Source organism: Streptomyces sp. NPDC001728, assembly GCF_040297565.1.
In the GTDB taxonomy this organism is placed as follows: domain Bacteria; phylum Actinomycetota; class Actinomycetes; order Streptomycetales; family Streptomycetaceae; genus Streptomyces.
Genome location: NZ_JBEOZK010000005.1, coordinates 56793 through 112534, shown reverse-complemented (window position 1 = coordinate 112534; position 55742 = coordinate 56793). Strand labels below are relative to the sequence as shown.

Genomic DNA, 55742 nt, shown 5'->3' with positions numbered 1-55742 from the left:
CGCCTGGTTCCGCATCAAGCCGGAGCACCTGACCGCCACCCAGCTGCAGGCCGTCCTCTTCGACGAGGAGGTGTACGTCCTGCCGGGCACCTTCTTCTACTGGAACACCAAGGAGAAGGGCGAGCGCTTCGTCCGCCTGGCCCTGGCCCGCGAGCCCGAGGTGTTCGCCGGCGCCATGGAGCGGATGCGGAAGGTGCTCGAGCGCTATGCGGCCTGAAGCGAACCCGGAAGTGACCGGCACCCCCGAAGCGAGCGAGCACGCCCCCACGGTGTTCATCGACGCCACGCTCTTCATGGGCATGCACAGCGAGGACGACGCCGTCCGTGTCGGCGCCAAGGCCTTCTTCGCCGGCCGGCTGGCCGCCGGGGACGCGGGCCGGGTCGTCATGAGCTGGGAGCAGGTGGGCCGCTGCGACGACCTCGTCTGGGGGTACGAGCGCGGCCTCCAGGACGAGTACTACCCGTTCATGGACGTCCTCCACACCGACCTGGCCATCGACCGGGTCCCGTACGACGAGGACGACGTCCGCCGGGCGTTCACCACGCCCGAGCTCGACGGCCTGCCGGCGCACGAGCGGCTGCTGCTCGCCCAGGTCATCGGCCGCGGCGGCGTCCTGCACACCGCGAGCCCCCGGCTCCTCAAGGCGGCCGGGCTGCCCGTCGTACCGATCGGCACCGCCGCGGAGCCCTCGTTCCCCGCGTATCTGGAGGACCTCTACCAGCGCTCGCTGGTGCTGACGGTCGACTCCGCCAACCTCTGAAGACATTCCGAAGGGCGCCCCACTCATGCCTGGCACCTACTCCGGGACCGTCGTCCCGCTGATCACCCCCCTCGACGAGCACGGCACCGTCGACGAGCAGAGCGTGGTCCGTCTCCTGGACCACATCCGCGCCGAGGTCAACGGCCTCATGCCGGCCCTGACCTCCGGCGAGGGCTGGAAGCTCGACGCCACGCAGTGGCGGGACGTCGTCACGTACACCGTGCGGCACGCCGACGGACTGCCCGTCCTGGCCGGCATCCAGCTCCCCGACACCGCGGCCGTGATCGACCGGGCCCGTGAGGCCGCCGAGATCGGGGCCGACGCGATCGTCGTCACCACCCCGTTCGGCGCCGAGGTGACGCAGGACCAGATCGTCGAGCACTACAAGGCGATCCGCGCGGCCCTCGACATCCCGATCTTCCTCTACAACGAGGAGGCCCTCTCGGGCAACCGCATCGAGTTCGACACCCTGATCCGGATCTGCGAGGAGATCCCGGGGATCGTCGGCATCAAGGAGTCCAGCGGCGACGCCGCCTTCACCCGGAAGATGGCCGAGGCCGGCACCGGCATCCCGGTCTTCGAGGGCTGGGAGAACCTGCTCGTCGACGCCCGCGGCATCGACGGCTTCATCGGCCCGCTGGCCAACCTCGAACCCGGTCTGTGCAACGCGATGCTGGTCGACCCCACCCCGGACCGCCAGACGGAGATCAACACCGTCTGCGAGCGGTACGGCGTGTTCCTCGACGACTGGTACCGCTGGGTCAAGAAGGAGCTGCACCGGCGCGGCGTGATCAGCTCCCCGACCGTGCACGAGGAGGCGAAGGCGGCATGAGCACCACCCCCGCCTCCACCACCACCCCCACGTCCCCGGCCTCGACCGCCACCGATTCCCCCGTGCCGGTCGTCGCGCACTCGATCACGGCCCCGGCCGCGACCGCCCAGCGCGAGCTGCACGGCCTCTACCGGCGCGTCCCCAACCTCGGCGACTACGGGTCGATGACCGCGATCGAGGAGCGGTGGATCCTGCCCAAGGCGAAGGCGTACGAGACCTCGGCGCCCCGCTTCGGCTCGGCCGGCGAACTGCTCCAGGGGCTCAAGGAGTTCCTCTCCGAGGAGGAGGCCTCGATCCCCGAGAGCGCCACCTTCCTGGCCGAGCACGCGACGCTCGATCAGTTCAAGGCCGTGGTGCGGCAGTTCGCCCTCGACGGCCTCACCGAGTCCGAGTCGCTGCTGCCGGTCGTCCCCCGGCTGCCGTACCGCTCGGCGATGGCGGTCTTCCGGGTCCTCATCGACGAACTCGGCTGCGGCAACGAGGAGAAGGCCCACTCGCAGCTCTACCGCGACCTGCTCACCGAACTCGACATGAGCCTGGACCTCGACGACTACCTCGACGAGACCACCCCGGAGTGCTTCGCCTACGTCAACATGTTCCACTGGCTGGCGAGCCGGGCGTCCTCCCCCCAGTACTTCCTGGGCGCGTACGCCTACTTCGAGACCAGCGTCCTGTACGCCTTCCAGAGCTTCGCCCGTGCGGCGCGGCGCCTCGGGATCGTCCACGACGCCTACTACACCGAGCACCTGTACATCGACTCGTACCACAGCAGCCACATGCGTACGGCGATACGCGCCCTCGACGAACCCGACCTGGCCAAGATCTGGGCGGGGGTGCGGCTGGCCTCCGACATCGTCGGCACGGCCACCGAGACGGCGATCGCGCGGGCCCGGGAGACCGTCGCATGACGGCCGTGCCCGCCGGGCGGCGGCGGGAGTCCGACGAGCCCGCCGTCCGCCAGGTGACCGAGGAACTGATCCTGGTCGAGGTCGCCGGCCGCAAGGTCCTCGCGGCCGCCGTCTGCCCGCACCGCGGGGGCAGGCTCAAGTACGCCCGGGTCGACGGGGACAGACTGCGCATCACCTGCCCCCTGCACCACACGACCTTCGACCTGACCAGCGGGGAGCGCACCTCGGGCGCGCGCTGCGCGGCCCTCCGGGTGGTCGACGTGCTGCCCGGCGAGGACGCGCCCGGGGCGGCCCCCGCCGGGGGCGCCTCATGACCACCACACCGACCGGGGCGGCGTCCACCGTGACGTCGCCCCGTGCGGCGGTCGACCACGACGGCATCGCTCCGGTGCCCGAGGCCGAACGCACCTCGACACCTGGCGACTTCGGCTGGATCTGGCCGTCCGCCCAGTTCTCCTTCGGCACCGTCGTCCTCGGCGCGCTGCCCGTCGTCTTCGGTCTCGGCTGGTGGGCGTCGGCGAGCGCCATCGCGGTGGGCGTCGCCGTCGGCACGGGGCTGCTCGCGCCGCTCGCCCGCTTCGGCGTCCGTACCGGCACCAACGATCCGGTGGCGAGCGGGGCGCACTTCGGCGTGCGGGGCAGGGTCGTCGGCAACCTCCTCACGGTGGTGACCGCGCTCGGCTTCTTCGCCATCGCCGTGTGGACGGGCGGCACGGCCGTCATGGTCGCCGGGCACCGGCTGTTCTCCACCCCCACCGGCCCCGGCGCGCTGACCGCCGCGATGTTCGTGACGGCGGCGGCGGTCGCGCTGGTCGCCGTACGCGGCCACGAGACCCTCGTCCGCACCTACAAGGTCACCGCGGTGACCGGCGGCGCGGTCCTGCTCGGCACCGCGCTCGTCCTCGCCCCCGACTTCGACCCGGGGTACGCCGGCGGGCCGCTGGCACTGGACAGCGCCCTGCACACCTGGCTGCTGGCGGCGACCGCGTCCGCGACCGTGCCCCTCTCGTACGCCACCTTCCAGGGCGACTACACCCGCTACATGCCGGCCTCGACGCCCCCCGGCCGGGTGGTGCGGGCGAGCGGGATCTCCATGTTCCTGAGCAGTCTCGCCGCGCTGCTCACCGGCGCGTACGTGACGACGCTGTTCCCGGTCCCCGACGATCCGTGGCTCCAGGGCCTGACGGACGCGGTGCCCGGCTGGTTCGCGGTGGCGGTCGTCGTGTTCGGCTTCGCGGGCACCCTGCCGCAGGCGGGGCTCTGTCTGTACGCGGCCGGGCTCTCCGCCAACTCCGTGTTCTGGCGCTCCTCCCGCGCCGCCGTGACCACGGTGGTCGCGCTGCTCGCCGCGGCCGTGCTGTACCTCGGTGCGGTGGTGTACGACGCCATGGACGCGATGTCGGCGTTCGTGACGCTGCTGCTCACGGTCGTCGCCCCCTGGGCGGCGGTGCTCTCCGTCGGCTACGTGCTGCACCGGGGCCGGTACGACGCCGAGGCGCTGCGCACCTTCACCACGGGTGGCGGCGGGCGGTACTGGTACGCCGGCGGGGTCAACCCTCGTGCGGTCACGGCCTTCGCCCTGGGCTCGGCCGTCGGGGTCCTGTGGGTCAACAACCCGCTGTACACCGGGCCGTTGACCGACCTCACCGGCGGGGTCGATCTGAGCCTGCCGGCCTCCTTCACGGTCGCCGCCGTGCTGTACGGGGTGCTCTGCCGGGTGTGGCCCGAGCCGCTGCTGCCGCCGTCCCGAGCTTCGAGGTGATGCCATGTCCATGGTCCGGCTGACGGTCCGCTCGGTGCTCCGGGAGGCCGAGGGAGTCCTCGGGCTGCTGCTCGCCGACCCCACGGGTGCCGCTCTCGCCCCGTGGGAGCCGGGCGCCCATCTGGAGGTGACCCTGCCGTCCGGGGCGGTCCGGCACTACTCGCTCTGCGGCGACCCGGCCGACCGGAGCACGTACCGGCTCGGGGTGCTGCGCGAACCGGCGGGCCGGGGCGGCTCCGAGGAGATCCACACCTCGGTCGGGGAGGGCACGGTCCTCGGGGTGCGCGGCCCGTTCAACCGCTTCCCGCTGGTGGCGGCCGAGCACTATCTGTTCCTCGCGGGCGGCATCGGCATCACCCCTCTGCTGCCGATGATCCGCTCGCTGCCGCCGGGGTCCTGGTCCCTGCTGTACGGCGGCCGGAGCCTGGCCTCCATGGCGTACCGCGAGGAACTCGCCGGACTCGCCGGGGTCGCGCTCGTCCCGCAGGACACGGCGGGGCTGCCCGACCTGGACGGTGTCCTCGCCGGGCTGCCGGCGGACACGGCGGTGTACTGCTGCGGCCCGGAGGGGCTGCTGCGGGCGGTGGAGGAACGGTGGGCGGGGCCGCTGCACATGGAGCGGTTCGGGGCGGCGCCGGACGCGGTGGCCGAGGCGGGTGCGATCGATGCGGGCGGCTTCGAGGTGGAGCTGCGCCGGAGCGGTCTGACCCTGCGCGTGGAGCCCGGCCGGACCCTGCTCGACACCGTCCGCGAGGCGGTGCCGGGCGTCGCGTACTCCTGCGAGGAGGGCTGGTGCGGCACCTGTGAGACGAAGGTGCTCGCCGGGACGCCCGAGCACCACGACTCCGTCCTCGGCGAGGACGAGAAGGCCTCGGGGACGACGATGATGATCTGCGTGGGCCGCTCGCGCGGCGGACGTCTGGTCCTCGACATCTGATCGACGTGCGGGAGCCCGTACCGGCAGGATCGACCGGTACGGGCTCCCGCACGTCGTCAGGGTCAGGAGTCACGGGTCACGGGTCACGGGTCAGGGGTCAGGGGTCAGGGGAAGACGACCAGCGCCCGGCCGCCCTTGCCCGCCAGCATGTTGTCGAAGGCGCCCGGGATGCCCTCCAGGGTGATGCGCTCGGTGACGAGGGCGCCGAGGTCGAACCGGCCCGCCCTGATGTGCTCGGCGAGCACCGGCAGGTCCGCGGCCGGGTCGGAGTTGCCGTACACGCATCCGGCGAGGGTCCGGCCCCAGTGGAAGATCTCCAGGGCGTTGAAATTGACCTGCTGGTCCTTGCCGCCGATGCCGACGACCGTGGTCCGGCCGCCGCGCCGGGTGGACTCCCAGGCGGTACGGATGGTCACGGCGCGGCCGACGCACTCGACGGCCACGTCGACGCCGTGGCCCCCCGTCAGCTTCCGGATGTCCCTGGCCGTGGTCGCGGAGGCGACGACGTACTCGGTGGCCCCCGCCGCCCGTGCCAGCTCCTCCTTCTCCGGGGAGACGTCCACGGCGACGATCGTCGAGGCCCCGGCGATCCGGGCGGCCTGGAGGGTGGCGAGGCCCACGCCGCCGGCACCGAACACCGCGACGGACTCGCCCGCGCGGACCCGGGCCGAGTGGTGGACCGCGCCCCAGCCGGTGAGGACGGCGCAGCCGAGCAGCGCGGCGTCGGTGAGCGGCACTCCCTCGGGCGCCGGGAGGACGCAGCGCGCCGCGACGACGGTCTCCTCGGCGAAGGCCGCGACGTTGAGGCCGGGGTGGAGCGGGGTGCCGCCCACGGTGTGGGCGTGGACGTTCGCCGCGCCGGTCAGGGCGTCGGCGCAGAGCCAGACCTCGCCCAGCGAGCAGGCGTGGCAGACGCCGCAGGACGGCGCCCAGTTGAGGACGACCCCGTCGCCGGGGGCGACATGGGTGACGCCCTCGCCGACGGAGACCACGGTGCCTGCGCCCTCGTGGCCGAGGACGGCCGGGACCGGCAGGCGCATGGTGCCGTCGGAGAGGGACAGGTCGGAGTGGCAGACCCCGGCGGCGGCGAGCCGGACCCTGACCTGGCCGGGGCCGGGCTCGGGAAGCTCGATGTCGGTGACCTCCAGCGGCGAGCCGACGGCGGGCAGGACGGCGGCGCGGATCGTGCTCACGTGGACGGCTCCTCGGGGCTCAGAACTGGAGGGACTTGGTCTGGAGGTACTCGGCGAGGCCGTGCGCGCCGAGTTCGCGGCCGACGCCCGACTGCTTGTAGCCGCCGAAGGGGGCCAGCGGGTTGAACCGGCCGCCGTTGATGTCGACCTGGCCGGTCTCCATGCGGCGGGCGAACGCGACGGCCGCCTCGGGCTCGCCCCAGACGGCCCCGCCGAGGCCGTAGACGGTGCCGTTGGCGATGGCCAGGGCCTCGTCCTCGTCCTCGTACCGGAGGAGCGAGACGACCGGGCCGAAGATCTCCTCCTGGGCGATGGTCATCTCCGGGGTGACGTCGGCGAAGACGGTCGGGGAGACGTAGTAGCCGGTCTCGCGCGGGGCCTCGGGGCCGCCGGCGACGAGCCGGGCGCCCTCCTCGACGCCCTTCTCGATGTAGCCGAGGACGCGCCGCTGCTGCTTGGCGTTGACCAGCGGGCCGACGCGCTCGCCGGGGACGTACTTGGCGACGGCCTCGGCGGCGAGCGCGACCGCCTCCTCGTACCGGTCGGCGGGGATCAGCATCCGGGTCCAGGCGCTGCACGTCTGGCCGGAGTTGGACATGACGTTCGCGACTCCGACGGCGACGGCCTTGGGGAGGTCGGCGCTCGGCAGGATCACGTTGGCGGACTTGCCGCCGAGTTCGAGGGCGACCCGCTTGACGGCGCCGCCCGCGAGGGCGCCGATGCGGCGGCCGACGGCGGTGGAGCCGGTGAAGGAGACGAGGTCGACGTCCGGGTGCTCGGCGAGCGCCTGGCCCGCGACCGGGCCGAGCCCGGTGACCAGGTTGAACACTCCGGCGGGCAGCCCGGCCTCGTGGACGGCCTCGGCGAAGAGCTGGGCGGTGAGCGGGGTGTCCTCGGCGGGCTTGAGGACGGTCGTGCAGCCGGCGGCGAGGGCCGGGGCGACCTTGGCGACGATCTGGTGGAGCGGGTAGTTCCAGGGGGTGATGGCGCCGACGACGCCGACCGGCTCCGCGTGGACGGTGGAGTTGCCGACCTTCTCCTCGAAGGGGTGGGCGGCGGCCAGTTCCGCGTACGAGCCGGCAACGGCGATCGGCAGTCCGGCGTGGACGGCGGCGGCGAGCTGCGGTGGGGCGCCGAGTTCGGCGGTGACGGTGGCGGCGATCTCCTCCGCGCGGGCGGCGAGCTCGTCGCGCAGGGCGGCGATACGGGCTCCGCGCTCGGCGGGCGGGGTCGCGGCCCAGCCGGGCAGGGCGGCGCGGGCGGCCCGGACGGCGGCGTCGACGTCCTCGGCGGTGCCGGCCGGGACATGGCCGATGACCTGCTCGTCCGCCGGGTTGACCACGGCGATCGTGTCGGAGCCGACGGCGGGGCGCCACTCCCCGCCGATGTACATCGCGTCGTGCGCCTTCATCCGCTGTCTCCTCACGCTGCCGACGGGTGCGTCGGCGACCGGTTCACCGTCCGCACCAAACTAGCGCTGTTAGTTTTCATGCGCCAGGGCCTCGGGGGGGGGCCGGGTCTCCACAGCCGAGGGCCTCCGTGGCCCCGGTCTCCGCGACCCGGTCTCTCCGTGGCCCGGTCGATCGTGCCGGGCGGCGGCACCGGCGGAGCAACCGCCGCGCCCCGGCGGGCGCGCACGCCGGTCGGCGTGGGCCCGCCGGGGCGGGGAGAACGACGGACGCGGCTGGGGTCCGCCGGTCAGATCTTCCGGGCGATGTCGGTGAGGTGGGCGAAGACGACGATGTTCGCCTCGTAGCCCGCCTTGCGGTCGAACGCGCCTCCGCAGGTCAGCAGCCGCAGTTCGGGCCGCCCGGTGGCGCCGTACACCTCCTTGTCGGGGAAGTGGGCCTTGGCGTACGTCCGGACGCGGTCGACCGTGAAGACGGCGACCCTGCCGTCCGCGCGGGCGACCCGGACGGTGTTGCCCGGGCTGAGCGAGTCGAGGTTGAGGAAGACGGCCGGCCCGGTACGGGTGTCGCGGTGGCCGACGACGACGGCGGTTCCGCGCTCCCCCGGGGTGACCCCCTTCGCGTACCAGCCGACGACCCGGGGGTCGCCGGCGGGCGGAGTCGCGAGCCGCCCCGCCGCGTCCAGGCCGAGTTCGGTCACCGGCGCCTCGATGGTGATGGCCGGGACGGCGACGGTGGTGGGACGCGAACGGGCCAGCGGCGAGGGCGGCGGTACGGGCCGGGGGGCGGCCTTCGGCCGGGGCGAGGCCGGAGGCCGGTTCGCCGCACCCTCCCGGACCTCGGCCTTGTGGTCCAGCCCGGCCGGCGCTCCGGCCGGCGCTCCGGCCGCCGGCCGTGCCCCGGCCGCGCCGGGCGCGGCCGGGGCGACGGCGAGCGGTACGTCGGCCGGTTCCTCGCCTCCGGCCCACCAGAGGCCCCCGGCCACCAGGACCACGGTCACCGTCACGGTCCTGGCCAGCCGGAACAGGCGCCGGCGCCTGCGCGAGAGGCGGGACGGGCCGTGCGGCGCCGATGCCCCGCGCGCCACCGAAGCCCCGCGACGCGCGGCCGATGCCGTACGCGTCACCGAAGCCCTACGCGGCGCCATCATCGCGGCGGCGCGAGCGGCGGATCAGGACCAGTCCGGCCGTACCGGCGAGTCCGGCCGCGACGGCCGCCCCGATGCCGAAGGCGGAGGAGTCCTGGGCCGCGATGTCCGCGCTGCCGCCGCCGCCCGCGCCGACCGGACCGTGCGGGGGCTTGCCGGGACCGTGCCCGCCGGGGCCGCCACCGGGGCCGCCGTTGCCGTTGCCGCCGGTCGTGACGTCTCCGGGACAGTCGACCTTGAAGACCTTGTGCTTGCCGGCCCCGTTCTCGCCCTCGAAGGTCCAGACGAGCTTGTACTGGCCATCGGGCAACGACAACGGGCCGGTACTGCCCTTGCCGAGGCCGCCGAGGGTGATGTGGCCGCTGAGCTGTGGGCCGTCGGCCCTGGGTGGCTGCGGGCCGATCTCCCAGTCGACCTCTTGCAGATTGTCGAAGTTGAAGGCCGCCAGGTAGAACTTGCAGACCTTCGGCTCGTCGTTCTGGGAGTCGGCGGGCGTACCCACCTTGTGGATCTTCACATCGCCGTTGTCGCCGGGGGCGGCGAAGGCGGCCGGGGCGGCGAGCGAGAGCCCGCCGAGCGCGAGCGCGGCGGCCGTGGCGGTCATGGCGAGGGGGCGGGTGGTACGAGCGGTCATGCGGGGTCCTCCGGAGGGGCATCGTCAAAGACGAACCGATAATCGGACTATCTGTGACGACGACAGAACGGAGGGTGGCGACATGCCCACGCCACCCTCCGAAGTCGCCCGTCCGGCTCAGACCCCGACCGGGGCCCGCACCACACCCCGGGTCAGATGATTCCGAAGAGGATTCCCGCCGCCAGAACGACCAGCGAGGTCAGCGCGGCCCACTTCACCGTGAACTTGGTGTGGTCGCCGAATTCCACCTTCGCCATGCCGACGAGGACGTACACGGCGGGCACCAGCGGGCTCGACATGTGCAGCGCCTGGCCGACCAGCGAGGCCCGCGCGATCTCCAGCGGCGAGACGCCGTGCGCCGCGCCCGCCTCGGCGAGAACCGGCAGCACACCGAAGTAGAAGCCGTCGTTCGACATGAAGTACGTGAGCGGGAGGCTCAGCACACCGGTGACCAGCGCCATGTGCGGACCCATGCCGGCGGGGATGGCGTCGACCAGCCAGTCGGCCATGTGCTTGACCATGCCCGTGCCGGTGAGGACACCGGTGAAGACGGCGGCGGCGAACACCATGCCGGAGACGTTGAGGACGTTGTCGGCGTGGGCGGCGATACGTGCCTTCTGCTCGGTCATGTTCGGGTAGTTCACGGTCAGCGCGAGGGCCGCGCCGAGGAGGAACAGCACCGGGATCGGCATCAGTTCGAGAATCATCGCGGCGAGCAGCGCGACCGTCAGACCGGCGTTGAACCAGTACAGCTTGGGCCGCAGCGTCGCACGCTTCGGGTCGAGCCCCTGGAAGCCCTCGTCACCCTGCGCTCCTTCGTCTCCATCGACACCGGCCGCACCCGTACCGGCACCGGCACCGGCACCGGCGGCCGGCTTCGCCGACGTGCCCGTACCGTCGGCGCCGCCACCCGCGCCGACCAGCACGGTCTCGGCCTCCGGAACCAGGGCCTCGTCCAGCGTGAGGTAGCCGATGCGCTTGCGCTCACGGCGGCCGAGGACGTACGCGAGGACGAAGACGAAGAGCAGGCCGACACCGAGCGCCGGGATCATCGGGACGAAGATGTCGGCGGCGTCCAGCTTGAGGGCGGTCGCGGCGCGGGCCGTGGGACCGCCCCAGGGCAGCGTGTTCATGACGCCGTTGGCGGTCGCGGCGACACCCGTCATGACCACCAGGCTCATCCCGAGCCGCTTGTACAGCGGATACATCGCCGAGACGGTGATCATGAACGTGGTGGAGCCGTCGCCGTCCAGCGAGACGATCGCGGCGAGCACCGCCGTACCCACGACCACCCGCACCGGGTCGGCCTTGCAGAAGCGCAGGATGCCCCGGACGATCGGGTCGAAGAGGCCGACGTCGATCATCACGCCGAAGTAGACGATGGCGAACATCAGCATGGCGGCCGTCGGCGCCAGCTTGCCGACGCCTTCGATGACGTAGTCGCCGAGCTGGGCCCCCTGTCCGACCGCGACGCAGAAGAGCGCGGGAATGAGTACGAGCGCCGCGATCGGCGACATCTTCTTCATCATGATCAGGACCAGGAAGGTCGCGATCATGGCGAAGCCGAGGACGGTCAGCATGGAGGACACCTCACGTTCACCGTTGAACTGCCGCCGAGTGGCGGTCCGCATGACGGTAGGTGTCCTCTTCCGCTGTTAACAAGATGTTGACGCGTGAGCAATACGAGCAAAACCCCAGGTCAAGGCGGTGGTGATCAGAACTGCGCCTCGGACGGGGCCGGGCGCCGCTCCCCCGGCGGGGTCGGCAGCACGGGTGACACCTGTACGGGAAAGCCGTTCAGCACGGCGGTGCCCGACAGGGGGTCGATCCGGGAGCCGTCCAGCAACTGGTTGACGTTGACCCCGGGGCGCGTGGACGCCACCGAGAGCCGGGTGCCGCTCCGGTCATGACCCCAGCCGTGCGGGATGCTCACCACTCCCGGCCGCATGCCGTCGCTCACCTCGACGGGCACCTCCAGCTCGCCGCCCTCGCCCTTCACCCGGGCGAGCCCGCCGTCGGTCAGCCGCAGCCGGGCCGCGTCCTCGGGGTGCACCTGGAGGGTGCACCGGTTCGAACCGCCGCCGAGCGCAGGGGTGTTGTGCAGCCAGCTGTTGTTGGAGCGCAGATGGCGGCGCCCGACGAGCCGGAGGGTGCCCGGGTCGGGTACGGCGTGCAGCGCGGCGCGCAGCCGGGGCAGGTCGGCTGCCAGCGGCGCGGGGAACAGTTCGATCCGGCCGCTGCGGGTCTTGAGCAGCTGCGGCACGCGCGGCTTCAACGGACCGAGGTCCAGGCCGTGCGGATGCGCCCGCAGCTCGCCGAGGGTGAGCCCGTACGCGCCGAGGCGGAGCATGAGGTCGAGCCGGCGCTCGGGCCCGGTCTCCCCGGTCAGCCCCGCCGCGAACTCCCGCGGGTCCACGCCGTGGGCGGGCGAGTGCTCCTGGGTCACGGCCTTGGCCAGGGTGGTGTCGATCGCGAGCTGGTCGACGGCGGACGGCGGGGCGCCGTGCATTCCCGACACGGCGAGGATCAGCCGGGCGTGGATCTCGCACTCGTCCATGCGGTCCGCTTCGAGGGGCAGGGCGGCGGGGGTGTAGCGGACCTGGTTCCGTACGGCGAAGTTGTTGAAGGCGTAGTCGAAGTGGGCGCTCCGGGACGGCGGGGGTGGCGGCAGCAGGACGTCGGCGTGGCGGGTGCTCTCGTTGAGGTAGGGGTCGACGGCGATCATCAGGTCGAGGGTGGCGAGGGCCGCGTCCAGGCGGTCGCCGTCGGGGGCGGACAGGACGGGGTTGGCGGCGACGGTGATCAGCGCCCGGATTCGCCCCTCCCCCGGTGTCTCGATCTCCTCGGCGAGCGCGACGAGCGGCAACTCCCCCTTGACCTCGGGGTGGTGCGAGACCCTGCTGTGCCGGCGGCCGAGGGCGAACCCCTTCCCGGGAGCGGCGGGGCGCGGGGCGGGTGCGGTGGCGGCGAGGGGGAAGAGGACTCCGCCGGGTCGGTCGAGGTTGCCGGTGAGGATGTTGAGGACGTCGACCAGCCAGTTGGCGAGGGTGCCGTGCTCCACGGTGGAGCTGCCCATCCGCCCGTAGACGGCGGCGGTGGGCGCGGCGGCCAGTTCCCGGGCGAGGGCGCGGATGGTGTCCGCGTCCACGTCGCAGGCGTCGGCGACCGCCTCGGGGGTGAACTCCCGCATCGCCGCCCGCACGTCCTCGGCCCCCTCCACATGCGCGGCGAGCGGGCCGAGGTCGGTGAGTCCCTCCTCGAAGAGGGTGTGGGCGAGGGCGGCGAGAAGGAGCGCGTCGGTGCCGGGGCGGATCGGGACGTGCCGGTCGGCGAGCCGGGCGGTGCGGGTGCGCCGGGGGTCGACGACGGTGAGGGTGCCGCCGCGCCGGCGCAGCGCCTTGAGCCTGCCGGGGAAGTCGGGGGCCGTGCACAGGCTGCCGTTGGAGTCCAGCGGGTTGGCTCCGAGGATCAGCAGGTGATCGGTGCGGTCCAGGTCCGGCACGGGGACGGCGAAGGGGTCTCCGAACAGCAGGCCGCTGGAGACGTGCTTGGGCATCTGGTCGAGCGTGGACGCCGTGAAGAGGTTCCGGGTGCGCACCGCGCCGATCAGCAGGGGCGGGTAGAGCGAGCCGGCGATCGTGTGCGCATTGGGGTTGCCCAGGACGATACCCACGGCGTCCGGGCCGTATTCCTCCATCAGCGGTCGGATTCTGGCGGCGATCGTGTCGAAGGCTTCTTCCCAGGTGGCCTCGCGGAGCCGGCCGTCCACGCGGACCATCGGGCCGCGCAGCCGGTCCGGGTCGGCGTCGATCTCGGGGAAGGCGGCGCCCTTGGGGCAGACGAAGCCCCGGCTGAAGACGTCGTCGCGGTCGCCCCGGGCCCCGGTGACACGGGTCCCCTCGATCGTCAGGGTGAGTCCGCAGGTCGCTTCGCAGAGGGGACAGATGCGCAGGGCGGTGGACATGGAGTCTCCCTGGGGCGGCGTCGGGTGGCGCCGAGCATACCGACCGGTAGGCACGTATAGGGAGGGGTCTGCGGGAGGTTACGAGAGCGAGGGGACCAGATAGGCGTAGAGCAGTTGGCGGGTCTCGTCGACGAGCGCCGGATCTCCGGCGGGGTCGGTACGGAAGGCAAGCCTGACGAGGGCGTCGGCGGTCTCGACGCCGACCAGGACCTTCCGCCGCAGGTCGTCGTCGGCGGGCCGGTGCAGATGGGCGGCGATCAGGGCGCAGATCCGCTCGGCGACCAGCCGGTTGGGATCCTCGACGTCGATCCCGGCCGCGCTCTCACCGCCGCCTCCGGCCCGGTCGTCGCCCTCGCCTCCGGAAGGCTCCTCGCGGTCGCGCCCCGCAGGGCCGCCGCGCGCCTCGTCGCGTCCGCCCGCGCTCTCCCCGGGCGCCCCGGCGGGCACCCCGAAGTCGATGAGCGCGAAGCCGGGGACAGTCCGCTTCATCGCGATGAACTCGTCCAGGACGCCGTCGATGGCCCCTTGCGCGTCGAGGAACGGCGCCTCGGCGAACCGGTCCGAGATCCGCCGGGCGTACTCGTCCAGGTTGCGGTGGGCGAGGGCGGCCACCATCGCCCGCTTGTTGCCGAAGAAGCGGTAGACGGAGCCAATGGGGACTCCGGCGCGGCCGGCGACCGCACGGGTACTCAGCTGCTCGTACCCGGTCTCGTCGAGCAGGACGGCGCAGGCGTCGAGGATCCGGGCGAGCCGCTCGGCACTGCGCTGCTGTACGGGGGCGCGGCGGAGCACGGGCGGGGTCTGGGTTCGCGTCTGGGGCACGGGGACCATGATGCCGCTCCCGTCGGGCGGTCGGGCGTCGGGCATCGGCTTCAGGCGATCAGCAGGCCGATTCCGCCGAGGGTGTACGCGATCATCAGCACGAACAGCGGGAGCTGTCCGGCGACGGCGCGGTCGGGCGGGAAGAGGCGGACCGACCGGTCGTGGGCGGCGATCACACCGAGGACGTGACCGGTGACGATCGCCGAGACCTGGAGCGTCGCGAGGCCGCCGGGGCCCAGTGGTGGGGCGGGTGCGAGGGCGTTGTCAGTGCCCCCTGCCAAGATGACTGTGCGTGACCCCTCGGTGACGAAGAGCGAGAAGTAGTGGGCGACGAGATAGCCGAGGGCGATGGGCAGGAGCGAGTGGGCGAAGGAGGTGAGCGGGTTGGTGACGGTGCGGTTCACGAGGCGCAGGGCGCCCGCGCAGAGTCCGTAGCAGGAGGCGGCGAGGGCGACGGCGGCGAGGAGGCCGAGGGTGGCCGTGGGGGTGGGTCCGAGGGGTGAGGTCTGGAGGGTGGTGATCCAGCGGGGGTTGTCGGAGAGGCCGTCGTAGGCGGTGGAGCCGAGGAGGACACAGACGGTGGCGACGAGGCCGGGCGTCTGGGGGGTGGCGTCGAGGCCGTGGAAGGGGGAGCGGATGACCAGTCGGCCGTCGGAGCGGCGGCCCAGCGGGGAGAGCCGGGCGAGAAGGGAGGAGTAGACCTCGAAGGGGTCGGCGTGGGCGAACCAGGTGGCGCCGTAGCGGGCGGCGCCGAGGAGCTGGACGGAGGTGTGGATACCGAGGGCTACGAGGAGGGTGGCCGTGGAGGTGTTGTCGGGGACGACGAGTTCGAGCCAGGTGAAGAGGAGGAGGCCGGCGGCGGCGGGGCGGATACCGAGGGCGGCGGGAAGGGGGTGGGGCGTCCGCGGCGGGTGAAGGGAGTGGAGGGCGCGCAGGGGGTTGAGGAGGCGCCAGACGGGGCCGAGGAGGAGGGAGGTGGGGACGATTCCGACCCAGAGGAGGACGTAGAGGGCGCCGGGGGCGGGGTTGCGGTCCGGGTCGTCGGGGCCGAGGAGGAGGTGGAGGAGGACGACGAGGGCGCCGGCGGCGCCGAGGAGGCGGAGGGCGGTACGGGTGGCGGGGGCGTCGGCCACCCGTTGGAGGGCGGCGGGGAGCGGGCGCCCCGACAGGTCCCCGCGGAAGCGGGAGGTGGACCAGAGCAGGCCGAGGGCGAGGAAGGAGATGAGGAGCGCGGCGAAGGCGCCGGCGTAGGCGTAGAACGGCGAGAGGGGGAGGTCGTGCTGTGAGCCGATGCCGTGGGCGAGCCGTGTCCCGACCACGGGGGCGTGGGCCTGGACGGCCCCGGCGCCCCAGGCGGCCTGGGTGGCCTGGGTGGCCGCCTGGGTGAGGGGTCCGGTCATCGGACGACGAGTTGGGTGAGCACGAGTCCGGACTCGTGGGTCTCCACCTCGAAGAGACCGGTGCGGTCGACCGTGAGGGTGAGGGTCGCGGGGGTGCCGGGGGTGAGGGGCAGTTCACGGTCGTAGCCGTGGACATGGACGGTGTCGGCGCGGTCGCCGGTCACGCGGAGGGTGAGGCGTTCGCCCTTCTTGAGCTCGATGCGGGAAGGGGGTGGTGCGACGGTCTTGCCGGTGATGGTGAGGGTGACGGTGCGGCCGGGGGCGGGCACGGGGGAAGCGGTCGGGCGGGGGCTCGGCGAGGTGGCGGAGGGAGAGACGACGGGAGGGGAGGTGGCCCGGCCAGGGCCCGAGGTGGTGGGGCCGGTGCCCAGGCGGAGGGTGGCCTGGACGGGGGCGCCGGCGACGGCCCAGACCGTGTGGTCGTCGGCGTGGAGCCGGACGGTCAGGGTGTGGGCGCCGGGCGGTACGTACCCCCAGGGGCCGTAGAGGCGGGCGGTCTCCTTGCCGTCGATGAGGAGGCGGGCATGGCCGCGGCCCGGGAGGGCCGCGCCGCCGGTGCTCTCGGGGGTGAAGCGGAACCTCTCCACGACGAGGTGGACGTTCCAGCCGCCCTCGCTGTCGGGGAGGGCGTCGGCGCGGACGGTGGGCGCGTCCGTCGCGGGCAGTTCCCTGAGCCGGTGCCCGGCCTCGTCCCGGGCCGGGAGGAGGGTGCCGCTGCTCCCGGTGTCCTCCTGGTGGCTGGTTCCGGGCTTGTGGTGGGTGGTGGCCCGGCCGCCGCAGCCCACCAGGGTCACGGCGGCGGCGAGGACGAGCGCCAGCGGCGCGAGGGGGAGGCGGGGCGCGGCCCGCCGCGTGCGGGTCACGCCGTCCCCTCCTCGTGCGGCCGGGCCTCGGAGTGCGCGGAACCGGGGGCGGGAGCACGACCGGAACCGGACTCTGCCCCGGAGCCGGACCCCGGCACCGCTGCCGGTTCGGCTTCGGGGGTGGACGGGGTTTCGGGTGACGGGTTCGGGGTGCGGGCGCCGGCGGCGACCACGGCCCACAGGACCCACACCACACCGAGGAGCAGGCGGAGCCAGGCCGGGCTCACGGGGATGCCCGGGACCATCAGGACCGCCTTGTCGAAGGCGTCGAGGAGGGTGAGGGCGCCGAGGGCCACGGTGGTCCAGGCGAGGACCGGGCGGGTGGGACGGAGGGCGAGGCCCAGGAGGGTCCACCACAGGCCGGTGAGGAGCAGCGCGAGGGCCGGGACGACGGTCGGGGTGAGGGCGAGGGTCGAGCCGGCCACGTCGAGGGCCAGGCCTGCCAGGCCGAGGAGGGAGGCGACGGTGGCGATCCTGCTGCCGCGGAGGCGGCGCCACCAGAGGGCGAAGCCGGCCAGGGCGAGGACAAGGGCGCTGCCGAGGGCGAGTTGGGTCTCGACGCGCTGGATGCCCCGGGCGCCGTACCAGTCGCAGCCGGCGGGGAGGCGGCGGGCCTGGACGTTGTAGTCGGCGCAGACGAGGAGCTGGGCGAGTTTGACGGGTTCGCCGACGAGCCGGTCGGTGTTGCCGGAGACCTCGCCGCGGCGGGCGCCGCAGCCGGGCAGGGCGCCGGGACTGGCGGCTCCGGCGTCGGTCTGCCAGCAGTTGCCGCCGCCTTGGCCGTCCCACCAGACGTCGCTGCGGTTGGGGCGGGAGTTGCCGGCCTTGTCGATGCCGAGGTGGTTGTCCGCGTAGCGGTTGTGGTGGGAGGTGTCGGTCTGCTTGCCCCAGGCGGACTCGCCGCGGATGAAGGCGGGGACGGCGTTGAGGAAGAAGGCGGCGCGCTGGTGGCCGTAGACCCAGTTGTTCTCGTAGAGGTTCCAGTTTCCGCCGGCGGTGATGATGCCGGTGCCGGGGGGCATGGAGATCTGGGGGCAGACGACGCCCTGTTCGTAGCCGCGGTCGACGGGCGGCTTGGCGCAGGTTCCGTCGGCGACGTAGGGGTAGTAGTTCGAGTTGTTGTCGTGGATCAGGTTGCGCTCGAAGTGAGCGTGGTTCTGGGGCAGTCCGGGGTGGCCGGGGAAGGCGGAGTCCATGGAGGCGCCGCCCATGTTGTGGTCGAACTCGTTGTCGTGGACCCAGACGGAGTCTCCGGCGGTGCCGGAGTAGCCGACCATGTTGTGGTGGCTGCGGCAGCCGGTGATCTCGATGGAGTAGCGGGGGACGTCGTAGCCGCGGCCGTTGTTGATGTTGGAGGCCGAGCCGGGGTAGATGCCGGAGTCGCCGTTGCCGTAGGACTCGCAGTTCTTGTAGAGGCCGTGGTCGGAGGCGAAGGTGAGGAAGCCGTACTCGTCGTTCCAGCGGGTGAGGACGTCGTCGATGACGAAGCCGTCGGCGGCGAGCACGTAGAGCGAGTTGAACGTGGTGCGCTGGGCGGTGAAGTTGCGGAAGTAGACGCCGTCGGTGCCGTCGGCGCGCACGGCGTTGAGCTTGCGGTACTTGGCGTCGATGACGACGTCGAGCCGGGAGGCGCCGGTGCCCTCGATCTGGAGGTCCTTCTTGCCGAGGATGGCGACGAGGTTCTGGTTGTGCGGGCACTGCCGCTGCTGCTCGTAGCTGAGGATCTGGTAGCCGAGGGCGGAGTTGGGGGCCTTGAGGGTGGCGCAGGCTCCGGCCGGCGGCGGCAGGGAGGGCTCCTCCTCGTAGAGGCCGGGGAGGATCGCGATGGTGAGGCCGGGCCGGTCGACGGCGTCCACGGCCTGCTGGAGGTGGCGGTAGCCGCTGCGGGCGCAGCGTTCGAAGAGGGCGAGGTTGCGGGCCTTGAGGGTGGCGGGGAAGCCGGAGACGCGACGGGCGAAGTCGGTCCGGTCGGTCTTGCAGACGAGGAGGTCGGGTTCCCCGGTGCGGAGCTTCGGCACGCTGCCGGAGCCGTCGGGGAAGGTGACGGGCCGCTCCTCGTGGGCCTGGGCCCCGGGTGCGGTGAGCAGGGCCGCGGCGAGTGCCGTGAGCACCGCGGTGAGCGCGAGGACGAACCTTCGGGTCCAGGACATGCGCGTGAGAGTAGAGCATTGTTCATCTTCTTTGACCCCCTCGTGCGGCACCTGATTTCCGCGCACTCGACGACCACCCCGACGACCACCCCGACAGCCATCCACGCCGGTCGCCCCGTTGACGGAAGGCGCGCGGAATCCTACGGTCATGCATAGGATTCCCTTGTGGGCTCAGGACAGGAGCGGGCGATGACCACGGAGCAGGCCAGGAAGACGGCCGAGGCGCTCGGATACAGCACCGGTTTCGGCAACGAGCACAGCTCGGAGGCGATCCCCGGCGCGCTGCCGCACGGCCGCAACTCCCCGCAGCGCGCACCGCTCGGGCTCTACGCCGAGCAGCTCAGCGGCAGCGCCTTCACCGAGCCGAGGGCGCACAACCGCCGTTCCTGGCTCTACCGGATCCGCCCCTCGGCCGCGCACCCGCCGTTCACCCGGATCGACAACGGCACGCTGCGCGGCACGCCGTTCACCGAGACCGTGCCCGACCCCAACCGGCTGCGCTGGGACCCGCTGCCCGAGCCGGCGCCCGGCACCGACTGGCTGGCCGGTCTGTGGACTCTCGGCGGCAACGGCGACGCGACCCAGCGCACCGGCATGGCCGTCCACCTCTACCACGCCAACGCCGCCATGGAGCGGGTCTTCGGCGACGCGGACGGCGAGCTGCTGATCGTCCCGGAGCGCGGCGGCCTGCTCCTCCGTACCGAACTCGGCCTGCTCGCCGCCCACCCCGGCGAGGTCGCGCTGATCCCGCGCGGGGTCCGCTTCCGCGTCGAGCTGCTCGACGAGACCGCCCGCGGCTATGTCTGCGAGAACTTCGGGGCGCCGTTCCAGCTCCCCGACCTCGGCCCGATCGGCGCCAACGGCCTGGCCAACGCCCGTGACTTCCGGGCCCCGGTCGCCGCGTACGAGGACGTCGAGGGTCCGGTGGAGGTGGTCAACAAGTACTGCGGCAACCTCTGGTCGGCGACGTACGGCCACTCCCCGCTGGATGTCGTCGCCTGGCACGGCAACCACACCCCGTACGTCTACGACCTGCACCGCTTCAATGTCATCGGGACGATCTCGTACGACCACCCCGATCCGTCGATCTTCACCGTCCTCACCTCACCCTCCGACACCCCGGGGCTCGCGGGCGTGGACTTCGTGGTCTTCGCACCGCGCTGGCTGGTCGGCGAGGACACGTTCCGCCCGCCGTACTTCCACCGGAACGTGATGAGCGAGTACATGGGCCTGATCGAGGGCGCGTACGACGCGAAGACGGCCGGAAAGGGAGGTTTCGTGCCCGGCGGCGGCTCGCTGCACAACATGATGTCGGCGCACGGCCCCGACCGGGAGACCTTTGACCGGGCCTCTGCCGCCGAGCTGCGGCCACAGAAGATCGACGACGGCCTGGCGTTCATGTTCGAGACCCGCTGGCCGGTGACCGCGACCCCGCAGGCGGCGGAGGCCGACCATCTGCAGCAGGGGTACGACGACGTATGGCAGGGTCTTGAGCGCCACTTTCGGCCGTAGTGTCTCGGCCGTAAGCCCGTAGCCTTCGTACGGAGAACCCGTGACCGCCTTCGCACCCGACTCGCTGGTCCTGAACCGCAAGCTGCCGCTCTGGTACCAGGTCTCGCAGTCGCTGCGCGCCTCGATACTGGGCCGCACGCCCGACGCCTCGCTGCGGCTGCCCACCGAGGAGCAGCTCGCGGCCCACTACGGCGTGAGCGTGCTGACCATGCGCCAGGCCCTCAAGGAACTGGAGGAGGAGGGCCTGATCAGCCGGCACCGGCGGCGCGGGACCTTCATCGAGCCGGGCGCCCGGCGCTCCACCCCGCGCCGGCTGCTCGGCTCGATCGACGCGATCGTGGCCCAGCAGTCGGGCGAGCTGACGACGGTTCTCGGCCATGGCACCGCCCCGGTGCCGGGTGAGCTCGCGGAGCACTTCCCCGATCTGACGGAGATCGTGGCGTACCGGCGGCTGCGGCGCGACGGCGAGAGCGGGGAGCCGACCAACTGGGCGGAGAACGCGGTGCGTCCCGAGCTGGCCGCCGCGATCGACCCGGCCGATCTGGAGCGCTGGCCGATGACGAAGGTGCTGAGGGACGTCGTCGGGGTACGGATCAGCCGCATCACCGACACGGTCGAGGCCCGGCTCGCCGACCCGGAGACCGCCGCCCTGCTCCAGGTCCCGCTGCTGTCCCCGATCCTCCACTACACCGGCGTGACCTACGACGAGGACGGCAGGGTCGTCGACGTGGCCCGCATCCGCTACCGGGGCGACCGCTTCTCCTTCACGGTGACGGTGGAGGCGCACTGACGAGTTCACCGTGACGGTGGAGGCACACTGACGAGTTCACCGTGACGGTGGAGGCACACTGACGGGCGGGAGTCCCGGAGCGTGGTCCGGCAGCGGAATCCCGCCGACGCTGGAAGCCCGCTGAGCGCCCTCGTTAGCATGCGGAGCGTGACGGAAGCTCCTGGAGCGCACGACGCCGACCCGCCCCTCCTCGACGACCTCATGCCGTGGTCCGTCGCGCCGCTGCGCTTCGGCCGAGCGTGGATCGCGGCGCCGGACGTACGGACGCTGCGCGCCCGCTGGGACCGGCTCGCCGCCGCCGAGGGGGCGGAGCGGGAGTCCCTGTTCCGGCCCAGCCGGGCGAGGAACCCGGCGAGCGCGGTCGCCGCGCTGCCCGGGCAGCGGACCGGGACCGCCCGGTGGGCCCGCGAGCCGGGCCCCTGCCCCGAGCCCGTACGGATCGCCCGGGGGCCGTACGAGGAGCAGTGGCTGCTCCCCGACCACCGGCTGATCGACACCGCCCGCCCCGAGCTGTGGCGGGTCGCCGGCGCACCGCAGCTCTTCGCGGTCGAGCAGGGGTACGTGCCGGGCGCCGCAGGCCCCGCGCTCCTCGTGACGGCCGCGCTGCCGGAGGGCCGCTCCCCCGCCGGCCGGCCGGGCCGCATCCGGCCGCTCTTCCGGCGCCCCGGGGGCCACGAGCCCAATCTCGCGCCGGGTCTCCTCGCGTTCCTCGGGGAGCGGTACGGGCACGAGGTCGACGCCCACGCGTGGCTGGCGTGGACGGTGGCGGCGTCCCGCCCCTCCCCCGCCGGGTGCCGGGTGCCGCTCCCCGAGGACCCGGAGGTCTGGGCAGCGGGCGTGGCGCTCGGCCGGGACCTCGTCGACGTCCAGGCGCGCGGCGCCCTCAGCGGGACGAGGCCGCGGCTGCCGGGCGGACGCCGTCCGTATGTGCGGGCGGCGGTCCCGGCGCGTCCCGGGACGGTGACGTACGACGAGGGGGACGAGACGCTCTGCCTCGACGAGGGCCGGATCTCCCCCGTACCGGCGGAGGCCTGGGAGTTCCGGGTCGGCGGGGTGCGGGTCCTCGAGCAGTGGTTCGCGCACCGGACCGCCGCGCCGGAGCCCGGCTCGCTGGAGGCGATCGGGCCGGCGGCCTGGCCGCAGGAGTGGACCTCGGAGCTGCTGGAACTGATCACCGTGCTCGCGCTGCTCGGCGCACGGGAACCGGAGCGCGCCGCGTTCACGACGGGAACGACAGGAACGGCGGGAACGGCGGGAACAACGGGAACGGCTGGAACGACGGGAAGCGCGACCAGGGAGGAGCTGCGGGCCGCCGGGATCCTGCCCCCGCCCTGCCGGGCCCGCCGCCCCGCGTCCGTACTGGACCATCAGGAGGAGGGCCCGGAGGGGCAGTTCACGCTCCTGTGACGGAACCCGCCGACTCGGCCGAGCCGCCCACCACGCCCACCACGCCCACCTCAGGATCGAACGAGTCCAGGAGGCGCGTGATCGTCAGCGTGAAGACCGCGTCCGCGTCGATCGGGGCGGGTGCCTCGGCGAAGAGCCCCGCGAGGTGCGGGTACCGTCCGCTCGCCAGCTGACTCCCGAGGTAGGCGCCGCGCACCGCTTGTTCCTCCGCCTCGGACCAGGGCAGTCCCCGGGCCCGCTCGGCGATGGCGTGCTCGTTGGCGACGGTCGCCATGACCGTGCCGTTGACCATGGCGATCAGCTGCATCTTCAGCCCGGCGGGGATGCCGAGGGGGGTCAGGCAGGCGAGGCACCACTCCAGGAAGGCCAGGGCGTTCGGGCTGAACCCGTACGCGGTGGTCATGATCCGGGGAAGCCAGGGGTGCCGGTACATGATCGCGCGGCCCTGGCGGGCGATGCCGGTCATGTCGGCGCGCCAGTCGCCACTGGGCTCCTCGGGCAGCTCGTACTCGCCGCTGACGGCGTCGACCATCAGCTCGTACAGGTCCTCCTTGCGGGGGACGTAGTTGTAGAGCGACATGGTGCCGCAGCCGAGTTCGGCGGCGATGCGACGCATGGAGACCGCGTCGATGCCGTCCGCGTCGGCGATGCGGACGGCCGCGTCCACGATGTCCCGTCGGCTGTACGCCGGTTTGGGGCCTCGCCCCGCGCGCTCGGGCCGCGCCCAGATCACTTCCGGTTCGGCCGCTCGGCCCGCCATGGATCATCACCTCGCCTCCATCGTAGTTACGTACACCGTACGCAGTGGGGTATGGTCGCGCCATGACGACTACGTACGCTGTACTTAGTGAAGGTCTGCAGAAGCGGTACGGTGAGGTCCACGCCCTCCGCGGCCTCGACCTCGCCGTCCCCGAGGGCTCCGTCTGCGGCGTCCTCGGCCCCAACGGCGCCGGCAAGACCACCGCCGTCCGTGTCCTCACCACCCTCGCCAGGCCCGACGCGGGAAGTGCGCGGGTCGCGGGCCACGACGTGGTGCGCGATCCGGCGGGGGTACGGAAGCGGATCGCGGTCACCGGGCAGTACGCCTCGGTCGACGGCGACCTGACCGGCGCCGAGAACCTGCGCCTGTTCGCCCGGCTGCTGCGCGCGCCGCGCTCCCGCGCCGACGAACTCCTGGAGCGGTTCGGCCTGACCGCGGCGGCCGGGCGGCCCGCCCGCACGTACTCCGGCGGCATGCGGCGCAGGCTCGACCTGGCGGCGAGTCTGCTCGTACCGCCCAGGGTCCTCTTCCTCGACGAGCCCACCACCGGGCTCGATCCGCACAGCCGCAACGACATCTGGGACGCCGTAAGGGAGTTGGCGTCCGAGGGCACGACCGTGCTGCTGACCACCCAGTACCTGGAGGAGGCCGACCAGCTCGCCGACGACATCGTCCTGATCGACGAGGGGCGGGTCGCCCAGCGCGGCACCCCGGCCGAACTCAAGGCCCTCGTCGGCAGCTACGCCGAGGTCGTCGTCGCCCCCGCCTCCCCGCTCGAAGCCGCCGCGGCCGTCCTCGACCAGCTGACCGGTTCGGCGCCGGCCCTGGACCCCGAGCGCCGCACGGTCGGCGCGGTGACCACGGACACCACGCTCACCCTCCCCCGGATCGTCCGCGAGATCGACGCGGCCGGGGTGCTCATCGTCGACGCGTCACTGCGTCCGCCCACCCTCGACGAGGTGTTCCTGCGCCTCACCGACCGGAAGGAGCTCGCCGCGTGAGCACCGCCCTCGTCCACGACGGGACGGCCGTCCTCGGCCGCCACCTCCGCCGTGTCCTGCACGCCCCCGCGATGACCGTGATGACGCAGACGATGCCGATCGTGTTCCTGCTCTTCTTCGGGTACGTGTTCGGCAGCGCGCTCGCCCTGCCCGGCGCCGAGTACCGGTCCCAGCTGGTGCCCGGCCTGCTGGTGGCGACGGCGGCCGGCGGGCTCATGACCGGCATGTTCCAGTCCGCCCAGGACGCGCACCGGGGCGTGATGGACCGCTTCCGGACCATGCCGGTGAGCCGGGCCGCGGTCCCCCTCGGGCAGGCACTGGCCGACCTGGTGGCCAGTGCGGTCGGCACGGTCCCGCTGGTCCTGGTCGGGCTGGCCATGGGCTGGCGGATCGAGGGGACGGCGGCGGAGGCCCTGGCCGCCCTCGGTCTGCTGCTGCTCTTCCGGTTCGCGACGACCTGGGTGGGCATCCTGCTCGGCCTGGCGTCCAAGAGCGAGGAGGCGGCCGGACAGCTCGGCAGCGCCACCTTCATGCTGCCGCTGCTGTCCAACGCGTACATCCCGACGGACAACCTGCCGGGCTGGCTGCGGACGGTCGCCGAGTGGAACCCGATCTCGGCGGTCACCACGGCGGTCCGGGCCCTCTTCGGCAACGCGCCGACCCCCGCCGACGGGGCCTGGCCGGTGACCCACCCGGCCGCCGGGGCACTCCTCTGGTCCCTGGGCCTGATCGCCGTCTTCGCCCCGCTCGCGGTACGCCGCTACGCCCGGGGCTGACGGGCCGGCCGACCGCGCCGGGCGGGAAGCGGGCCCGCCGGCGAGATGCCCCCTGATGACAAGCGCCGCCCCCGCAGGGTAGGCAGGGCTTCCATGAGCACTCAGCCACTCCCCCTCGAAGGCATCACGGTCGTCGCCGTCGAGCAGGCCGTCGCCGCCCCCTTCGCCACCCGGCAGCTCGCCGACCTCGGCGCCCGCGTCGTCAAGGTCGAACGGCCCGACGGCGGGGACTTCGCCCGGGGGTACGACACCGCCGCCCGGGGTCTCGCCTCGCACTTCGTGTGGTGCAACCGCGGCAAGGAGTCCGTGGCGGTCGACCTCAAGGACCCCCGGGGCCTGGCGCTCGTCCGGCGGCTTGTGGGCGGCGCGGACGTCTTCGTGCAGAACCTCGCCCAGGGCGCGGCGGCCCGGCTGGGCCTCGACGCCGCCACCCTGTGCGCCGCGCACCCGAGGCTGATCGCGGTGGACGTCTCCGGGTACGGGGCGGAGGGACCGTACGCGCTCAAGCGGGCGTACGACATGCTCGTGCAGTGCGAGGCGGGCCTCGCGTCGGTGACCGGGACGCCGGAGCAGCCGGTCAAGTCCGGGATCCCGGCGGCCGACATCGCGGCCGGCATGTACGCCTTCTCGGGCGTCCTCGCCGCGCTCGTACGGCGCGGCACCACCGGGCGGGGCGGTCCGGTGGAGATCTCGCTGCTCGACTCGCTCGCGGAGTGGATGGGGCACCCGTTGCACCACGGGATGCACGGGGGTACGCCCCCGGCGCGCACGGGGCTCGCGCACGCGGTGATCGCCCCGTACGACGCCTATCCGACGGCCGACGGCGGGCTGGTGCTGCTCTCCGTGCAGAACGACCGGGAGTGGCGGCGGCTCGCCGAACAGGTCCTCGGCCGGCCGGAGCTTGCCGACGCCCCGGACTTCGCGACGAACACGGCGCGGGTGGCCGGGCGCGCGGCGACGGACGCGGTGGTCGCGGCGGCCCTGGCCCCGCTGACGGCACCCGAGGCGCTGGCGCGCCTGGACGCGGCGGGAATCGCCTGCGCCCGGCTCAACTCGGTCGCGGAGCTGGCGGACCACCCCCAGCTGACGGCCCGTGACCGCTGGCGGGAGGTGGAGTCACCGGCCGGGCCGCTGCGCGCGCTGCTGCCGCCGATCGTGTTCCCGGACGCGCCGGAGCCACGGATGGAGCGGATCCCGGCACTCGGGCAGGACACGGACGGGGTGCTCGCGGAGCTGGGTGTGCCGGAGACGGAGGTGAAGGAGCTGAGGAGTGCGGGGGTGATCGCCTGAGAGTGGGGCGGGGACACGGCGACAGGCACGAGAGGTGGGTCGGTGGGTGCGACGGGCCCGGTCGGGCGGGCGGACCCGTCGGCCTTCGGGTGCGCAGAACCGGTTGGGGGCACGAACGGGTCTTCCCTCGGGTGCGAACCGACCCGTCAGCGGGCACGAAGGAGCGCCGGACGGGCGGGGACACGTCCGGCGCTTTCACTGGCGCCGCGCTTTCGTTCTGCCGGGCAGGGGCGGGCGGCAACCTCGCCGGTAGGCGACGGCCCGGTGCGCCCGACCGTCAGCGGCGCGTACCGAAGAGCGAGCGGCGGAGTCTGCGGAGCGGGGCGAAGAGCGAGACCCGCGCGCTGCGGCTGCGGTGACCGTGCACCGGCGCCTCGTGCGTACGCGTCGTCAGTTCCCGCATCAGCAGCGTCGCCTCGGCCGCCTCACGCTGGGGCACGGCGGGTCCGCCGAGCACCGCGAGATGGCGGTCGAGCCGCGAACTGGTCGCGCTGCTCCCGCAGGTGATGGCAGGCACTCGCGGCCTGCTGCGCATTGCTATCTGTTCCATGTCACTCCCCACCCGTACAAGGGCACCCGACCCAGGGCAGGTTAACCCTATCGCCCCGCCGTGACACCCGTGTATCCCGGCGGCGGGATTCGTCGCACTCGTACGGAGGTTGACGGTCACTGTCCGAATCCATCTGATTCCAGGGCGAGTTGGACAGGCTTCGAACACCTGCCGAACCGTCATGAACCATCCTGCCCCCACGGCGGTCACCGGCGGGCACCCGGGTCGGTGTGATCTCCGCCACCAAGATCGTCCGAGCGGTTCCGGGTCGAAGGACCGGCGCCCGAAGGACCCTCCTCGGCTACCGTGGATCCATGACGGTGATCGCGGGTCGTTACCGGCTTCTGGACGTCCTCGCCGAGGGGGCGACCGGCACCGTCTGGCGCGCCCTGGACGAGACGGACGGCCACGAGGTGGCCCTCAAGGAGTTCCGGACCCCGGACGGGCTCCCCGCCGACGAGGCACCCCTGCTGTTCGCGCGGCGGGAGCGCGCGGCGCGGGCCGCCGCCCGGATCTCCCACCCCTCCGCCGTACGGACCCTCGGTGTGGCCACCGAGGACGGCCGGCCGTGGGTCGTGACGGAGCTGGTAAGGGGGCTCACCCTCGCCGAGACGCTGGAGGCGGCCGGCCCGCTGTCCCCGCGCGAGGCCGCACGCGTCGGCGCGGAGGTGCTCGGCGCCCTGCGGGCGGCGCGCGAGGCGGGTGTGGCGCACCGGGGCGTGGGGCCGGGGCACGTGCTCCTCGCCAACGACGGGCGGATCGTGGTGACCGGCTTCGGCACGGCCCCCGAGGACGCACCGGGGCCGGAGGGGGACCTGCGCGCCCTGGGGGAACTCCTCAAGGCCGCGGTCGGGGCACCGCCGTCGGGCGGCCCGGTCCGCCGGACCCCTGCGGACGACGTGCGCGACGCACTCGGTGCCCTGGTGGAGGGACTGCTGCACCCCGACGCCGAACGCCCCCTGACGGCGGACCACGTCGAGCGGGAGCTGCGACGGGTGGCGGCGGGCGGGACGCGGGTCGCGCGGGCGGAGCCGTACGCGACGGACGGCGCGGGCCGCACTTCGACCGACGGCGGCGCCGGGAACGGACGCCGGGCACGGGACGGTGACGAGGAGGACGGCGAACGCCGGGCGGGTGCGGGAGGCAAGGCCTCGACGCCGGAGGCGGGTGCGACGTCGTCCCGCAGGACCGGCGCGCCCCGCCGGGGGCCCGTGCTCGTCGCCGGGCTGCTCGGCGCGCTGCTGATCGCGGGGGCCCTGACGTACCACCTGGTGGTGGACGACGAGGGCCCGGACACCGGGCCCGGTCCGGGCGGTGCGACGAGCACCGCTCCGGCCGGTCCCGGCGCCACGGACGGCGTGGGCGGCGGCTCCGTTACACCGCGTTCCTGAAGCTGGGCAGGTAGCCGCCGGACTGTCCGGCCGCGGTCGGGTGGTAGGACTCCCCGATGTTGAGCCAGTTGACGCTGTGCAGCCACGAGGAGCTGGAGCAGATCTCGTGACCGGTGAAGGCCGGGACCACGCTGGAGTAGGTGTAGCCGTGGTCGGCGGCGCGCTTGGCGACGGCGGCGTTGAGGTAGTCGGAGGCGCCGTTGATGGCGGTGCGCTCGTTCTCGCTCAGGCCGGCGATGCAGCTGCCGCCCAGCTGGTAGAAGCGCGGGTAGCCGAGGACGACGACATGGGCGGAGGGCGCCTTGTTCCGGATCGCGGTGTAGACGGCGTCGAGCTTCCCGGGGAGCGTGCTGTCCACGTAGCTCTTGGCCTGATTCACACGGTTGATACAGGTGGCCTCGGACTGAAGCACACAGGTCGTCATGACGTCGGCGAAACCGGCGTCATTTCCCCCGATCGTGAGAGAGACCAGGTCAGTGGCGGCCGAGAGGGGGCCGAGCTGATTCGCGGTGACATCACCCGTTCGGGCGCCCGAGCAGGCGGTGAAGGCGAACGAGGAGGGGGCGTTCGCGTTCTTCCACAGCACTGGGAACGCCTTCGTGGAGCGCTTGCAGTCGCCGCTGGCGCTGTCGTAACTCCCCGAGCCGACACCGGAGGAGTACGAGTCCCCCAGGGCCACGTAGTCGAGTGCGGCGGTCTCGGCGGCCTGAGCGGCACCCGCCCCGGTGAGGGCGAGGACGGCTCCGAGCAGGAGCGCGGAGGAAAGGGCGGTAAAACGGGGCAGTCTCATGGAACCTCCCTGTAGCAGGATCTCTGCGCTACCAGGTAGTAGCATCGGATCCGCCCCGCCGGAAGTGTTCATGTCAAAACTGGTGGTGAACATCCTCCGATCCCCCGTCAGGGACCGTCGAGATCCGGCCATGAGAGGAACCGGAGCCTCCGGTCCCGACGAAGTGGTCGGACGAGAACACGACACATTCACACAACAATGCACAGCGGCATGATCTTGAATCACCGTTGCCCGCATGCGGACGGATTGATCGAAGCCGACCGGGACGTTTTGACATCCGACCGTCGAACCTTCGCCAAACTGCCGAAAACCAGGCCGTAGATGAGGGACTTGCCATACAGTCCCCTTCATCAATACCGTCGTAGATCTCACTCGCACCGGTCCGTCACGCAGAAGCGGCTCAGGGGAGGGCTCTAGCGTCGCTGGTGGTCCCGGGGCGGGGCGCGGTAGGGGGGTGCCGTGCTCGGTGCTCGAACGTGCGCCGAGTCGCGGGTGCCGCGCGGCCAGACATGCCAACTCACCTGTCCCACAAGGAGATCGCTTCTGTGCGGGCGGGGCGAGAACCCCCCTTTCGAACCGGACACACCATCGGACCGCCCAAGGGTGGGCGGCCCACCGGACGAGAGGGAAACCGGATCCATGAGCTCGTTCCTGCGCCCGACCGCCACGGGCCAAGAATTGACCGAGCCGGGCCGAATAGCCGCCCAGTACCGCGCGATCACCTCGCATTTGGCGATCACTCCGCCGGTGAGCGTCGTCATTCCCGCGATGAACGAGGCCGAAAATCTTCCGTACGTCTTCAAGACGCTGCCGGAATGGATACATGAAGTCGTCCTCGTCGACGGAAATTCCACCGATGCCACGGTCGACGTCGCCCGTGAACTCCGGCCCGACGTCAAGGTCGTCAAGCAGGTCGGCAAGGGCAAGGGCGACGCGCTCATCAGCGGATTCGCCGCCTGCACCGGCGACATCATCGTCATGGTCGACGCGGACGGCTCCGCCGACGGCCAGGAGATCGTCTCCTACGTCTCCGCCCTCGTCGGCGGCGCCGACTTCGCCAAGGGCTCCCGGTTCGCCAACGGCGGCGGCACGGACGACATGACGACCATCCGCCGACTGGGCAACTGGGCCCTCTGCACCCTCGTCAACCGGAAGTTCGGCGCCCGGTACACCGACCTCTGCTACGGCTACAACGCCTTCTGGCGCCACTGCCTCGACAAGATCACCCTCGACTGCACCGGATTCGAGATCGAGACCCTGATCAACATCCGGGTCGTCACCGCGGGCCTCAAGGTGCAGGAGGTGCCCAGCCACGAATACAACCGCATCCACGGCGTCAGCAACCTCAACGCCGTCCGCGACGGCATCCGGGTCCTCAAGGTCATCCTCAAGGAGAAGGCCGTCAGCAAGGCGGCCCGCCGACGACCCGCGCCGTTCTCGGTGAACGTCCCCCGGGGAGAGGCGTCTTGAGCGACGGCACCTCCCCGTACGGCTTCTCGGTGGTGATCTGCGTCTACACGGAGGAACGCTGGGAGGACATCCTCGCCGCCGTCGACTCCGTACGGAAGCAGTCCCTGCCGGCCCGCGAGACACTGCTCGTGGTCGACCACAACGAGCGGCTCCTCTCCCGGCTCACCGAGGAGTACGCGGAGCCGTCCCCCGCGTCCGGTGCGCAGGTGCGGGTGCTCCCCAACGCGGGCCCACGCGGCCTGTCCGCCGGCCGCAACACCGGGATCGCCGCCGCCCGCGGCGCGTTCGTCGCCTTCCTCGACGACGACGCCGTCGCGGAGCAGGACTGGCTCCACCATTTCGCCGCCGCCTACGACGACCCGCGCGTCATGGCCGTCGGCGGCCGGACCCTGCCCGCCTGGGCGTCGGGCCGCCGGCCGGACTGGTTCCCCGAGGAGTTCGACTGGGTCGTCGGCTGCACCTACCGGGGCCTGCCCCGGGGCCGGGTCCCCGTGCGTAACGTCCTCGGCGGCAACGCCTCCTTCCGCCGTACGGCCTTCGACGCGGCGGGCGGCTTCGCCACCGGCATCGGGCGGGACGGCAGCCGGCGGCCCCTCGGCTGCGAGGAGACCGAACTGTGCATCCGGCTCTCCAGAGCGCTGCCCGAGGCGATCCTCCTCATCGACGACCGGGCGGTCATCCACCACAAGGTGCCCACCGCCCGCGAACGCTTCGGCTACTTCCGCACCCGGGTCTACGCCGAGGGCCTGTCCAAGGCCCTGGTCGCGCGGAGCGTCGGCACGCAGAAGGGCCTGGAGTCCGAACGGCGTTACACGACAAGGGTGTTGCCCGCCGGGGTCCTGCGCGGGGTGCGCGACGCACTGCGCGGACGCGAGGGCGGCGCGGGCCGGGCCGGGGCGATCGTCACGGGCGTGACACTGGCGGCGGGCGGCTACGCGCTGGGCACGCTACGGACGAGGAACGGCGGGGCGAGGTTCTCGTGGGGGCCGATCGAGGGGACGGGGGGAGCGGTGACCGTCGCCGGTGAGGCAGGCACCGAGGCTGGGGCCGGAGCGGGGACCGGGGCTGGGGGCGGGCCCCAGACCGGGCCCCAAGCCGGGGGCGAGGCCGGACCCCGGGCCGGGTTCGAAGCCGGGGCCGGGTCCGAAGCGGGGCCCCGGGCCGGGGCCGAAGCCGTGGTCGGGACCCGAGCCGCAGGCCGGACCCTCGGAGTGCGTCCGTGACCGATTGCGCGGCCCCCGGTCCCCCCGTCCCCGTCCTCATGTACCACGCCGTCTCCCCCGACCCCGCGCCCGCCACCCTCGGGCTCTCCGTCACCCCCGAGGCCTTCGCCGCGCAGATGGGGGTCGTCGCCGAGCGTGGGTTCACCCCGCTGACCGCCGCCGGGCTCGCCGCCGCCTGGCGCACCGGGTCGCCGCTGCCCGCGCGCCCGCTGCTCGTCACCTTCGACGACGGGTACGAGGGCGTGCACCGGTACGCCCTGCCGGTGCTCGCCGCGCACTCCTTCGCGAGCACCGTCTTCGTCTCCACCGGCTGGCTGCCCGGAAAGCACGGGACGGGCGGCGCCCTCGACACCATGCTCGACTGGGCGCAGGTGCGCGAACTCGCCGACGCGGGGACCGAGATCGGCGGGCACAGCCACACCCACCCCCAGCTCGACCAGCTCGACGCGCGCCGGCTCCGGTTCGAGACGCTGCGCTGCCGGGAGATCGTGGCCGAGGAAGTCGGCACCGCGCCCGCCTCGTTCGCGTACCCCTACGGGTACTCCAGCCGCCGGGTCCGCCGTACCGTCCGGGAGGCCGGTTTCACCCAGGCGCTCGCCGTCGGCAACGCGCTGGCCAGCCGCTGCCAGGGCCCGTACGCCCTGGAGCGGGTGACGGTGCGCCGGTCCACCGGCCTCGCGGAGTTCACCCGGCTCGTCGAGGGCCGTGCGATCGCGTGGAACTTCGCCGCCGACCGGGCCATGACGAAGGGGTACGCGCTCGCCCGACGCGCCCGGGGCGCGGTCCGGGGCCACTGGATCTGAAGCCCCGGTCGGGCGGCGGGACGCGGCAGGCCTGGGCGGCGTCCCGGCCAAAACCCGGTGCGCGTCCTGTCCGGTTGACGGATCATGGACGCCATGGCTGACACCCCACCGGCACCGTCCGAGCCTCAGCGCTCGCTGCCGATCCGGCTGAACCTCGACGACAGCGACTCCCCCTCGGACGTCGTCGACGCGCTGTTCCTCGGCCGCTTCGCGACCGGGGAGCAGCCGCACTCGCACAGCACCACCCTGGACCGGGTCAAGCCCGACGCGACGCTGCTCCCGGCCGGAGCCACGGTGCTGCGGGCGGCGAAGGACGACGACCGCAGCGCGCTGCTCGCCGAGGGCGAGGGCTGGACGCTGCTGGTCTCCCGCTGGAACCGGGGGGCGGACGTCACCGTGACGGCCACCGACGCGGACCTCGCGCAGTCGGTCCTGAAGGAGGCCACCGAAGGGGCGAAGGACGAGCCGGAGCCCCAGCCGGAGAACGTGACGATGGGGTTCTGGTACGTGTCGCCCCGGCGCGGCCCGCACCGGACGACCCGGCAGATCAGCGCGGGCACATGGGACGAGGTCCGGCCCAACTACTCGGCGCCGGTGGCCGAGTCCATGGACCGGCTGATGAAGGTGACGCCCGACTCCATCGCCGGCCGACTCCTGCTGCTGCACGGCCCGCCGGGCACCGGCAAGACGTCCGCGCTTCGGACCCTGGCCCGGTCCTGGCGGGACTGGTGCCAGGTGGACTGCGTGCTGGATCCGGAGCGGCTCTTCAACGACGTCGGCTACCTCATGGACATCGCCATCGGCGAGGACGAGGGCACGGCCAAGGGCCGCTGGCGGCTGCTGCTCCTGGAGGACTGCGACGAGCTGATCCGGGGCGAGGCGAAGCACACGGCGGGGCAGGCCCTGTCCCGGCTGCTGAACCTGACGGACGGTCTGCTCGGCCAGGGGCGCAACGTCCTGGTCGGGGTCACGACCAACGAGGACCTGGAGCGGCTCCACCCGGCCGTGGTCCGGCCGGGCCGCTGTCTGGCGCGGATCGAGGTCGGGCCGCTGAGCCGGTCCGAGTCGGTGGAGTGGCTGGGGCGCTCGGAGAACGTGCCGCGTGAGGGCGCGACGCTGGCGGAGCTGTTCGCCCTGCGCCGCGGCACGCCCTCGACGGAGCTCCCGGAACCCCGCACGGCGGGGGCGGGCCTGTATCTGTAGGCCCGGGCCACAGCTCGTGCCCGCGGGTCCCGTCCACGGGTCCTTCGCCTCAGGGGCTCAGTTGTCGTAGGCCGCGCGCAGCGCCTCATTCAGTGCCGCCTCGGCGGCCTCGCGGCTGAGGCCGAGGCGGCGGGCCTCCTCGGCGTACTGGGCGGCGGCGGTGGCGGCCCTGCGGGTCGCCGCGTCCCCCGCTGCGGCGACGAAGGTGCCGTGGCGCCCGCGCGTCTCGATCACCCCGTCCGCCTCCAGTGCCTTGTACGCCTTGGCGACCGTGTTCGCGGCGAGGCCCAGCTGTTCCGCGAGCCCTCGTACCGTCGGCAGCTTGTATCCGACCGGCAGTCTGCCCGACCGGGCCCGCTCCGAGATCTGGGCACGCAGCTGTTCGTACGGAGCGGTGGTGGATTCGTGGTCCACGGCGATGGTGAGTGTCACCCCGCCGATTCTGCCCCCACCCCACCGGAAAATGGGAGGCGGCGGAGCGTGCCCGGCCCGTAGCGTGCGACCACATGACAGTGATCGTCCGTGATGTACGGGCCGAGGACGCCGCGGATTTCGCCCGGGTCCGCCGTGCGGCCGTCCCCTTCATGCTCGCGACCGCCGAGCAGTGCGCGTTCGACTGGGCGCACGCCCATCCGAAGAGCCACGAACGTCCGCTCGTCGCCGTCACGGAGGACGGCGAGGTCATCGGGACGGCGCAGCAGCGGATCGCCCATGACGCCCCGGAGCCCGGGATCGGCTCGGTGAACGTGTACGTGGACCCTGCGCACCCCGGCCGCGGTGCCGGGACGCTGCTGCTGCGCGCCGCCGAGGAGCACCTCGCCGAGCGGGGTGCGCGGACCCTGTACAGCTGGGTCCTGGACGCCCCCGAGAACCTGGCCTGGGCCGGCCGGCGCGCCTACTCCCCCAGCCGTTCCGCGTACTTCCTCCGGCTCGACCTGGCCGCGGCCGGACTGCCGCCGCTCCAGGCACCGCCCGCCGGTGTGGAGCTGCGCACGGCCGAGGACTTCGCGGCCGATCCGCGGCCGCTGTTCGAGCTGGACGCGGTGACGACCGCCGACGAGCCGGGTGACGTGGGGGCGGAGCTGGACGACTACGAGCACTGGCTGGCGACCACCTGGAACCATCCGCTGTTCGACCGGGCGCTGACGACGGTCGCGGTCGTGGACGGCGTACCGGCCGCGTTCAGCGCGGCGCAGACGGACGGTCTGGGCCGGTACAACTCGGGGATGACGGGCACGGCCCCGGCGTTCCGGGGGCGTGGGCTCGCGAAGCTCGCCAAGAACGCGTCGCTGCACCGGGCGCGTGCCGCTGGCTGCGCGGAGGCGTTCACCGGGAACGACACCGGGAACGAGCCGATGCTCGCGATCAACAAGTGGTTCGGTTACGAGGTCTGCGCGCGGGAGGTACGGCATGTCCGGACGATCGGTTGAGGTCACCCTGACGAAGGCGGGCCGGACGAAGATCCGCTACCCGGCCGAGGTGCTCGCGGAGAACGGCGCCCGGCTCTCGGTGCGTGCCCCGTGGGCGGCCGAGGGGGTGCGGGACTTCGGCTTCGTACGGTTCGAGCCGGGCGATGTCTTCGTGGAGCACTACTGGCGCGACCGCTGGTTCACGGTCAAGGAGGTGTGGTCCGCCGACGGCTCCCTCAAGGGCTGGTACTGCGACATCACCCGGCCGGCCGTGATCGACGGCTCGGGGGTGGTGGTCGAGGACCTGGACCTGGACCTGTGGGTGTCGGCGGACGGGAGCGAGGTGCTGCGGCTCGACGAGGACGAGTTCGCGGCGAGCGGGCTCGCCGCCTCCGACCCGGAGGCGGCGGCGTGCGCCGTGGTGGCCCTGGACGAGCTGGAGGTCCTGGGCCGCGAGGGCCTGGTGGAGCTGTTGCGCTAGCGCGCTCCTGTCAGCTCAGTTCGACGGCCCCGTCCTCGGCGGCGAGGACGCCGGGTTCGGGACGGCCGCTGTCGCCGGTGGTGAGCTGTGTGAGCGTGGCCCGCACCGTGGCCGCGCCGGGCCGGTAGGCGGGCTCCTTCACGACGGCGGTGTTGACCCATTCGTGGAGGTGCCCGTCGCAGACGGCCTGGGTGCCGCCGATCCCGGCGGAACGATTCCCCTGGACGAGGGCGGAGCTGACGAAGACGGGTCCCGCGCTTTCGTCGAGGCAGTGGTAGGTGCCGGAGAGGGTCACCGTGCCGTCCTCGCCGATGGTGCCGTATCCGTAGACGGAGACGCCGTCGCCCCCTCCCGCGTGGGCGAGGGGGGCGACGGCCGTGGCGGTGGCGGCCAGCAGGGCGCCTGCGGCGAGGGCGAGTCGGACGCGCATGTGCGGGGGTCCCTTCGGGGTGGGGGATGGTGCTGCCCGCCAGGGATACCGGATTCGGCCGCCGCGTGGCCGAGACTCACCCTATCGGGGGCGAGTTGGACGAAACCGCCGCGCATATCGTCGTACGGTCACGCCTGACGCGGCCCGTACGGCAACCTCGCGGCCCGTCCCCGTACGGCAACCGCGTCCCGCCCCCGTACGGTCACCGCCCGGCGCGGCCCGTGGTCACCTTCCTCAGCAGCGGCCAGGCGAGCAGCAGCACGACGACCGTGTACACGGTGATCGAGAACGGCGTGTTCACCAGGCCCGCCAGGGAGCCGTCGCTGATCTGCAGGGCGCGGCGCAGCTGCTGTTCGGCGGCCGGGCCGAGGATGACCCCGATGACGGCCGGCAGCACCGGCAGCCCGTACCTCCGCATCCCGAGCCCGATCAGGCCGATGACCAGCAGGATGACCAGGTCGAGCGCCTCACCGCCCACCGCGTACGCGCCGACGGCGGCGAAGAAGAGGATGCCGGCGTAGAGGTACGGGCGGGGGATGCGCAGCAGCTTGGCCCAGACGGGCGCGAGCGGCAGGTTGAGCGCGAGCAGCAGCACCATGCCGACGAACAGCGAGGCGATGAGCCCCCACACCAGCTCGGGTTCCCGCTCGAACAGCAGCGGGCCGGGCTGGATGCCGTACTGCTGGAACGCGGCAAGCATCACGGCGGCGACCGCCGTCGTCGGAAGTCCCAGGGTCAGCATGGAGACGAGCGTCCCGGCCGCCGAGGCCGAGGCCGCCGACTCCGGACCCGCCACGCCCTCGATGGCACCCTTGCCGAACTCCTCCTTGTGCTTGGAGAGGCGCTTCTCCGTCACGTACGAGAGGAACGTCGGGATCTCCGCGCCGCCGGCCGGGATCGCGCCGAACGGGAAACCGATGAGGGGGCCGCGCAGCCAGGACTTCCAGGTGCGCCTCACATCGCCCCTGCCCAGCCAGGGGCGGCCGACCGGGATGGCCTCGCCGGTCGAGCGGCGCAGGTGCGCGGCGACCCAGAGGGCCTCGCCGATGGCGAAGAGACCGACCGCGACGATGACGACGTCGACGCCGTCGGCGAGCTGGAGCGAACCGAAGGTGAGGCGCTGCTGCCCGGTCATCTGGTCCAGGCCGACCAGGCCGATGGTGAGGCCGATGAGCAGCGAGGCGAGGCCCCGGATGCGGGAGGAGCCGAGGACCGAGGTCACCGCGATGAAGGCGAGGACCATCAGGGCCAGGTAGTCGGGGGCGCCGATGTCGACGGCGAGCGCGGCGACCGTGGGGGCGAGGACGACGAGCAGGATCGTGCCGATCATGCCGCCGGCGAAGTGCCCGACGGCGGCGGCGGCGAGCGCCTGCGCGCCGCGGCCCGCCTTGGCCATGGGGTTGCCCTCGATGGCGGCGACGACGGCCGCGCTCTCCCCCGGGGTGTTGAGGAGGATGGAGGTGGTGGAGCCGCCGAACATGGCCCCGTAGTAGATGCCGGCGAACATGATGAACGCGCCGGTCGGTTCGAGCCCGTAGGTGACCGGGAGCAGCAGGGCCACGGCCATCGCGGGGCCGATGCCGGGCAGGACGCCGATGGCGGTGCCGAGGAGTACGCCGATGGCCGCCCACAGCAGGTTCATCGGGGTGAGGGCGGTCCCGAAGCCGTCGATGAGGGAGTTCAGGGAATCCATGGGTCAGATCACTCCCATCAGCGGACCGCCGGGCAGCGGGACGCCGAGCAGCATGTCGAAGACGACGTAGGTGAGGAGCGAGAGGCAGGCCGCGATCAGCGGGTCGCGGTGGAAGTGGCGGCTGCCGAGGGCGTAGGCCGAACCCCAGAAGAGCAGGGCGCCGGCGACGGGGAAGCCGACGGGTCCGATGAGGACGGCGAAGGCGAGGAAGACTCCGGCGAGGAGGAGGACGGTGCGCCAGTCGGCGGGCTCCGCCAGGTCGACGTCCTCGCCCGCCTCGGCCTCGCCGCGTCCGCCGCGCAGGACGTCGACGGAGAGGAGGACGGCGACGACGAGCAGGCCGCAGCCGACGACGAGGGGGACGGTGGCGGGGCCGACGGGGCCGCGGCCTGTGAGGTCGGTGTCGAGGGTGAGCGCGTCGGTGAGGACGAGGACGCCGAGGGCGAACAGCAGCACACCGACGCCGAGTTCGGAACGGCCGCGGAGCCAGGAGGGCAGGGTCGGTTTCACAGGCCGAGCTCCTTGAGGACGGAACCGACGCGGCGGTCCTGCTCGGTGAGGAAGGTGCCGAACTCCTCGCCCGGCAGGAAGGCGTCGTTCCAGCCGTGGGTCTTCAGCGACTCGCGCCACTGCGGTGAGTCGTGCAGTTCGGTCACCAGCGCCACGAGCTTGTCGCGTTCGGCGTCGGAGAGGCCGGGCGGGGCGACGATGCCGCGCCAGTTGGTGAACTCGGTGTCGAGGCCGGCCTCGCGGAGAGTGGGGGCGTCGAGGCCGGGGACGCGCTTCGGGCCGGTGACGGCGAGGAGGCGCAGTTCGCCGGCCTTGATCTGGTCGAGGTACTCGCCGACGCCGGAGACGCCGAAGCCGACCTTGTTGCCGAGGATGGAGGCGAGGAGTTCGCCACCGCCGTCGAAGGGGACGTAGTTGACGTCCTTCGGGGCGATGCCGGCGGCCTGCGCCATCAGCATCGGGGCGAGGTGGTCGGGGCCGCCGGGCGAGGAGCCGCCGCCGACGGGCAGCTTGCCGGGGTCCTCCTTCCAGGCCCCGAGCAGGTCGTGGATCGTCTTGTACGGGGAGTCCTTGCCGACCACGACGATGTCCTGCTCCTCGGTGAGCCGGGCGATCGGGGTGGTGTCGGCGAGGGTCCTGGGGGTCTCGTTGGTGTGGACGGCGCCGACGACGCCGAGGCCCATGGACATGGCGAGACGGCCGTTGCCCCGTTCGCCGACGAGCCGGGTGAGGCCGACGGTGCCGCCCGCGCCGGGCAGGTTGAAGACCTCGATGTCTCCGGTGAGGCCCGCCTCCTCGGCGTTCTTGGCGGCGGTGCGGGCGGTGATGTCGTAGCCGCCGCCGGGGGTGTTGGGGACCATGAAGCGCAGGCCGGGTATCTGCGTACCGGAGTCGGAGCCGCTGCCGGTACTGAGCAGCGGAGGACCCACCAGGACGAGCAGAGCGGCCCCGAGGAGGGCGAAGGGGGTGCGCGACCGCACGTGTGCCGCCTCTCAGGCAGTAGGGAACGGGGGGTGTGAGGTGGCCCACATGTTGCCCGCGCGTTAAGAAGCTGTCTCTCTTCCGCAACCAACGGACGTTGTGGTCGTTGTGGTCGGGACCTAGCGTGGGTCGGCGTGACGAACGTGCTGGTGGTGGACGACGACTTCATGGTCGCCAGGCTGCACTGCCGCTATGTGTCGGCGGTGGCGGGCTTCACGGTGTCCGGGGTCGCGCACAGCGGCGCCGAGGCGCTGCGGGCGGCCGAGCGGCTGCGGCCCGACCTGGTGCTGCTCGACGTCTTCCTGCCGGACATGGACGGCATCCGGGTGCTGCGGGAGCTGCGGGCGGCGGGCCTGGCCACGGACGCGCTGTTCATCACGGCGGCGCGGGACGTGGGCACGATCCGGGAGGCGCTGCGGGCGGGGGCGCTGCACTATCTGATCAAGCCGTTCAGTCAGGCGGCGCTGCACGAACAGCTCCGCCACGTGGCCTCGCTCCGCAGCCGCCTCGACGAACTGGGCGAGGCCCGCCAGGAGGACGTCGACCAGATCTTCGGCACCCGCCCGCGCGGCTCCCGGGAACTCCCGAAGGGCCTCGCCGCCCACACCGCCGACCTGGTCGACTCGATCCTCCGTGCCCACCCGGAGGGCCTCTCGGCCACGGAATGCGCGGAAGCCGGCTCCCTCTCCCGCGTGAGCGCCCGCCGCTACCTGGAGTACTTCACGGAAACGGGCCGCGCGGAAGTGACCCTGCGCTACGGCGGAACGGGCCGCCCGGAGCGTCGGTACCGGCGGGTGGGGTGACGGGGCTCCCGGTTCCGCCGTTCCTCAGCCGCTTCTTTCCTGCACCTTAAAGCGGCCCTAAGGATCGTCACCTTCCCCTTCTCACGGGCGATTTCGTGGATTCGGGCGGCTAGTTTCCTGAGCAACCCCCCACCTCACCCTCGTGAAGGAGCTGTCCCCCATGACTTCTCGCCGTACGGCCTCGGTCGTCGTCGCCACCGGTGTGCTCGCCCTCTCCGGGCTCGCCTCCGTGCCCGCTTTCGCTCATGGGTCGATGACCGATCCCGTGAGCCGGGTCTCGGCCTGTTACGCGGAGGGGCCCGAGGCGCCGAAGTCGGCGGCCTGCAAGGCGGCGGTGGCGGCCAGTGGCGCCCAGGCGTTCTACGACTGGAACGCGGTGAACATCGCCAACGCGGCCGGTCAGCACCGGCAGTTGATCCCGGACGGCAAGCTGTGCAGCGCCGGCAACGACAAGTACCGGGGGCTCGACCTGGCGCGGGCCGACTGGCCGGCGAGCCCGATGGCCTCCGGGGCGCACACCTTCCGGTACAAGGGGACTGCCCCGCACCGGGGTTCGTTCGCGCTGTACGTGACGAAGGACGGGTACGACCCGTCGAAGCCGCTGAAGTGGTCGGACCTGGAGGAGAAGCCGTTCGCGACGGTGACCGACCCGGGGATGCAGAACGGTGACTACGTCTTCCGGGGGACGGTGCCGAAGAAGTCCGGCCGCCACCTGATCTACTCGATCTGGCAGCGCTCCGACTCCCCCGAGGCCTTCTACACCTGCTCCGACGTGGTGTTCGGGAAGGACAACGGGGGTACGGCCCCGGCGCCGACCGCGTCCGCGCCGAGCGACCAGCAGATCGAGGACGGCCAGGACGAGTCCTCGGTCGAGCACGGCGGGCACGGGGACGGCGACGCCTCCACGGGTGCCGGGGAGACGGCCGCCGCCCCCGACGCGGGTGCGCCGGAGTCGCCCGAGTCCGCCCCGGAGTCCTCCGAGGCGCCCGCGTCGCCGTCGCCCAACGCGCCCGCGCCCGCAGCCGGTTCGGGTTCCGGTGTGGAGCTGGCCGAGACCGGTGGCGACGCCACCACCCCGTATCTCGCGGTCGGTGGCGCCGCCGTACTGGCGGTCGGCGCGGCCGTGCTCTTCGGGACCACCCGCCGCCGCCGTACGCAGGGCTAGCCGACCACCGACAGGCAGGTGGTCGGGGTCGCGTGGGCCGGGTCGAGGGCGTTGGCCACCTCGTGGAAGGTGACCCGGTCCACCGTGCCGATCGCCACGTGCTCGGAGAGGTCGAGCGCGCACTTGTCCTGGATGAGGACGTTGGTGACGTTCGGGCCGGTCAGGAACTGGGAGCGGTACGGGGTGACCACCTCGTCGTACTGGCTCGCGATGACGTGGTAGCGGACCCCCGGCACGGTGTCGCCGCCCTCGTTGAGCTTCGTGATGAAGGCCGAACCGGCGATCTGGTCGGCGAGCCCCGGGGTGGTGGAGCTGATGACGTCCTCGGCCCCGGGGAAGTACGGGAGCAGTTCGGTGAGGCCGAGCAGGGTGGTGCCGTGGTTGTCGGGGGCGATCCCGACGAGCGTGTTCACCTTCTCGGCCCCGCCGAGGAACTTGAGGTACCAGCGCGGCATCATGCCGCCCTGGGAGTGTCCGACGAGGTCGGCCTCGGGGGCGCCGGTGGCGGCGAGGACCCGGTCGACATAGGTGTCGAGCTGTCCGGCGGACGCGGCGATCGGGCCGAGCCCGTTGAAGAGCGGCACGCCAGGCAGCTGGCCGTAGTCGAGCGAGAAGACGCAGTAGCCCCGGTTGACCAGGTACGGCGCGAGGGCCAGCCAGTTGTCGACGGAGTTCCCGAAGGTGCCGTGGACGAGGACGACGGGGCGCGGGTGCGCGGCGGACGGCTTGCAGGAGAAGTCGTTCCAGCCGCGACCGGCGGTGGCGGTGTCGGCCTGCGCGGTGGCGGCGGTGGCGGCGGTGGTCGGGGCGAGGGTGGCGGCGGCGGTCAGCAGCAGGACGGACAGCGCTCTGACGGCGTGCTTCCAGGGGGTCCGGGGCAGCATCGGGCGATCTCCTTGCGGCTCAAGGGGAAGGTGGGGGTACGCCCTGCGGTCCGGACCACAAGTGGGGATGGCGCGGTGGGGATGCGCTCCAGCCAAGCTACGCACGGGTAGCCTCGACTGGGAAGTTACGCGTCGGTAAAAACTGATGCGGCGTCACAACGCCCTGGTGGAAAGGCCGTCGACACCCCCGAAGGGCGCCGGGCGACCGCCGGGCAGCCCTCAGGCAACCCTCAGGCCACCGCCAGCGAGCCCGGCAGGACGGCCCTGGGGCCGAATTTAGCCCGTGCCCGGTCCGCCACCGCCTCGATCCGCCGCGCCTTCTCGTCCGCCGGGTCCAGGGACAGCTGGTGCGCCGCGCCCTCCGTGCCCGTCAGGCCCTCCGCGCGCAGGGCGACGCCCCGCACCCGGGCCCGCTGGAGCCCGAAGGAGTCATGGACGGCGTACGCGAGGGCGGTGAGCGCCGCCGAGTGGGCGGTGGGTTCGGGCAGGGTGCGGCTCCGGGTGGTCGCGGTCCTGTCCGCGTACCGCACGGTGACGGCGAGCGCGCGGCACACCTGGCCCTCCGCGCGGAGCCGGGCGCCCAGCTCCTCGGCGAGCGAGAGGAGGGCCCGGCGCTGTTCCGTCCGGTCGGTCTCGTCGCGCGGGAAGGCACGTTCGGCCGCGACGGACCGGGAGGCCGCGTGGGGGACGACGGGGGTGCGGTCGACACCCCGGGCCCGCTCCCACAGCTCACGGCCGGTCTTCACGCCGACGAGCCGCTGGAGCACGGCGAGCGGGGCGTCCGCGACGCGGCCGACGGAGTCGAGTCCGTAGCCGCAGAGGGTACGGGCGGTGGCGCGGCCGACGCCGTCGAGCGCGACGACCGGCCGGTCGCGCAGAAAGGCGGCGGGGTCCTCGACGACCAGGGTGACTCCGGGGCCGGCCTCGTCGGCCGCCATCCGGGCCAGCATCGGGTTGGGCCCGGCGCCGATCACGCAGTCGACGCCGTACAGGGCGAGCGCCCTGACCCTGATCACGGAGGCCAGCTCGGCCGGGCCCCGACCGAAGTAGCGCAGCGCGCCGCGCACGTCGACGAGCGCCTCGCGGGGCGGGGCGGCCTCGACGACGGGGGTGAACTCGCCGAGCAGGTCGACGAGCGGGGAGAAGAGGGCCTCTTCCCCTCCGGGGGGAGCGAGGGGAGCCGTGGGCCCGAGGCGGAACCGTACGCAGAGAATCATGCCGCCCTCCCGCCTTCCCTTCCTCGTGCCCGTCCTTCCACCCTAGGGCATGTTCGAATATTTGTGCGAATGGATTGCGGACGCCCGCCCGGCGTCAACTTCGGTTGACGTCGGGAGCCTGTCAACGTATGTTGACAGCATGACCGATGCGACCGATCTCGCCGCACGGGCCGGCGACCGCGACCCCCGGGTCGGGCTACGGGCCGTCTCCGCCCTGCGACGTCTGCTGGAACAGATGGAAGCCGTCCAGGTACGCGCCGCGCGCAACCAGGGCTGGTCGTGGCAGGAGATCGCGACCGAGCTGGGAGTCAGCCGGCAGGCCGTCCACAAGAAGTACGGGAGGCAGTGATGTTCGAACGGTTCACGAAGGCCGCACGCGCCGTGGTGAAGGGGGCGGTCGAGCACGCGGAGCGGGGCGGGGCGGCGGCCGTCACCCAGGAGCACCTGCTGCTGTCCCTGCTCGACCGGGAGGACACCCGGGCGGCGGACGCGCTGCGGACGCTGTGCCCGCCGGACCGCCGCACGTCCCTGGTCGCCGACCTGGCCGACGCCCGGCGCCGGGCGGGACTGTCCCGGGCGGACACGGAGGCCCTGGCCGACCTCGGCATCGACGTCGGCGCGATCGTGGCGCGGGTGGAGGAGACCCACGGCACGGGCGCGCTGGCCGGTGACCGGAAGGACTCCGGACGGCGGTCGGGCCGCCGCCCCTTCTCGCGGGAGGCCAAGACCGTCCTGGAGAAGTCCCTCCGGGTGGCGCTGGCCCGCGCGGACCGGGAGATCGGCGACGAGCACATCCTCCTGGCGCTCACCAGCACCGGCGGGGTCGTCGCGGAGGTCCTGGCCGACCACGGTGTGACGTACGCGTCCGTCGACACGGCGGTACTGCCGTCCGGCCACCGCGCCTGACCGCGCGCCGCACCGGACGACGGCCGGTGAAGAGGCCGAGGCCGGTGCCCGGACCCGAGGTCCGGGGCCGGTGTCAGCGCCCCCTGCCAGACTGCTCCGCATGTCTCTCTCCGCGCTCACGCTCGACCAGTGGCGGTCCCTCGACCTGCCGTCCGCACGCCGTGTCGCCCACGAGGCCGCGGAGTGGGTCGGCGGCCGGGTGACCTCCGTCGAGACCGTGGAGCACCTCGACGCCCCGCTGCACCGCGTCCGGATCGAGCGCAGCGCCCAGGAGTTCGCCCTGATACCCGGCGGCACGGTGACGCTCGGGTTCGACCCCGACGCCTGGCGGCCGACGCCCGAGCAGACCGCCGACTACGCGGAGAGCCTGGACCAGGGCTTCGGCTTCGGTCCCGATCTCCGGGCCCATCTCGCCCAGGTCCTCAGCCCGCGCCGGACCGTCACGCTGGCCACGGTGCTCATGGCCGTGGAGGACGAGAGCCTGACCGGGCCGCCCGCCGGCATCCCGGCCGCGCTCGCGGCCCGCGGGCTGCGGATGCCGAGCGCGGACGAGTGGGAGCACGCCTGCGGGGCCGGCTCCACGACCCTGTTCCGCTGGGGCGACGACTGCCCCCTCGACCTCGGCCCCTACGAGCACCCGGAGGGACCGCAGTCCCGGCCGAACGCCTTCGGCCTGCGCATCGCCCATGACACCTACAGCGCGGAACTGACCAGCGACACCACCGCCGTCCACGGCGGGGACGGCGGCGAGTCGGTGTGCGGCGGCTACGGCACCCTGCTGGGGTGGCTGCCCCTGGCGACCGCCAACCGCAATCCCTTCATGGCCGAGTTCGTGTACGGCCCGGACGGCGAGGACCTCTGCGAGGACTTCTCCACCCGTCCCGTGCTCGCCTTCTGAGCCCGCGTCACCCCGCGTCGCTCCACGTCACCCCGCACTCCCCGGACTGCTGTGCCACAGCTTCCTTCCGCCCGGCGTCCCCTTGGGGACCCCTTCGCCGGCCGGCTTCAGGTCGGCCCAGGGGTTCATCTCGTAACCGGTGGACAGGGTGATGCGACGGCCGGAGTCGCCCTTTCCCCCGGCGGACGCGGACTCGGCCGAAGCGGATCCAGCGGGCTCGGGCGGCGGTTCGGCGAGCAGGTCCCCCACCGCGCCCAGGCCGCCGGACGCCCGTAGCTCGACGAGGTCGGCGAGGTTCCAGGCGGCGGCGCCGACCACGCTGACGCTGCGCGGGCCGCGCCGCTGCACCACACCCCTGACCAGGAGCAGCCAGGAGTGGAAGACGGTGTGGGCGCAGCGCTCGTGGGCGTCGTCGAAGAAGGCGAGGTCGACCAGGCCGGTGCCGTCGTCGAGGGTGGTGAAGATGACCCGTTTCCCGGAGCGGATCGGCGGGGTCTGGGTGGCGGCCTTGGCGCCGGCGACGAGGACGGTGCGGCCGTGGGGGGTCTCGCGGAGGCGCTGTGCGGAGACGACGCCGAGTTCGCGGAGGAAGGCGTGGTGGTCGTCCATGAGGTGGCGGGAGGCGTCCATGCCGAGGATGCCGAGTTCGGCGCTGAGGCGTTCCGTCTCGTCGAGGTCGGGCAGGCCGACGGGGGCGGTCCTCCCGCCCTGGGCGAGCGGGAGCTGTCCGCCGTGGGAGGCGGCTCCCCGGTGGACGCGCCGGAGTTCGGTCAGATGGAGGAGGAGGTCGCGGCGGTTGGCGCCGAAGGCGTCGAGCGCGCCGACCTGGGCGAGCCGTTCGGCGACGGGGGTGCGGGGGCGGGCCCGTTCCCAGAAGTCGAGGAGGGAGGTGTAGGGCTGTCCGTCCTCGATACGGGCGCTCTCGGTCTCGCCGATGCCGTGGACGTCGGTCAGGCCGAGCCGGAGTCCCCACACCGGGGGTTTCTCGGACACCAGTTCGATACGGTGGGCGACCGCCGACCGGTTCACATCGAGCGGCAGCACCGGCACCCCGCGCCGGCGCGCGTCCGCGAGCAGCAGCCGCTTGGGGTACATGCCGGGGTCGTGGGTGAGCAGCCCGGCGTAGAAGGCGGCCGGGTGGTGGGCCTTGAGCCAGGCCGACTGGTACGTCGGTACGGCGAAGGCCACCGCGTGCGCCTTGCAGAAGCCGTACGAGCCGAAGGCCGCCACGATCTCCCAGGTGCGGGCGACGACCTCGTCCCCGTAACCGCGCTCCGAGGCCCGCCGGGTGAACCAGAGCTCGATCCGGCCCTGCGACCCGGCGTCCGAGAGTCCGCGCCTGACCTGGTCGGCCTCGGCCCGGTCGCAGCCGGTCATGATCCGTACGATCTCGATGATCTGCTCGTGGAAGACGACCACGCCGTACGTCTCCCGCAGCGTCTCCGCCAGGTCGGGGTGCGGGAAGCGGACGGGCGCGCGGCCGTGCCGGGCCTCGATGAAGGGGCGGACCATGTCGGCGGCGACCGGGCCGGGCCGGAAGAGGGAGATGTCGACGACGAGGTCGTGGAAGGTCGCGGGCTGGAGCCTGCCGACCAGGTCGCGCTGGCCGGGCGACTCGATCTGGAAGCAGCCGAGGGTCTCGGTGGAGCGGATGAGGCGGTATGTCTCGGGGTCTCCCTCCGGGACCGCGTCGATGTCCGGGCGGGTGCCAGTGGCCCGCTCGACCTCGGCGACGGCGTGGGCCATCGCGGACTGCATCCGCACCCCGAGGACATCGAGCTTGAGCAGCCCGAGGTCCTCCACGTCCTCCTTGTCGAACTGGGACATGGGGAACCCTTCGCCGCTGGTGGGGACGACGGGGGTACGGGTGAGCAGCGAGGCGTCCGAGAGCAGGACCCCGCAGGGGTGCATGGCGGTGCCCCGGGGCAGCGCGTCGAGGGCCTCGACCAGCTCCCAGAGCTTCCCGTACTTCTGCTTCTCGCCCGCGAGTGCGCGCAGTTCGGGCAGTTCGTCGAGGGCGGCGAGCGCGTCCCGGGCGCGGATGTGCGGGAAGGCCTTGGCGATCCGGTCGGTCTCGGCGGGGTCCATGGAGAGGGCGGCGCCCACGTCCCGTACGGCGTGCCGGACCCGGTAGGTCTCGGGCATGGCGACGGTGGCGACGCGTGCGGTGCCGAAGCGGTCGATGATCGCCCGGTAGACCTCCAGACGGCGGGCGGACTCCACGTCGATGTCGATGTCGGGCAGGGCGGTGCGGCGCTTGGAGAGGAAGCGTTCCATCAGCAGGCCGTGCTCGACCGGGTCGGCGTGCGCGATGCCGAGGAGGTGGTTGACGAGGGAGCCGGCGCCGGAGCCGCGGGCGGCTACCCGGATGCCCATGCCCCGTACGTCGTCGACGACCTGGGCGACCGTCAGGAAGTAGGTGGCGAACTGGTGGTGGGCGATGATGTCCAGCTCACGATGCATCCGGTCCCAGTAGGCGCCCCGCTTCTCGTACCCCTTCAGGACCATGCCGGCGGCGGCCCGGGAGGCGAGGACGCGCTGTGCGGTGCGGTGCCCGGCGCCGACGAGGCGCGCTTCGGGGAAGTGCGCGGAGCCGATGCCGAGGTCGTCCTCGGGGTCGACCAGGCAGGCGGCGGCGACCGCTTCGGTCTGTTCGAGAAGCCGGTGGGCGGTGTCCCGGCGGAAGCCGGCGGCCTCGACGGTCCGCTCGGCGGCGGCCCGCATGCCGTCGGCGCCCTCGGCGCCCTTGGAGCCCTCGGATCCTCCGGTGCCTTCGAGCCCTTTGAGCCAGGCCTCGCCGCTGTCGAGTTCCTTGCGGGGGTCGATGGGGACGAGCCGGCGGGCCGAGTCGAGGACGTCGGCCACCGGGCCCTGGCCGGGGTCGGCGTAGCGGACGGCGTTGCCGAGGACGGGCCGGACGCCCTGTTCGGCGGCGAAACCGACGGTACGGGCGGCGAGCCGCAGGGAGCCGGGCCCGGTGCCGGTGCGGCCGTGGTCGACGGCCATGAGGCGCAGGGCGTCGCCGTACCGCTCGCGCCAGGGGGCGAGCAGCCGGGCGGCCCGGTCGGGGCGTCCGGCGGCGAGGGCGCGGCCGATGTCGGAGGCGGGGCCGAGCAGCACGAACACGTCGTCGTGGAGGGCGGACCAGGACAGCAGGGGGCGGTCCCCTCCCCCGGCGTGGGCGGCGGTGACCATCGCGCAGAGGGAGGCCCAGCCGGTGCGGGAGCGAGCGAGGAAGACGGCCCGGGGTGCGGACTCGTCGATGAACGCGCCGCCCCGGACGGGCGCCCGGCGCACGTCCTGCGGGCCGTCGGCCGGGCCCCGCGCCGCCGGTTCGTACGCCAGGTCGACGCCGAACAGGGGGCGGACGCCCTCCTTCTCGCAGGCCTTCGCGAAGCGGATCGTGCCCGCGAGGGTGTCGCGGTCGGTCAGGGCGAGCGCGTCCAGGCCGCGGGCGGCGGCGCGGGCGGCCAGCCGTTCGGGGTGGGAGGCGCCGTAGCGCAGGGAGTAGCCCGACGCGGTGTGCAGGTGCGTGAATCCCGGCATGACTCGCCTCACCGCACTCTCACATCGAATTCGTACACATGTTCCCACCCCCCTGAACCCAGCGTAGCCTACTTTCGAACGTTCGTACGATAACCCGTTCGGGCCCTTCCCACCTGCGGAAACACCGCACTCCCCCGAGCCTGGGGGGCATGAGCTTCGTCGATGAACTGAAAAGCGCCGTCACCCCACGAGCCGCCCTGCTCGTCGTCGGCGTCTTCGCCCTCCAGCTCCTGTTCATCACCTCGTACGTCGGGGCCCTGCACAATCCGAAACCCGTGGACGTCCCCTTCGGCGTGGTCGCCCCTCAGCAGCAGATCGCCACCACCCTGAACGACCGGCTGGAGAAGCTGCCCGGCGACCCCTTCGACCCGCATGTGGTCGCGGACGAGGCAGAGGCGCGCGACCAGATCATGAACCGGGAGATCGACGGGGCCCTGATCGTCGACCCCCGGAGCCGCACCGACACCCTGCTCGTCGCCTCCGGCGGCGGCAAGGTGCTCTCCTCGACCCTGCAGGCGATCGTCACGAAGCTGGAGGCGGCCAACCAGCGCCTCGTCCGGACCGTCGACGTGGCCCCGTCCTCCTCCCAGGACTTCAACGGGCTCTCCGCCTTCTACCTGGTCATCGGCTGGTGCGTCGGCGGCTACATCTGCGCGGCGATCCTGGCGATCAGCGCCGGTTCGCGGCCGGCCAACCGGGAGCGGGCGATCATCCGGCTCGGCGTGCTCGCGCTCTACGCGGCGCTCGGCGGCCTCGGCGGCGCGATCATCGTCGGCCCGATCCTGGGCGCACTGCCCGGCAGCATCGCGGCCCTGTGGGGCCTGGGCACCCTGGTGGTCTTCGCCGTCGGCGCCGCCACCCTCGCCCTCCAGTCGGTCTTCGGGGTCGTCGGCATCGGCCTGGCGATCCTGCTGATCGTGATCGCCGGCAACCCCAGCGCGGGCGGCGCCTTCCCGCTGCCGATGCTGCCCCCGTTCTGGAAGGCGATCGGCCCCGCCCTGCCACCGGGCGCGGGCACCTGGGCGGCGCGCTCGATCGCGTACTTCAAGGGCAACGACATGACCTCCTCGATGCTGGTGCTCTCGGCCTGGGCGGTCGTCGGCTCGGTGATCACCCTGGTGATGTCCTCGCTGAAGCGGAGGCCGGAGACGGAGCCGATCGCCTCGGAGCTGGGCGAGACCAAGGCCTGAGACGTACGACGAGAGGCCCCCCGCCACGCTTCGGTTCAAGAGGTCGTTGCAACACCCTGATGCAGGGGGACGCGATGGACTTCGAGGTACGTGAGAACCGGAGGCCACAGGGGCCCAGGAAGCTCCTGAAGGAGGCGGGGATGCCGCACCGGGCGCGCAGTTCCTCGACCGCCCGGGCGTAGGACTCCACTCCCTCCTCCGGGGTCCCGGCCGGCAGGCCCGGCATCCGCGCGATCTCCTGGAAGCGCTCCGGGGCCCGGTAGACCTCGGCCTTCGGCCACGGCACGGCCTTGTGGGTGACGGTGCCGTTGCGGCGGATCACGTGCGGGAGCAGCAGCGCGTTGGTGCGGCCGTGGGCGACACGGAAGGTGTTGCCGAGGGAGTGAGGGGCCGGAAGTCCTCTTGTGAATGCATTCACAAGAGGACTTCCGGCCTGATGGGCTCTAGTACACGCTGACCCCGTACGCGCTCAGCGCCTCCGTCACGGGCTGGAAGAAGGTCGTCCCGCCCGAGGAGCAGTTGCCGCTGCCGCCGGAGGTGAGGCCGATGGCGCGGCTGCCCGAGTAGAGCGGGCCGCCGGAGTCGCCGGGCTCGGCGCAGACGTTGGTCTGGATCATGCCGTAGACGATGTCGCCGCCGCCGTAGTTCACGGTGGCGTTCAGGCCGGTCACGGAGCCGCTGTGGATGCCGGTCGTGGAGCCGCGACGGGTGACGGACATACCGACGGTGGCGTTGGCGGCGCTGGTGATGTCGACGCTGCCGACCGTGCCGGACTTGGTCACCGAGCTGTTGGTGTAGCGCACGATGCCGTAGTCGTTGGTCGGGAAGCTCGACCCGGCCGTGGAGCCGAGCACGGTGGCGCGGCCCGAGTCGGAGTACCAGGTGCCGGCGCCGTCGGTGCAGTGGCCGGCGGTGAGGAAGTAGTAGTTCCCCGCGCTGTCCTTGACGTTGAAGCCGAGCGAGCAGCGCCAGCCGCTCGTGTAGATCGCGTCGCCGCCGGAGATCAGCTTGTTGAAGGTGCCGGGGGTGCGCTCGATGCGCAGGGCGCCGGCGTTGGCACCGGCCTGCCGCTTGATCTTCGCGATCTCGGCCGGGGAGACGGTGGAGTCCGCGGTGACGACCACCGCGCCGGTGGCGGTGTCGACCCGCCAGGCGGTGCCGGCCACGTCCGCGGCGAGTACGGCGTCGCCCGCCGCGGAGAGCTGGGTGGCGCTGAACGTCTGCGCGGAGTCGGCGTTCGCGGTGGGGACGGCGAGCGCCGCGGCGGCGGCGAGTCCTGCGGTGACGGCGAGCAGCCGGATCGTTCTCGTGGGGGTGGTGCGCATGGTCCTCACTTCTCGTTCCTCCCGAGGGGAATCGGGGGCCCGCCGTGGGGTGCCGGGCCCGTGAGGCGCGGCCCGGGGGCCGGCGCTGTGGGGGAGTGTCGGGCCGTACGACTTCACGCCGCAAGGGCGTCTTTCGGCCGTACAGCCCTCAACTACCCAGCACCACAAAGGCGTTGAGAAGGTGATGACACGAGGCAGCGGGTCAGCTCCGGACCGGCAGCCGCTCCCCCGCCGCCACCGCGGTGTCGAGGGTGTTCCCCGGGGGCGGGAAGGGACAGATGAAGTGGTCCGCGAAGGCGCACGGGGGCAGCAGCGCGCGGTTGAGGTCCACCGTCACCGAGCCGTCCGCCGCCGGGGCCGCCGGGCGCAGGAACCGGAAGCGGTAGCTGTCCCGGCCGCTGGTGGCGTCCGCGAAGACGGCCCACAGCGAGCCGTCCTCCTCGACCGCCACCTGGAGGGTGCGCTCGCCGCCGTGCAGTTCGAAGACCAGCTCTCCGTCCAGCCCGAGGCCGCGCTCGACGCCGTCGGCGTTCTCCACCCGCACGCTGCGGGTCTCCCCGTACGGGCGGTAGACGCCGGGCACCACCCAGCGCTCGTCGTACGGGGTGGCCTCGATGCCCCGGAAGGCGGCGCGGGCCTGGGAGCCGGGGTCGAAGTCCCTTACCGCCCAGTGCCCTTCCCGCCGCAGCACCACGAGCCGTCGGCCCGCCGACTCGACCCGGGACCCGTGGATCGGGCCGTGGTCGGCGCCGAGCCTGACCGTGCCGGCGAGGGGCTTGCCGTCGACGGTGACCCCGTCCTCGGCACGGGCGCTGAGGAGCACCTCGTCACCGTCCTCCCGCCACTCCCCCGGAACGGCCGGAATTCGCCCCTCCGGGTAGTCCGAGAGCCAGTGGGTGCCCGTGAGGGAGAGCGGGCCGTACGAGGAGGAGACCGAGGCCTCCCGCTGCTCGTGCCAGTGCTGCCAGTCCTGCCGGTGATCCGTACTCATGGTGCTCAACCCTTCCATACGGTCCCGGGAAGCCCGAGGTGCGACCGCAGCGTCGTGCCCGAGCACTCCGTACGGAAGACCCCGCGCCCCTGGAGCAGCGGGACGACCCGGTCGACGAAGCCGTCGAGGCCGCCCGGGGTCAGGTGCGGGACCAGGATGAAGCCGTCGGCGGCGTCCTCGGCGACGAACTCCTCCAGGGCCGCCGCCACCGTCGCCGGGCTGCCGGCGAAGGACTGGCGGCTGGAGGACTCGATGACGGTCTGACGGATCGACAGTCCCTTGGCCTCGGAGAGCGCCCGCCACCTCCGGGCCGCCGCCACCGGGTCGGCGACCCGCACCCGGCCCTGAACCAGCGCCGATTCGGGGTCGGGGTCGATCTCCGGGAGCGGTCCGTCGGGGTCGTGGCCGGACGGGTACAGCGAGACCGGGGCGATCTGGATGTCGCTCCAGCAGGGCCGCAGCGATGTCGTGATGAACCCCATCAACGGCGTGCGGTACGCGGTGACCCAGTAGCGGCGGGCGCTCCGGCCGGCGGAACTCCGACGGGGGCGTCAGCAGTCGCAGCCGCAGTCACAGCCCCCGCAGCAGCCGTCCCCCTCGCAGCAGGAGGAGCAGTTGCTGCAGCAGTCACAGCAGTCGCAGCAGTCGCACTGCTGGCAGAGACCCTCGCGCCGCTGACGGTTCCAGGGGTCCTCGAAGGTGCCGCAGCACATCTGGCAGGTGCAGGCCATGCCGACCCAGAGGGCGCATCCCGCGATCAGCCCGCGCCGGTTCGGCGGTCCGGGCGGGAGCGGGCCGCCGCCCCCGGGTCCGCCGGGACCGGGAGCCCAGGGACCGCCCGGGCCGCCGGGCCCTCCGGGGCCGGGGGCGTACGGGTTGCCGGGGACGGGTCCCGGACCCTGGGGGGCGTACGGGTTGCCCGGCCCATGGGCGTGCACCGGTCCCTGTCCCGCACCCGGCGCTCCGTGCGAGCAACTGGTCGTGCCGAAGGCGCGGTCGACCGAGGTGCGCAGTTCATGGGCCAGCAGGACGTGGACCAGCTTGCCGTCGGTGAACTCGGCGTCCTTCAGGGCGAGGCGTATGCCGTGCAGGGCGTCGTCGGCGAGCCGGCGGGCCTCCTCGCGGGAGGTGCCGGTCGCGGTGAGCGGGTTCCAGGCGCCGGCGGCCGCGTCGGCGTTCTGGTCCTCGACGGCGTCCAGCAGGTGGGCGAGCCGGCCGAAGAGCCGGCCGGCCTCGGCGAGCGGCGCCGCGTTCCCGGGGCGGCCGGCGAGGACGGCGGTGTGCGCGAAGGCGGCCGCGGTCGCCGTCTCGGTCGGCTCGGTGACGGTGAGCAGGGGGGTACCGAGTCCCGCGAGGGTCTCGATACCGGTCTGGCGGTCGACGGCGTCGACGAGGACGGCGGTGTCGAAGCCGAGGGCGCGGCCGGTCCTGGCGCCGGCCCGGTCCCAGGAGCGGGCGACGCGGCGGGCCGCCACGGCGACCGGCCGGCGCGCCAACAGGCCGTCCCGGTCGGCGACGTGGTCCCGTACCTTCGCCGAGGCGAGGACGAGCGAGACGGCGGCGGCGAGCCGGGCGCCCTCCCCCTGGGCCACGGGCGCGGTCCGCATGCCGCGCAGCGGACAGGGGCCCGCGGTGCGGCGGCCACCCGCCACGGTGCCGGTCTGAGCCTCCGTCAGGACCGAGACGATGAGCCCGTCGTAGTTGGTGACGACGCGGGCGAACTGCCCGTGGTCGGCGCGAAGTGCCAGGCAGAGGCCGCAGAGGTGGGCCATCCACTCGACCTTCAGGCCCTCGGTGAGCCGATGGGTGCAGGGTCTGACGATTCCGAACAAGGACTCCCCCGTGAGTCGTGGGTCTGGCCGATTTCCATGGCCGGCGGGCGGCCACGCGGCATCGTAGCGAGCGGGTTCGTTCACCCGTACGCGCCCATCGTCACCCTTCCGGCACGCCTTTCATATTTTCATCTGCATGGCCCTCCTTCAGGCCCCGCATACCGCAAGATTCCTGACGAATCACCAGCAAACGGTGCTCACGTTCTGCACCAGTACCGTCACGAATCCCCTGCGCGCCGACTATCCGCTTGGCGCGCGATCCGCATCATGAAGGACGATAGGGATTGCGGAACCACAAGTGACCGCGCTGAAAGGAGGCGTCCATGGGATCGGTGCGCAAGGCCAGTGCCTGGCTGGGACTCGTCGAGGACAACGACGAGCGTTACTACGACGACGAGTACGCCGACGGTGCCGAGGGCGGCGACGCCTGGGTGACGGACCCCCGGGTCCGGGTGGCCACGGACACCGCCGAGGATCGGGGCCGCCGGATCGCCACCGTCTCCCCGGACGGCTTCCGGGACGCCCGCGGCATCGGCGAGCTCTTCCGGGACGGCGTCCCGGTGATCGTGAACCTGACCGCGATGGAGGGCAACGACGCCAAGCGCGTGGTCGACTTCGCCGCCGGTCTCGCCTTCGGCCTGCGCGGTTCCATCGAGCGCGTGGCGACGCGGGTCTTCCTGCTCACCCCGGCCGACACCCAGATCGTCACGGGCGAGACGGGCCGGCGCCGCCAGGACGGATTCTTCAACCAGAGCTGAGCGGGTCCGCCGGCCCGGCCGGGGCACCACCCGAGGGATCGGGTCAGTGCACCGGACGCCCCGAGCCGGCCGACTCGATCGCTTCCCGGGTCGCGGGCACCCGCGGCTCGGCGGACTCCACGGGCATCGGATATCCGGGGGCCTCCACCGAGGGCCGCACCACCGCCGGAGCCACCGTCGTCTCCGGCTTCTCCGCCGCCGGGACAGCCTCCGTCGTCTCCGCCTGGTCCGGCTCCTCCACCGGGCACTCCATCACCCGGGGCAGCCGCCGGGCCATCACCGCCCCCAGGAGCAGCAGCCCCGCGCTCACGCAGAGCGTGATGTGGAGCCCGTTCACGAAGGCGTGCCGGGCGGCCTGGTGCAGGGCCTCACCCGCCGTGCCGCCGAGCTGGCCGGCGACCTGGTACGCCTCGCCCAGCGAGTTCGCGGCGGCCCGGCTCGCCTCGGCGGGCACCCCGGGGACCGAGGCCAGCCCGGGGGCGTACGCCGCGTTCATCACACTGCCGAGCAGCGCGATGCCCATGCCCGCGCCCAGCTGGTACGAGGTCTCGCCGATCGCCGCCGCGCCGCCAGCGCTCCGCGCCGGCGCCTCGCTGAGCATCGACTCGTACGCCGAGAAGAGCGTGGTCTGCAGGCCGAAGCCGAGCAGGACGAAGCCCACCGTGAGCAGCATCGGCCGGTCGTGCTCCCCCATGAGGACGAGCAGCAGCACGGCGGCGGCGGTGAGGACGAAGCCCCAGCCGACCATCCGGCGGGGTCCGATCCGGCGCAGGGTGTACGAGCCGGTGGCGCCGGCGGCCATCGCGGCGAAGGTGAGCGGGAGCAGCCGCAGCCCGGTCTCCAGCGGGCTGAGGCCGAGGACCAGCTGGAGGTACTGGACGGCGATGAGCTCCAGGCCGACCAGGGCGAGCATGCCGATGACGATGCAGCCGACCGAGGTGGTGAAGGCGGCCCGGGAGAAGAGCCCCATGTCGA

Annotated in this window: 51 protein-coding genes and 4 pseudogenes (2 of these 55 cut by a window edge); 28 read left to right on the top strand and 27 right to left on the bottom strand. The window is 73.0% G+C overall.

What is annotated here, in order from left to right:
- The 7 genes in view from ABT154_RS10215 to ABT154_RS10185 are tightly spaced (at most 25 nt apart) and all read left to right on the top strand, a layout consistent with a single transcriptional unit that may run on beyond the window.
- Positions 1-217 carry the 3' portion of a pyridoxal phosphate-dependent aminotransferase gene (locus ABT154_RS10215; RefSeq protein ID WP_351855322.1) on the top strand. It extends 962 nt beyond the left edge of the window, so 217 of the gene's 1179 nt are visible here — the last part of the coding sequence; the start codon falls outside the window, past its left edge; it ends in the stop codon at positions 215-217.
- The gene (locus ABT154_RS10210; RefSeq protein WP_351855319.1) at positions 207-761 is read left to right on the top strand and encodes a DUF6190 family protein; all 555 of its coding nucleotides are present in this window, start codon (positions 207-209) and stop codon (positions 759-761) included. The genes ABT154_RS10215 and ABT154_RS10210 overlap by 11 nt, the downstream gene beginning before the upstream one ends.
- A gap of 25 nt (positions 762-786) precedes the next feature.
- Positions 787-1593: a dihydrodipicolinate synthase family protein gene (locus ABT154_RS10205; protein ID WP_351855317.1), complete on the top strand. Its 807-nt coding sequence runs from the start codon at positions 787-789 to the stop codon at positions 1591-1593.
- Positions 1590-2501, top strand: coding sequence for an iron-containing redox enzyme family protein (locus ABT154_RS10200; RefSeq protein WP_351855315.1), 912 nt, complete (start codon positions 1590-1592; stop codon positions 2499-2501). Before ABT154_RS10205 ends, ABT154_RS10200 begins: the two co-directional genes overlap by 4 nt.
- On the top strand, positions 2498-2815 hold the full coding sequence (locus ABT154_RS10195) for a Rieske (2Fe-2S) protein (RefSeq protein ID WP_317875321.1): 318 nt from the start codon (positions 2498-2500) through the stop codon (positions 2813-2815). Before ABT154_RS10200 ends, ABT154_RS10195 begins: the two co-directional genes overlap by 4 nt.
- On the top strand, positions 2812-4263 hold the full coding sequence (locus ABT154_RS10190) for a purine-cytosine permease family protein (RefSeq protein ID WP_351855313.1): 1452 nt from the start codon (positions 2812-2814) through the stop codon (positions 4261-4263). The genes ABT154_RS10195 and ABT154_RS10190 overlap by 4 nt, the downstream gene beginning before the upstream one ends.
- 4 nt (positions 4264-4267) lie before the next feature.
- Positions 4268-5200: a PDR/VanB family oxidoreductase gene (locus tag ABT154_RS10185; protein ID WP_351855310.1), complete on the top strand. Its 933-nt coding sequence runs from the start codon at positions 4268-4270 to the stop codon at positions 5198-5200.
- Between the two features lie 104 nt (positions 5201-5304).
- Here ABT154_RS10185 and ABT154_RS10180 read toward each other — a convergent pair whose 3' ends face one another.
- The 10 genes from ABT154_RS10180 to ABT154_RS10135 form a co-directional block, all read right to left on the bottom strand.
- Positions 5305-6393, bottom strand: a complete 1089-nt coding sequence (locus ABT154_RS10180) for a Zn-dependent alcohol dehydrogenase (protein WP_351855308.1) — start codon at positions 6391-6393, stop codon at positions 5305-5307.
- 19 nt (positions 6394-6412) lie between these two features.
- Positions 6413-7804: an aldehyde dehydrogenase family protein gene (locus ABT154_RS10175; protein ID WP_351855306.1), complete on the bottom strand. Its 1392-nt coding sequence runs from the start codon at positions 7802-7804 to the stop codon at positions 6413-6415.
- 287 nt (positions 7805-8091) lie between these two features.
- Entirely contained in the window at positions 8092-8808 is a 717-nt protein-coding gene (locus tag ABT154_RS10170) for a class F sortase (protein ID WP_502969479.1), read from the bottom strand.
- Positions 8809-8935: 127 nt separating this feature from the next.
- Positions 8936-9583, bottom strand: a complete 648-nt coding sequence (locus ABT154_RS10165; protein WP_351855303.1) for a hypothetical protein — start codon at positions 9581-9583, stop codon at positions 8936-8938.
- A 152-nt stretch (positions 9584-9735) separates the two neighbouring features.
- A complete protein-coding gene (locus tag ABT154_RS10160) occupies positions 9736-11163 on the bottom strand; it encodes a CitMHS family transporter (protein ID WP_351855773.1) in 1428 nt (475 codons plus the stop codon).
- Between the two features lie 134 nt (positions 11164-11297).
- A complete protein-coding gene (locus ABT154_RS10155) occupies positions 11298-13547 on the bottom strand; it encodes a molybdopterin oxidoreductase family protein (RefSeq protein ID WP_351855300.1) in 2250 nt (749 codons plus the stop codon).
- Between the two features lie 78 nt (positions 13548-13625).
- Positions 13626-14378 carry a TetR/AcrR family transcriptional regulator gene (locus ABT154_RS10150; protein WP_351855770.1) on the bottom strand — a complete coding sequence of 251 codons (753 nt, stop codon included), beginning with the start codon at positions 14376-14378 and terminating at the stop codon, positions 13626-13628.
- Between the two features lie 41 nt (positions 14379-14419).
- A complete protein-coding gene (locus ABT154_RS10145) occupies positions 14420-15769 on the bottom strand; it encodes a hypothetical protein (protein WP_351855298.1) in 1350 nt (449 codons plus the stop codon).
- Complete coding sequence (locus ABT154_RS10140; RefSeq protein ID WP_351855296.1) at positions 15766-16632, bottom strand: hypothetical protein; 867 nt, start codon at positions 16630-16632, stop codon at positions 15766-15768. Before ABT154_RS10140 ends, ABT154_RS10145 begins: the two co-directional genes overlap by 4 nt.
- Positions 16629-18782: a right-handed parallel beta-helix repeat-containing protein gene (locus ABT154_RS10135; protein WP_351855293.1), complete on the bottom strand. Its 2154-nt coding sequence runs from the start codon at positions 18780-18782 to the stop codon at positions 16629-16631. The genes ABT154_RS10140 and ABT154_RS10135 overlap by 4 nt, the downstream gene beginning before the upstream one ends.
- Before the next feature lie 189 nt (positions 18783-18971).
- Here ABT154_RS10135 and hmgA point away from each other — a divergent pair, with 189 nt between their 5' ends.
- The 3 genes from hmgA (at position 18972) to ABT154_RS10120 (ending at position 22491) form a co-directional block, all read left to right on the top strand.
- Positions 18972-20294, top strand: a complete 1323-nt coding sequence (hmgA, locus tag ABT154_RS10130; RefSeq protein ID WP_351855290.1) for a homogentisate 1,2-dioxygenase — start codon at positions 18972-18974, stop codon at positions 20292-20294.
- Positions 20295-20334: 40 nt separating this feature from the next.
- Positions 20335-21084, top strand: a complete 750-nt coding sequence (locus ABT154_RS10125; protein ID WP_351855287.1) for a GntR family transcriptional regulator — start codon at positions 20335-20337, stop codon at positions 21082-21084.
- Positions 21085-21222: 138 nt separating this feature from the next.
- Entirely contained in the window at positions 21223-22491 is a 1269-nt protein-coding gene (locus tag ABT154_RS10120; protein WP_351855285.1) for a type ISP restriction/modification enzyme, read from the top strand.
- On the opposite strand, the gene ABT154_RS10115 is transcribed toward ABT154_RS10120, so the two are convergent.
- Positions 22478-23251: a TetR/AcrR family transcriptional regulator gene (locus ABT154_RS10115; protein WP_351855282.1), complete on the bottom strand. Its 774-nt coding sequence runs from the start codon at positions 23249-23251 to the stop codon at positions 22478-22480. The two genes, ABT154_RS10120 and ABT154_RS10115, sit on opposite strands and share 14 nt — an antisense overlap.
- Positions 23252-23313: 62 nt before the next feature.
- Here ABT154_RS10115 and ABT154_RS10110 point away from each other — a divergent pair, with 62 nt between their 5' ends.
- From ABT154_RS10110 to ABT154_RS10100, 3 genes are all read left to right on the top strand, one after another.
- Positions 23314-24252 carry an ATP-binding cassette domain-containing protein gene (locus tag ABT154_RS10110; protein WP_317878511.1) on the top strand — a complete coding sequence of 313 codons (939 nt, stop codon included), beginning with the start codon at positions 23314-23316 and terminating at the stop codon, positions 24250-24252.
- On the top strand, positions 24249-25028 hold the full coding sequence (locus ABT154_RS10105; RefSeq protein ID WP_351855278.1) for an ABC transporter permease: 780 nt from the start codon (positions 24249-24251) through the stop codon (positions 25026-25028). Before ABT154_RS10110 ends, ABT154_RS10105 begins: the two co-directional genes overlap by 4 nt.
- Positions 25029-25121: 93 nt before the next feature.
- Entirely contained in the window at positions 25122-26318 is a 1197-nt protein-coding gene (locus tag ABT154_RS10100; RefSeq protein WP_351855275.1) for a CaiB/BaiF CoA transferase family protein, read from the top strand.
- A gap of 277 nt (positions 26319-26595) precedes the next feature.
- On the opposite strand, the gene ABT154_RS10095 is transcribed toward ABT154_RS10100, so the two are convergent.
- A complete protein-coding gene (locus ABT154_RS10095) occupies positions 26596-26868 on the bottom strand; it encodes a hypothetical protein (protein ID WP_030212846.1) in 273 nt (90 codons plus the stop codon).
- A gap of 314 nt (positions 26869-27182) precedes the next feature.
- On the opposite strand from ABT154_RS10095, the gene ABT154_RS10090 reads away from it, so the two are divergent.
- A complete protein-coding gene (locus ABT154_RS10090) occupies positions 27183-28259 on the top strand; it encodes a serine/threonine-protein kinase (protein ID WP_351855273.1) in 1077 nt (358 codons plus the stop codon).
- Here the strand turns inward: ABT154_RS10090 and ABT154_RS10085 are convergent.
- Positions 28243-29049, bottom strand: coding sequence for an SGNH/GDSL hydrolase family protein (locus ABT154_RS10085; RefSeq protein WP_351855270.1), 807 nt, complete (start codon positions 29047-29049; stop codon positions 28243-28245). The genes ABT154_RS10090 and ABT154_RS10085 overlap by 17 nt on opposite strands.
- A gap of 639 nt (positions 29050-29688) precedes the next feature.
- On the opposite strand from ABT154_RS10085, the gene ABT154_RS10080 reads away from it, so the two are divergent.
- The 4 genes and pseudogenes from ABT154_RS10080 (at position 29689) to ABT154_RS10065 (ending at position 33748) form a co-directional block, all read left to right on the top strand.
- Entirely contained in the window at positions 29689-30519 is an 831-nt protein-coding gene (locus ABT154_RS10080) for a glycosyltransferase family 2 protein (protein WP_351855267.1), read from the top strand.
- Positions 30516-31514: pseudogene (locus tag ABT154_RS10075) on the top strand (glycosyltransferase family 2 protein); the annotation flags it as partial. The gene ABT154_RS10080 and the pseudogene ABT154_RS10075, both read left to right, overlap by 4 nt.
- Positions 31515-31780: 266 nt before the next feature.
- A complete protein-coding gene (locus tag ABT154_RS10070; protein WP_351855768.1) occupies positions 31781-32545 on the top strand; it encodes a polysaccharide deacetylase family protein in 765 nt (254 codons plus the stop codon).
- An 84-nt stretch (positions 32546-32629) separates the two neighbouring features.
- Positions 32630-33748, top strand: coding sequence for a DUF5925 domain-containing protein (locus ABT154_RS10065; protein WP_351855263.1), 1119 nt, complete (start codon positions 32630-32632; stop codon positions 33746-33748).
- A gap of 57 nt (positions 33749-33805) precedes the next feature.
- Here ABT154_RS10065 and ABT154_RS10060 read toward each other — a convergent pair whose 3' ends face one another.
- Positions 33806-34180 (bottom strand): GntR family transcriptional regulator, encoded by a 375-nt coding sequence (locus tag ABT154_RS10060; RefSeq protein ID WP_056566107.1) that lies wholly within the window; start codon positions 34178-34180, stop codon positions 33806-33808.
- Positions 34181-34254: 74 nt separating this feature from the next.
- Here ABT154_RS10060 and ABT154_RS10055 point away from each other — a divergent pair, with 74 nt between their 5' ends.
- Positions 34255-35178 carry a GNAT family N-acetyltransferase gene (locus ABT154_RS10055; RefSeq protein WP_351855260.1) on the top strand — a complete coding sequence of 308 codons (924 nt, stop codon included), beginning with the start codon at positions 34255-34257 and terminating at the stop codon, positions 35176-35178.
- Positions 35159-35638 (top strand): ribonuclease FAU-1 family protein, encoded by a 480-nt coding sequence (locus ABT154_RS10050; RefSeq protein WP_351855258.1) that lies wholly within the window; start codon positions 35159-35161, stop codon positions 35636-35638. The genes ABT154_RS10055 and ABT154_RS10050 overlap by 20 nt, the downstream gene beginning before the upstream one ends.
- Before the next feature lie 10 nt (positions 35639-35648).
- Here the strand turns inward: ABT154_RS10050 and ABT154_RS10045 are convergent, their stop codons facing one another.
- The 4 genes from ABT154_RS10045 to ABT154_RS10030 form a co-directional block, all read right to left on the bottom strand.
- Positions 35649-36068 (bottom strand): DUF6299 family protein, encoded by a 420-nt coding sequence (locus ABT154_RS10045; protein WP_351855256.1) that lies wholly within the window; start codon positions 36066-36068, stop codon positions 35649-35651.
- A 202-nt stretch (positions 36069-36270) separates the two neighbouring features.
- Positions 36271-37761, bottom strand: coding sequence for a tripartite tricarboxylate transporter permease (locus ABT154_RS10040; protein ID WP_351855254.1), 1491 nt, complete (start codon positions 37759-37761; stop codon positions 36271-36273).
- Positions 37762-37764: 3 nt separating this feature from the next.
- Positions 37765-38271, bottom strand: coding sequence for a tripartite tricarboxylate transporter TctB family protein (locus ABT154_RS10035; RefSeq protein ID WP_351855251.1), 507 nt, complete (start codon positions 38269-38271; stop codon positions 37765-37767).
- A complete protein-coding gene (locus ABT154_RS10030; RefSeq protein WP_351855249.1) occupies positions 38268-39251 on the bottom strand; it encodes a Bug family tripartite tricarboxylate transporter substrate binding protein in 984 nt (327 codons plus the stop codon). The genes ABT154_RS10035 and ABT154_RS10030 overlap by 4 nt, the downstream gene beginning before the upstream one ends.
- 135 nt (positions 39252-39386) lie before the next feature.
- On the opposite strand from ABT154_RS10030, the gene ABT154_RS10025 reads away from it, so the two are divergent.
- Entirely contained in the window at positions 39387-40055 is a 669-nt protein-coding gene (locus ABT154_RS10025; protein WP_351855246.1) for a response regulator, read from the top strand.
- A gap of 160 nt (positions 40056-40215) precedes the next feature.
- A complete protein-coding gene (locus ABT154_RS10020; protein WP_351855243.1) occupies positions 40216-41220 on the top strand; it encodes a lytic polysaccharide monooxygenase auxiliary activity family 9 protein in 1005 nt (334 codons plus the stop codon).
- Here the strand turns inward: ABT154_RS10020 and ABT154_RS10015 are convergent.
- The gene (locus tag ABT154_RS10015; protein ID WP_351855241.1) at positions 41217-42104 is read right to left on the bottom strand and encodes an esterase/lipase family protein; all 888 of its coding nucleotides are present in this window, start codon (positions 42102-42104) and stop codon (positions 41217-41219) included. The genes ABT154_RS10020 and ABT154_RS10015 overlap by 4 nt on opposite strands.
- A gap of 230 nt (positions 42105-42334) precedes the next feature.
- Positions 42335-43321 (bottom strand): DNA polymerase Y family protein, encoded by a 987-nt coding sequence (locus ABT154_RS10010; RefSeq protein ID WP_351855239.1) that lies wholly within the window; start codon positions 43319-43321, stop codon positions 42335-42337.
- A gap of 139 nt (positions 43322-43460) precedes the next feature.
- Between ABT154_RS10010 and ABT154_RS10005 the strand changes: the two genes are divergently transcribed.
- From ABT154_RS10005 to ABT154_RS09995, 3 genes are all read left to right on the top strand, one after another.
- Positions 43461-43670 carry a helix-turn-helix domain-containing protein gene (locus ABT154_RS10005; RefSeq protein WP_351855236.1) on the top strand — a complete coding sequence of 70 codons (210 nt, stop codon included), beginning with the start codon at positions 43461-43463 and terminating at the stop codon, positions 43668-43670.
- Positions 43670-44227 carry a Clp protease N-terminal domain-containing protein gene (locus tag ABT154_RS10000; RefSeq protein ID WP_351855234.1) on the top strand — a complete coding sequence of 186 codons (558 nt, stop codon included), beginning with the start codon at positions 43670-43672 and terminating at the stop codon, positions 44225-44227. Before ABT154_RS10005 ends, ABT154_RS10000 begins: the two co-directional genes overlap by 1 nt.
- Positions 44228-44327: 100 nt before the next feature.
- The gene (locus ABT154_RS09995; protein WP_351855231.1) at positions 44328-45125 is read left to right on the top strand and encodes a hypothetical protein; all 798 of its coding nucleotides are present in this window, start codon (positions 44328-44330) and stop codon (positions 45123-45125) included.
- 27 nt (positions 45126-45152) lie between these two features.
- On the opposite strand, the gene ABT154_RS09990 is transcribed toward ABT154_RS09995, so the two are convergent.
- On the bottom strand, positions 45153-48671 hold the full coding sequence (locus ABT154_RS09990; RefSeq protein WP_351855228.1) for a DNA polymerase III subunit alpha: 3519 nt from the start codon (positions 48669-48671) through the stop codon (positions 45153-45155).
- 149 nt (positions 48672-48820) lie between these two features.
- On the opposite strand from ABT154_RS09990, the gene ABT154_RS09985 reads away from it, so the two are divergent.
- Positions 48821-49861, top strand: coding sequence for a DUF3533 domain-containing protein (locus tag ABT154_RS09985; protein ID WP_351855226.1), 1041 nt, complete (start codon positions 48821-48823; stop codon positions 49859-49861).
- Between the two features lie 121 nt (positions 49862-49982).
- On the opposite strand, the pseudogene ABT154_RS09980 reads toward ABT154_RS09985, so the two are convergent.
- From ABT154_RS09980 to ABT154_RS09965, 4 genes and pseudogenes are all read right to left on the bottom strand, one after another.
- Positions 49983-50294, bottom strand: a pseudogene (locus ABT154_RS09980) (bifunctional acetaldehyde-CoA/alcohol dehydrogenase); the annotation flags it as partial.
- A gap of 10 nt (positions 50295-50304) precedes the next feature.
- Positions 50305-51186 carry a S1 family peptidase gene (locus ABT154_RS09975; RefSeq protein ID WP_317877869.1) on the bottom strand — a complete coding sequence of 294 codons (882 nt, stop codon included), beginning with the start codon at positions 51184-51186 and terminating at the stop codon, positions 50305-50307.
- 202 nt (positions 51187-51388) lie between these two features.
- The gene (locus ABT154_RS09970) at positions 51389-52177 is read right to left on the bottom strand and encodes a DUF1684 domain-containing protein (protein ID WP_351855223.1); all 789 of its coding nucleotides are present in this window, start codon (positions 52175-52177) and stop codon (positions 51389-51391) included.
- Between the two features lie 5 nt (positions 52178-52182).
- Positions 52183-52587, bottom strand: a pseudogene (locus tag ABT154_RS09965) (F420-dependent methylene-tetrahydromethanopterin reductase); the annotation flags it as partial.
- A gap of 4 nt (positions 52588-52591) precedes the next feature.
- Here ABT154_RS09965 and ABT154_RS09960 point away from each other — a divergent pair.
- Positions 52592-52687: pseudogene (locus ABT154_RS09960) on the top strand (ABC transporter substrate-binding protein); the annotation flags it as partial.
- 41 nt (positions 52688-52728) lie between these two features.
- Here ABT154_RS09960 and ABT154_RS09955 read toward each other — a convergent pair.
- Positions 52729-54009 (bottom strand): DUF5685 family protein, encoded by a 1281-nt coding sequence (locus ABT154_RS09955; protein WP_351855221.1) that lies wholly within the window; start codon positions 54007-54009, stop codon positions 52729-52731.
- Between the two features lie 323 nt (positions 54010-54332).
- Here ABT154_RS09955 and ABT154_RS09950 point away from each other — a divergent pair, with 323 nt between their 5' ends.
- Positions 54333-54767, top strand: coding sequence for a cell division protein SepF (locus ABT154_RS09950; RefSeq protein ID WP_317877600.1), 435 nt, complete (start codon positions 54333-54335; stop codon positions 54765-54767).
- A 43-nt stretch (positions 54768-54810) separates the two neighbouring features.
- Here the strand turns inward: ABT154_RS09950 and ABT154_RS09945 are convergent, their stop codons facing one another.
- A protein-coding gene (locus ABT154_RS09945) for an MFS transporter (RefSeq protein ID WP_351855219.1) crosses the window boundary here: on the bottom strand, positions 54811-55742 show its 3' portion. It continues 805 nt past the right edge of the window; only the last 932 of its 1737 coding nucleotides appear in the window; its start codon lies beyond the right edge, outside the window — the gene reads right to left on this strand; the stop codon is at positions 54811-54813.

Bases quoted from the DNA above. Each gene is read 5' to 3' on its own strand.
- ABT154_RS10200 (WP_351855315.1), top strand. From the start codon at position 1,590: ATGAGCACCACCCCCGCCTCCACCACCACCCCCACGTCCCCGGCCTCG.
- ABT154_RS10065 (WP_351855263.1), top strand. From the start codon at position 32,630: ATGGACGCCATGGCTGACACCCCACCGGCACCGTCCGAGCCTCAGCGC.
- ABT154_RS10040 (WP_351855254.1), bottom strand. From the start codon at position 37,761: ATGGATTCCCTGAACTCCCTCATCGACGGCTTCGGGACCGCCCTCACC.
- ABT154_RS10210 (WP_351855319.1), top strand. From the start codon at position 207: ATGCGGCCTGAAGCGAACCCGGAAGTGACCGGCACCCCCGAAGCGAGC.
- ABT154_RS09950 (WP_317877600.1), top strand. From the start codon at position 54,333: ATGGGATCGGTGCGCAAGGCCAGTGCCTGGCTGGGACTCGTCGAGGAC.
- ABT154_RS09975 (WP_317877869.1), bottom strand. From the start codon at position 51,186: ATGCGCACCACCCCCACGAGAACGATCCGGCTGCTCGCCGTCACCGCA.
- ABT154_RS10150 (WP_351855770.1), bottom strand. From the start codon at position 14,378: ATGGTCCCCGTGCCCCAGACGCGAACCCAGACCCCGCCCGTGCTCCGC.
- ABT154_RS10120 (WP_351855285.1), top strand. From the start codon at position 21,223: ATGCGGAGCGTGACGGAAGCTCCTGGAGCGCACGACGCCGACCCGCCC.
- ABT154_RS10190 (WP_351855313.1), top strand. From the start codon at position 2,812: ATGACCACCACACCGACCGGGGCGGCGTCCACCGTGACGTCGCCCCGT.
- ABT154_RS10175 (WP_351855306.1), bottom strand. From the start codon at position 7,804: ATGAAGGCGCACGACGCGATGTACATCGGCGGGGAGTGGCGCCCCGCC.
- ABT154_RS10085 (WP_351855270.1), bottom strand. From the start codon at position 29,049: ATGAGACTGCCCCGTTTTACCGCCCTTTCCTCCGCGCTCCTGCTCGGA.
- ABT154_RS09970 (WP_351855223.1), bottom strand. From the start codon at position 52,177: ATGAGTACGGATCACCGGCAGGACTGGCAGCACTGGCACGAGCAGCGG.
- ABT154_RS10205 (WP_351855317.1), top strand. From the start codon at position 787: ATGCCTGGCACCTACTCCGGGACCGTCGTCCCGCTGATCACCCCCCTC.
- ABT154_RS10010 (WP_351855239.1), bottom strand. From the start codon at position 43,321: ATGATTCTCTGCGTACGGTTCCGCCTCGGGCCCACGGCTCCCCTCGCT.
- ABT154_RS09990 (WP_351855228.1), bottom strand. From the start codon at position 48,671: ATGCCGGGATTCACGCACCTGCACACCGCGTCGGGCTACTCCCTGCGC.
- hmgA (WP_351855290.1), top strand. From the start codon at position 18,972: ATGACCACGGAGCAGGCCAGGAAGACGGCCGAGGCGCTCGGATACAGC.
- ABT154_RS10095 (WP_030212846.1), bottom strand. From the start codon at position 26,868: ATGGAACAGATAGCAATGCGCAGCAGGCCGCGAGTGCCTGCCATCACC.
- ABT154_RS10005 (WP_351855236.1), top strand. From the start codon at position 43,461: ATGACCGATGCGACCGATCTCGCCGCACGGGCCGGCGACCGCGACCCC.
- ABT154_RS10145 (WP_351855298.1), bottom strand. From the start codon at position 15,769: ATGACCGGACCCCTCACCCAGGCGGCCACCCAGGCCACCCAGGCCGCC.
- ABT154_RS10050 (WP_351855258.1), top strand. From the start codon at position 35,159: ATGTCCGGACGATCGGTTGAGGTCACCCTGACGAAGGCGGGCCGGACG.
- ABT154_RS10070 (WP_351855768.1), top strand. From the start codon at position 31,781: ATGTACCACGCCGTCTCCCCCGACCCCGCGCCCGCCACCCTCGGGCTC.
- ABT154_RS10160 (WP_351855773.1), bottom strand. From the start codon at position 11,163: ATGCTGACCGTCCTCGGCTTCGCCATGATCGCGACCTTCCTGGTCCTG.
- ABT154_RS10155 (WP_351855300.1), bottom strand. From the start codon at position 13,547: ATGTCCACCGCCCTGCGCATCTGTCCCCTCTGCGAAGCGACCTGCGGA.
- ABT154_RS10110 (WP_317878511.1), top strand. From the start codon at position 23,314: ATGACGACTACGTACGCTGTACTTAGTGAAGGTCTGCAGAAGCGGTAC.
- ABT154_RS10080 (WP_351855267.1), top strand. From the start codon at position 29,689: ATGAGCTCGTTCCTGCGCCCGACCGCCACGGGCCAAGAATTGACCGAG.
- ABT154_RS10090 (WP_351855273.1), top strand. From the start codon at position 27,183: ATGACGGTGATCGCGGGTCGTTACCGGCTTCTGGACGTCCTCGCCGAG.
- ABT154_RS10135 (WP_351855293.1), bottom strand. From the start codon at position 18,782: ATGTCCTGGACCCGAAGGTTCGTCCTCGCGCTCACCGCGGTGCTCACG.
- ABT154_RS09995 (WP_351855231.1), top strand. From the start codon at position 44,328: ATGTCTCTCTCCGCGCTCACGCTCGACCAGTGGCGGTCCCTCGACCTG.
- ABT154_RS10195 (WP_317875321.1), top strand. From the start codon at position 2,498: ATGACGGCCGTGCCCGCCGGGCGGCGGCGGGAGTCCGACGAGCCCGCC.
- ABT154_RS10000 (WP_351855234.1), top strand. From the start codon at position 43,670: ATGTTCGAACGGTTCACGAAGGCCGCACGCGCCGTGGTGAAGGGGGCG.
- ABT154_RS10055 (WP_351855260.1), top strand. From the start codon at position 34,255: ATGACAGTGATCGTCCGTGATGTACGGGCCGAGGACGCCGCGGATTTC.
- ABT154_RS10100 (WP_351855275.1), top strand. From the start codon at position 25,122: ATGAGCACTCAGCCACTCCCCCTCGAAGGCATCACGGTCGTCGCCGTC.
- ABT154_RS10165 (WP_351855303.1), bottom strand. From the start codon at position 9,583: ATGACCGCTCGTACCACCCGCCCCCTCGCCATGACCGCCACGGCCGCC.
- ABT154_RS10115 (WP_351855282.1), bottom strand. From the start codon at position 23,251: ATGGCGGGCCGAGCGGCCGAACCGGAAGTGATCTGGGCGCGGCCCGAG.
- ABT154_RS10020 (WP_351855243.1), top strand. From the start codon at position 40,216: ATGACTTCTCGCCGTACGGCCTCGGTCGTCGTCGCCACCGGTGTGCTC.
- ABT154_RS10185 (WP_351855310.1), top strand. From the start codon at position 4,268: ATGTCCATGGTCCGGCTGACGGTCCGCTCGGTGCTCCGGGAGGCCGAG.
- ABT154_RS09985 (WP_351855226.1), top strand. From the start codon at position 48,821: ATGAGCTTCGTCGATGAACTGAAAAGCGCCGTCACCCCACGAGCCGCC.
- ABT154_RS10015 (WP_351855241.1), bottom strand. From the start codon at position 42,104: ATGCTGCCCCGGACCCCCTGGAAGCACGCCGTCAGAGCGCTGTCCGTC.
- ABT154_RS10045 (WP_351855256.1), bottom strand. From the start codon at position 36,068: ATGCGCGTCCGACTCGCCCTCGCCGCAGGCGCCCTGCTGGCCGCCACC.